Raw genomic sequence first — 57428 nt, 5'->3', positions numbered from 1 at the left:
GCGGGGCTTGCCCTCTGGTTCGTCATCAACCGTACACGGTTCGGCAAGGTCGTGCGGGCGCTTGCGATCAATCCGAAGATGGTCAGCGCGCTCGGCATCAACACCACTCTCCTCTATGCCGCAGTTTTCGGTGTCGGCAGCGGCCTCGCCGGACTCGCGGGCGGACTGGCTGCTCCGATCCGCACGCTGACACCCGGCATGGGGCTGTCCTTCCTGCTCGACAGTTTCATCATCATCGTCATTGGAGGCATGGGTTCCATCGGCGGAGCCTTCGTAGCCTCGATCCTGGTCGGCTTCATCAAGGCCTTTGGCGCGATCGGCTTTCCACTTTTCACGGACGGACTGATGTTCGTCATCATGGCCATTGTGCTGATCCTCAAGCCGCAAGGCCTGTTTGGAGAAAGGAGCGCGCTATGATTTCCAGTCTCGCGACCAATATCGGCCTCGCCGTTCTCGGCATAGCGGCCTTCGCCATACTTCCCTCGATCTTTCCCGGTGCAGCCGTGATCGACTTTATTATCTACGTCGCTGCCTACGGTCTTTTGGCGATGTCGTTGAACATGCTCGTTGGCCTGACAGGGCTGGTGGCCTTCGGGCATGCGATCTTCTTTGCGTTCGGAGCCTATTCCTTCGGCCTGCTGATGCAGAGTGGCAGCGTTTCAATACCTGCCGCGGTGCTTCTGACCGTTGTCGGATCCGCGCTCCTCGCCGCCATCACCGGCGCGATCTGCGTGAGGCTGAAAGATGTCTATTTCTCCTTCATCACGCTTGCCTTTCAGATGGTGTTCTACAGCATCATACTCACCTGGGTCGGGTTGACAGGGGGAGACCAGGGTTTGCTCGGAGGCATTCCGAAGCCGGTATTTATGGGGATCGATCTTACCAATGGATACACGCAGTACCTGTTCTGCATCACGCTGTTCATGGTCTGCGCCGCCATCATGCGGCAAGTCTGGCAGTCGCCCTTTGGCTATACGCTGCGTCTGATCCGGGACAACGCAACACGTGCGGATTTTCTCGGCGTAAACGTCTTTGCGATGAAGCTGGCAGTCTTTGTGCTATCGGGCGCGATGGCGAGCGTCGGTGGCATCATCTTGGCGCTATTCGTATCCGGCGCCTATCCGGAATTCGCCTTCTGGACCACGTCGGGCGATGCGATCTTCGCGCTCATGCTCGGTGGCACCAAGCTGTTCCTCGGGCCTTTGTTCGGTGCCTTCCTGCTGGAATTGATCGAGCACTTCGTTCGTGCCCACACCGAGTACCAGAACTTCGTGCTCGGCATAGTCATTCTGCTAATCGTACTGGGGCTGAAGCGAGGTATAGCGGATCACCTGTACGACCTCGCGGTCAAACTGCGAAAGCGAGACCGGAAGCCCGTAGCTGTCACCAAGCTTGCGGAGGCTCCCGATGCTTGAGATCCAGAACATATCCAAGACATTCGGAGGGGTGAAGGCGACGCAGAACGTCTCACTAATTTTCCCCGAGGGGTCGCTGAGCGCAGTGATCGGACCGAACGGTGCGGGCAAGACGACCCTGTTCAACCAGATCACCGGCCGCATCCGGCCGGATTCAGGAAAGATTATCTTTGAGGACCACGACCTTGTCGGGCAATCAAGCCTGGCCGTGACCCGGGCCGGTGTGGTGCGTGCCTTCCAAGTCGCCGCGCTTTTTCCGACGCTGACTGTGCGAGAATCCTTGGCGGCTGCGGTCACCTCGCGGCAAAAAGGCTCCTGGGACTTGTTCGCCCGCTTCCCTGCGAAGCCGGCGGAGACGCGTGCCGATGAAATTGCCGAGATGCTCGGCATGTCCGATAGGCGCGACATCCTGTCGAAGGAACTGTCGCACGGAGACCAGAAGCTGCTTGATATAGGTCTCGCGCTCGCACTGGATCCCAAGGTCCTGCTTCTCGACGAACCGACGGCCGGCATGGGCCCGGACGAGCGATGGCGCATGATCGATAAGGTTCACGCTCTCTGGAAAACTCAGGGACTGACGATCGTATTCATCGAGCACGACATGGATATCGTATTCAAGATCGCCCAGACCATTCATGTGCTTTGCTACGGTGCACTTCTCGCTAGCGGCACGGCAGACGAAATTCGCCGGAACCAGAAAGTTGTCGACGCCTATCTCGGCGCCGAACACCATTCTGTTCAGGGTGCCAAGGAGGTGCAGGCATGAGCGATGCAATACTAACGGTTGGGAATGCCAACGTCTTTTACGGCGACAGCCAGATCCTGTTCGGGATGAGCTTCTCGGTTCATAAGGGGCAGGTGATGGCGCTGCTCGGTCGCAACGGGGCCGGGAAAAGTACGACATTCAAGGCAATTGCAGGTCTAGCGCCACCGCGCAATGGCGCGATCACGGTTTCGGGCCAACAGCTTCGCGGACGCGCTCCATATACGATTGCACGTTTAGGCATCGGCTATGTTCCCGAAGACCGGCAGGTTTTCCCCGACCACACCGTGCAAGACAATCTGATGATTGGCGCCAAGCGCGGCACGGACCGTCGAATGCAGTGGACGCTGGACCGCATCTACGAGGTGTTCCCGCTTCTTGCCACCATGAAGACGCGCCGTGCTGGACTTCTCTCGGGTGGCGAGCAGCAACTGCTCACCATCGCCCGCACTCTGATGGGAAATCCAGATGTGCTGATGCTGGACGAGCCAAGCGAAGGGCTCGCACCAATCATCGTCCAGTCGATCGGCAAGCTGATTGTGACGCTGAAGGAGCTTGGGGTCACCATTCTCCTTGCCGAACAGAATATGCATTTCTGCCTCGGCGTAGCTTCGCATGTGACGATTGTTGATCGCGGGCGCGCCGTCTATCACGGTACGATCGAGCAATTGCGAGCCAATCAGGACATCAGCCAGCGTTATCTGGCGCTGTGAGCAAAGCCATGCCGATAAAGGAGACAGCCATGACAAGCTTCCGTCCCAACGACTTGACCGGACGAAGGATACTGATCACCGGAGCCGGTGGTGGCATTGGAGCTGCTTCGGCGCGCCTGTGCTCTGCGCATGGTGCCGAGGTTGCGCTCGTCGACATCGCAGATGTCGATACCATCCGCAGGACAGTAGGAGAGCTAAGTGGCCCTGCGACTTTCCATAGCTGCGATACGAGCAGCAAGGATGCGGTCTCGCGGCTTTCCGGAGCAACTGGGCCGGTTTACGGCCTGGTCGACTGCGCTGCGATCTGCCCTCCCGACGACTGGATGGACGAAAGCTGGGATGAGGCATTGGATCGGACCATCGCCGTTAACATTAAGGGGCCGGCCAATCTGACGCGAGCCTACTATCCGAAGATGGTCGAGCAGGGTGGAGGGCGCATCGTCCTGTTTGGTTCCGTTGCTGGGTGGATGGGCGGGCTGCGCTCTGGACCCCACTACGCATTTACGAAAGGCGGCATCCATGCCTTCACGCGTTGGCTGGCGCAGCGAGGCGCCGAGCATAACGTGACCGTCAATGCTATCGCGCCGGGCCCGATCGATACACCAATGATTATGGGGCGTGGCTACGAGCCAGACGCAGTTCCTCTCAAGCGTCTCGCAGCGCCTGAGGAAGTTGGAGCCTTTGTCCTGCTTCTTTGCGCACCGGGCGGTGGATTTGCTTCAGGCGCAATCTTCGACGTCAACGGCGCGACCCATCTCCGATAAGCGCCGGTCGTCCAGAGAAAAGAAGAGGAGAAGCAAAATGGGTGAAAATCGTTTTCAGACCGTAGCCGTGGTTGGGGCAGGTCTGGTCGGCCTCGGCTGGGCAATTGTCTTCGCCAGAGCTGGTTTGAACGTTCGGATTTTCGACGGCATCGCGGATATACGTTCCCGGGCTCTTGCGCGGATTAGCGAGAGCCTTGCCGATATGAAACGCCTTGGCTTGATCGGCGACGTTGATGCCGTTCTGCAGCACCTCCATGTTGTTGAAACCTTGCCCGAAGCGGTGAGCGACGCCGACTACGTTCAGGAGTCGGTGCTTGAGCGCATCGACGTGAAAATGGACGTATGTCGGGAGATCGCGTCTGCCATGCGCCCGGAGGCAATCTGCGGAAGTTCGACGTCAGGCATTCCTGCATCGCAGTTCACAGCTGACATACCCTGGCGCGAGCGCTTTCTCGTTGTGCATCCCGTTAATCCACCGCATCTCATTCCGTTGGTCGAACTTGTCGCCGCCCCTTGGACGGAGGCCGGCGTAGTGGCTCTGGTTCGCAAGGAAATGCAGCGGATCGGCCAATCGCCGATCGTCATCAACTCGGAAATCGAGGGCTTCGTCCTCAACCGGCTGCAGGGCGCCCTGCTGAACGAAGCTTGGGCCCTCTATGCCGAAGGCGCGGCCAGCCTGGCAGACATCGATGCGGCCGTCTCGCAAGGGCTTGGACGCCGCTGGTCGTTCATGGGACCGTTCGAGACAATCGATCTCAACGCGCCAGAAGGCATCGCCGACTACGCGCGACGCCTTGCTCCCCTCTATCATTCAATCGCCGCTTCTCGCCAGCCGGAACGGTGGCCCGACGATGTTGTCCAGCGCGCCGAAGCAGAGCGGCGGGCCGCTCTTCCACAAGATGGTCTAGCCCAGCGCTCCCTCTGGCGCGACCAGCGTCTGATGGAATTGAACGCGACATTCGTCGCACGGGCCGTCCCGACGTCAGATCGGGCCTGACTTTCCATCCCGGCGTGCACGCCGGCTACCGGATCAACGATCAACGAGGATGACGATGGCGGACCGCATCGGCAAGGAATATGACTATATCGTGGTGGGGGCCGGCACCGCCGGTTGCGTGGCCGCCGAGAGGCTTTCGCGCGACGGGCGGCATTCCGTCCTCGTACTCGAAGCGGGCGGTCTCGACAACTGGATTTGGTTTCATATTCCGGTTGGCTATCTCTTCGCCATTGGCAATCCGCGTGCGGACTGGATGTTCAGGACCGAGGCAGAGGCTGGCCTGAATGGCCGTTCTCTTGCGTATCCGCGTGGCAAAGTCATCGGCGGAAGTTCTGCGATCAATGCAATGATCGCTATGCGCGGACAGGCTGCCGACTATGACGGCTGGCGCGATCTCGGACTAACTGGTTGGGGCTGGCAGGACGTCATGCCGGTGTTTCGCGATATCGAGGATCACTTTCTAGGGGCTGGGGAGTTTCACGGCACTGGCGGCGGTTTTCGCGTGGAGCCGCCGCGCGTTAGTTGGAAGATCCTGCAGGCCGTCGCCGATGCGGCGGAGCAAATGGGTATTCCCAAGGTCGGGGATTTCAATACCGGCAATAACGAAGGATCCGGCTATTTTCACGTCAACCAAAGGCGCGGCCGCCGCTGGTCGGCCGCGCGGGGCTTTTTGAAGCCGGCGCTCAAGCGTCAGAACCTGCATCTGGAGACGCATGTGCTGACTGACCGGATCGCTTTCGACGGCCATCGGGCGGATACACTGCACTGTGTTCAAGGCGGCAACGCCTTCGCGGTGAGGGCGCGGGCCGAGATTGTCCTATGCGCCGGGGCGATCGGCTCTGTCCAAATTCTCCAAAGATCAGGTATCGGTGGGGCATCCCGTCTTCGGGAGCTCGGGATCGACGTCGTGGCAGATTTGCCCGGTGTTGGCGGCAACCTTCAGGACCATCTTCAGCAGCGCGCTATCTATCGCGTCAGTGGCGCTCCGACGCTGAACACGATGTACCGTTCCATGTTCCGGCGTGGGATGATGGGTGTCGAGTATGCGCTGAAGCGAACGGGGCCGCTGACAATGGCGCCTTCGCAGCTTGGCATATTCACCTGTTCCCGTCCAGGGATTGACCGGCCGAACATCCAGTTCCACGTCCAGCCATTATCGCTCGACAAGTTTGGAGACCCTTTGCATGACTTTCCGGCGATCACGGTGAGTGCCTGCAATTTGCGCCCGACTTCGCGGGGGCAGGTGGCGCTGCGCAGTCGCGATATCAACGACAAGCCGATTATCGCACCAGCTTATCTGTCGACGGAAGAGGATCGCACAGTCGCAGCCGATGCAATTAGAGTCACTCGCCGATTGATGAGCCAGTCCGCTTTGAAGCCGTTCGAGCCCAACGAATATCTTCCGGGGCCTTTGGTCTCCAATGACGACCTCGATCTTGCGAAGGCGGCGGGCGACATTGGGACGACGATCTTCCACCCAGTCGGGACCGCGAAAATGGGTGTGAAGACCGACGGACTGGCCGTAGTCGACGAGCGCTTGCGCGTCATCGGCCTTTCGGGTTTGCGGATCGCGGACGCGTCTGTCATGCCATCGATCGTTTCTGGCAACACCAATACGCCAACTGCAATGATTGGTGCAAAAGGTGCGGCCATGATCCTTGCGGATGGCCTCCGCTGATGATTGGGATCAGGCCGTGCGGCGCATGACGAATTCGCCGGCAAGCAATCGAGTAACGCCCGCGTCCGAGGGCTTGATGTTGGGGTCGTCAATCAGCCTGAGCGCCTCCTGCACCATCCGCTCCACTGGCTGGCGGATCGTGGTGAGCTGGTAGGAATTCCAACTCGCCATGGGGATGTCGTCGAAACCGACGATCGCCAGGTCCTCGGGGACGCGCACCCCGCATTCGCGCGCCGCATCGATCACGGCAAGCGCCATGATGTCGTTGCAGCAGAAGATCGCGTCCGGTCGTTCTGCCGAGGACAAGAGCGTCATCCCGGCTTGATATCCGTCCTGGTAGTTGAAATTTCCATGGACCTGCGCCTGCACGGTGCGGCCTGCCTCGTGCAACACATCGCGAAAGCCGCGCGCTCGTTCTGCATGGGTAGAGGTGTTGGCAATGCCGCCAACAAAACCGATCCTTCGACACCCGCGATCGAGCAGCAGCCGGGCGACGTCCCGCCCGCCCTGATAGTTGTCGCAGGCCACGGCATTGGTGCGGATATCCCGCTGCACGCGGTTGAGAAGCACTACCTTGATCTGGTGCTGCCGGCAGGCGCGCGCCATGTTGGAAGTGAGGTAGGCAGAGGTGACGATGATCGCCGATGGCCGCGCTGCGAGGATACGGTCCGTAGCAGAATCGACCGTGTCCGAGGCCGCCAGCGCATAAACCAGCAACTGGCGCCCGCTGCCCTGCAGTTGCCGGGCAAGGCTGTCGAGCACGGTCGGGTAAAAAGGGTTGAGCAAGTCGCCGGCTACCAGCGTGACGGTTCCCGCTGCGATCACCTCGGCCGTGCGCCGGGCCGGGCTGATATAGCCGAGCTCTTCGGCTACTGCGAGAATGGCGCGGCGTTTGGCGGGTTCAATAGGCGCACCGGGCGTGAAGGCGCGCGAGACCGCCGAGATCGAAACGCCGGCGGCATGGGCAACCTGTTTTGCGGTAGGCTTCATGAAACCTCAGTGAAATTTTTTCACATCATTGATGAAAACTTGCATTACCGCTTTAGCATCATATTCTCGTTTTCGAAAGGGAGATCACTCATGACCATTACCTATCTCAAGCGCGGCAAGCCCGAGGCAGAACGCTCGGCAGACGACAGCGAGGTTCGCAGCACGGTCGAGAACATTCTGAAGGACATCGAGGCCCGCGGCGACATGGCCGTGCGCGAGCTTTCGGAAAAGTTCGATAAGTACTCGCCGCCGTCGTTCAAGCTGTCGCCCGGCGATATCGAGGCACTTATGAACAAGGTCGCGCCACGCGACATGGAAGACATCAAGTTCGCCCAGGCGCAAGTTCGTAACTTTGCCCAGGCGCAGCGCGATTCCATGCGCGACATCGAGGTCGAGACTCTGCCAGGTGTCATCCTCGGCCACAAGAACATCCCGGTCCAGTCGGTTGGGTGCTACATTCCGGGGGGCAAGTTTCCCATGGTCGCCTCGGCCCATATGTCAGTGGCCACAGCCTCCGTGGCCGGTGTGCCGCGCATCGTAGCTGCGACGCCTGCCTTCAAGGGCGAGCCTAACCCGGCCGTCATCACCGCCATGCATCTGGGCGGCGCACATGAAATCTATGTGCTTGGCGGCATTCAGGCGGTCGGCGCGCTGGCGATCGGCACAGAGACGATCGCGCCCGTCCACATGCTGGTCGGCCCGGGCAATGCTTTCGTGGCGGAAGCCAAGCGCCAGCTCTACGGCCGCGTCGGCATCGATCTCTTCGCCGGCCCGACCGAGACCATGGTAATCGCCGACGAGACCGTCGACGCCGAAATGTGCGCCACAGACCTGCTCGGCCAAGCCGAACATGGTTACAACTCGCCGGCGGTGATGATCACGAATTCCCGCAAGCTTGCCGAAGACACGCTCGCGGAGATTGAACGCCTGCTGGCCATTCTGCCGACGGCCGACACGGCCTCGAAAAGTTGGGTCGACTACGGCGAGGTCATCCTCTGCGACACCCATGAGGAAATGCTCGATGTCGCTAACGATATCGCCTCGGAACACGTGCAGGTAATGACCGATCGCGACGACTGGTTTCTGGAAAAGATGCATTCCTATGGTGCGCTGTTCCTTGGACCGCGGACCAACGTCGCCAATGGCGACAAGGTGATCGGCACCAATCACACCCTCCCGACCAAGAAGGCAGGGCGCTATACCGGCGGTCTCTGGGTCGGCAAATTCCTGAAGACGCATTCCTACCAGAAGGTGCTGACCGACGAGGCGGCCGCCCAGATCGGCGAATATTGCTCTCGGCTGTGCATCCTGGAAGGCTTCATCGGCCATGCCGAACAGGCCAATGTCCGCGTCCGCCGCTATGGTGGCAAGAACGTCCCCTATGGTGCGGCGGCCGAATAACGGCTCGGAGGGAGAACCCATGTCGATAATCTTGCCGCAAACACCATCGTTCCGGCTCGACGGCAGGACGGCCCTCGTTGCGGGGGCCACCTCCGGGATCGGCCAGGCGGCGGCTGTCGCGCTGGCCGAAGCCGGGGCAAAGGTGACGCTTGTCGCCCGCTCGGCCGACAAGCTGGAGCAGACGGCCAAAGCACTGCAGGAGAGGGGGCTTTCGGCTGAAACGCTTGCCCTCGACGTACAGGATGTTGCGGGAACTGAGCGGACCATTGGCACCCACGCGCCCTTCGATATCCTTGTTAACAGTGCCGGCATTGCCCGCCACGGCCCAGCGGTGGAGACGACGCTTAACGATTTCGATGCCGTTGTCGGCCTCAATCTGCGTGGCGCCTATTTCCTTACCCGCGCGGTGGCAAAAACCCTAATCGCGGCCGGGCGGCCAGGCTCGCTGATCAACATCTCTTCGCAGATGGCCCATGTCGGTGGCATCGACCGCGCCGTCTACGCCGCCACGAAGCATGCGGTGGAGGGCTTTACCAAATCCATGGCGATTGAATGGGGCCACCATGGCATCCGGATCAACACGATCTGCCCCACTTTCATTCGCACGCCGCTTGCAGAGCAGACCTTTTCCAACCCCGAACGGCTTCGCTGGATAGAGGAAAAGATCAAGCTGGGTCGCATCGGGGAGGTCGAGGACATCATGGGACCGGTCGTTTTTCTGGCATCCGATGCCGCGGCGATGATCACCGGAACTGCGCTGATGGTAGATGGCGGGTGGACCGCAGATTGAGAACAAAGGGAATGAGACAGCTATGAAGATCGGGACGCCCAAAGAGGTGTTTTTGAGTGAGGCGCGCGTCGCGATGACGCCGGACAGCGCGGTTCAGTTGCAGAAGCTCGGCTATGAGTGTGTGATCGAGACCGGTGCCGGCAAAGCAGCCGGCTTCTCCGACGACGCCTATCGGGCTGCCGGTGTAACCGTTGTGGATGGGGCCGAGGCGCTCTTTTCGTCGGTCGATGTGATCGCCAAAGTGCGGTCGCCAGAGGCCCGCGAGGTCGACCGGCTTTCCTCAGGCAAAACGCTGATCTCCTTATTTTATCCGGCGCAGAACAAGGATCTGCTTGAGCAGGCGAAGTCGACCGGCGCCAATGTCATTGCCATGGACATGGTGCCGCGCATCAGCCGAGCCCAGAAGATGGACGCCCTGTCGTCGATGGCCAATATCGCCGGCTACCGCGCGGTGATCGAGGCGGGCAACAATTTCGGTCGTTTCTTCACCGGCCAGGTCACTGCTGCCGGCAAGGTGCCGCCGGCCAAGGTTCTGGTCATCGGCGCCGGTGTTGCCGGTCTGGCCGCTATCGGCACAGCGACCTCGCTGGGTGCGATCACCTATGCCTTCGACGTGCGCCCGGAAGTGGCCGAACAGATCGAATCGATGGGTGCGCAGTTCGTCTATCTCGAATTCGAAGCGAACCAGGACGGCGCCGCAACCGGCGGTTATGCCGCTCCTTCGTCGCCCGAGTTTCGCGAAAAGCAGCTGGCCAAGTTCCGCGAACTGGCGCCCGAGATCGACATTGTCATCACCACGGCGCTGATCCCGGGCCGTGATGCGCCCAAGCTGTGGCTGGCCGACATGGTGGCTGCGATGAAGCCGGGTTCGGTCGTCATCGACCTTGCCGCCGAGCGCGGCGGCAATTGCGACCTGACCGTTGCCGACCAGAAGATCGTGTCGGAGAACGGCGTGACGATCGTCGGCTATACCGACTTTCCGAGCCGCATGGCCGCCCAGGCATCGACGCTTTATTCGACCAATATCCGCCATATGATGACCGACCTGACGCCGGCCAAGGACGGCGCGATCGTGCACAATATGCAAGACGACATCATCCGCGGTGCGACCATTGCCTTCCAGGGCGAGATTACCTTCCCGCCACCACCGCCGAAGATCCAGGCGATCGCGGCGGCCAAGCCGAAGGAGAAGGTCAAGGAACTGACGCCTGCGGAAAAACGCGCCAAGGAAGTTGCCGCGTTCAAGACGCAGACGCGGAACCAGGTCGGGCTGCTGGTGGTGTCCACGCTCCTGCTGCTCGTAGTCGGTGCCTATGCGCCGGAAAGCTTCATGAGCCATTTCATCGTCTTCGTTCTCTCCTGCTTCATCGGTTTCTCGGTGATCTGGAATGTCAGCCACTCGCTGCATACCCCGCTGATGGCGGTGACCAATGCCATTTCCGGCATCGTCATTCTAGGTGCGCTGCTGCAGGTTGGCTCCAGCAACTGGCTGGTGGTGATCCTGGCGGCTTTGTCAGTGCTGATCGCGACGATCAACATCGTCGGCGGCTTCCTCGTGACACGGCGCATGCTCGCCATGTTCCAGAAGTCGTGATCGGAGAGGGGAAAAGACTATGACAATCGGTATCGTATCTGCGGCCTATATCGCCGCCGCTGTTCTCTTCATCCTATCGCTCGGCGGTCTGTCCGGCCAGGAAAGCGCCAAGCGCGCCGTCTGGTATGGCATTGTCGGCATGGCGCTTGCGGTTGCCGCCACCGTATTCGGCCCGGGCGTCGGCAATTGGTTCATCATCCTGGTGATGATCGCCGGCGGCTCGGTCATGGGCTACTATGTCGCTGCCCGCGTGCAAATGACGGAAATGCCCCAGCTTGTGGCGGCGCTTCACTCCTTCGTCGGCCTTGCCGCTGTGTTCATCGGCTATAATGCCGAACTGGAACTCGGCACTGTTCTGGCGCTGAAGGCGGCGGGCGGTGACCTGTCGACACTGGCCGGTTTTGCCGAGAAGCTCGCCCACAAGGACATGGTGGAAATCGCCATCCTCAAGGTCGAGGTTTTCCTCGGCGTGTTCATCGGTGCGGTCACCTTCACCGGCTCGGTCGTTGCTTTCGGCAAGCTGGCAGGCAAGGTCGATGGCAAGGCAAAGAAGCTTCCGGGAGGCCATTTCCTCAATGCAGGGGCGGCGCTGATATCGATCATCCTGCTGGTGATGTTCTTCAACGGCGCTGGCATCTGGACACTGGTGCTGATGACGCTGCTCGCCTTCTTCATCGGCTATCACCTGATCATGGGCATCGGCGGCGCCGATATGCCCGTGGTCGTCTCGATGTTGAACAGCTATTCCGGCTGGGCAGCCGCTGCCATCGGCTTTTCGCTCGGCAACGACTTGCTGATCGTCACCGGTGCGCTGGTCGGCTCCTCGGGTGCGATCCTCTCCTACATCATGTGCAAGGCGATGAACCGCTCCTTCGTCTCCGTCATTCTCGGCGGCTTCGGCGGCACCACGGGACCGGCGATGGAGATCGAGGGCGAACAGATCGCCATCGATGCGGAAGGTGTTGCCAATGCGCTGAACGATGCCGACAGCGTCATTATCGTGCCGGGCTACGGCATGGCGGTTGCCCAGGCACAGCAGGCGGTCTCGGAGCTGACCCGCAAGCTCAGGGCAGCCGGCAAGACCGTGCGCTTCGCCATCCACCCGGTGGCTGGCCGTCTGCCGGGCCACATGAACGTGCTGCTCGCCGAAGCCAAGGTGCCCTATGACATCGTCCTGGAAATGGATGAGATCAACGACGATTTCCCGACCACGGACATCGTCATCGTCATCGGCTCCAATGACATCGTCAATCCGGCGGCGGAAGAAGATCCGAATTCGCCAATCGCCGGCATGCCGGTGCTGCAGGTGTGGAAGGCCAAGCAGGTCTTCGTCTCCAAGCGCGGCCAGGGCACCGGCTATTCCGGTATCGAGAACCCGCTTTTCTACAAGGACAACACTCGAATGTTCTATGGCGATGCCAAAAAAAGTGTCTCGGAACTCCTCGCGACGATCGGGTGATCTGGCTGAAGCAGAAAGCGGAAAGACCGGAGTGGGTAGTATTGGCGGTCGCCCCGTTGTCATCGGCTATACGATGGCTGCGGCGCCATCGATTTACAGTGAGTGCTCCCGATTCGGGCTCTGCGCTAGTCGTGCAAACGCGCCGGACGGGCGGTCTATCCTTCCGTCGCGTTGGCGAGATGGTTCAATACTGTTGAAATGAACGCACGAAGACGCGGAAGACGTCTTAGGTCCCGGTGATATCCCATCCAAATCTCTCGCGCTGGCGGGGGCATCGGCAGTTCAAGTCTACGGATACCCGCGATCTGACTGCCGACTACCCGAGGAAGGACCGCAATTCCAACACCTTGCCTACACATGCGGCCTTGGACGTTGCGGTTGTTCGATTGCAAGATAGTTCTCGCGTTGGGGAAACTCTCAGTCAGCCAAGCGATATCGGGGAACTGTCCGGTCGACGTATCGTGTGTAATCAGCCGAAAACCGGTCCCGTCGCCATATTCTGGATCAGGCGACTCCTCAGCGATGTAGACGCCGTATTCCAGCCTGAAGAGACGTCGCTGAACAACATCGGCGGTGTTGAATGGCACAATACGGAAAGCTACGTCGGCCTCGCGCTGGGCCAGATTAAACAGGCGTGTGCCTGTCAGGATCTCAACGTCGACATTTGGGTAGGCATTCGAAAAATCCGCCACAATGGGAGGCAGCACGTAAGCCCCGAACCAATCTGATGATGAAACGCGCAGGCTACCTTTGAGGTCCTGCTCCCGCCCAGCTAGCCGTCGCTCCATGGCCAGTGCGCTCTCTTCCATTTGCTCCGCCAGCGGGATCATCCCGTGGCCCTCTTCGGTCAAGACGAGACCGTCCGCAGTCCGCTGGAAGAGCGTGTAACCAACCGCCAACTCCAAGGCGCGCAGGCGCCTTCCAACGGTCGGATGGCTCGTCTGCAAGGAACGGGCGGCGCCGCCGAGCGTCCCGGATCGCGCCACAGCTAGAAAGACTCGGATGTCACTCCATTCCATTGCCACACCCATACAAAACTGAACGCCAAGAATACAGTTATGTCACTTAAAGAACAAATCTAAGCAATCTAAATTTACATTGTCTGGAGGCGCTACCCTCTAAGGATCAACGGATTGGTGAATACGGCCGCCAGGTGAACACACGTAACCTAGCTGCGGAAAGCACACGGAAGCTCGTCCAGACATAGCATTGAGAGTTTCTTGAGGGCTCGCATCATGTGGCGACCCCGTCCGGTTGCTCATACCAAGGACGTCGCTGATGATCACAAAGTTAGTAACCTATGCAGGCGTTGAGCAAACACAGTTCGAGCGCGACCGTTGGATCAACATGCACCTCCCGTTGGTGGGGGAAAGCTGGAGACGTATGGGCGCTCATTGCCGGCGACTTCTTCCGAAAGGAAATGGCACCGGTTTATCTCGTTTGGTGCCACCAACTTCGTCGATGAGGCCGCCATGTAAGCGGCGCACACTCGGCCGGAGACTGTTCAGGTCATGGCTTACTCCGAGATTGCTAATGCCCACCAGCCAAAGCGCAACATCTTGAAGCCGCTCTGGGCAGCGCCTTGATGCAATTGAAGTTGAAAGCCATGAGTTCCAGCAAACTGCCATCACCACATTTGTCCCGTTCGGTGACCGAACCGAACACCACTGCCCCCGACCCTCGACGTTGGGCGATGTTTACGGTGCTCTTGGTCGGCGCTTTCCTGCCGCCGCTTGACTTTTTCATCGTCAATGTGGCCTTGCCTTCGATACAGCAGGATCTGGGAGCGTCTCCGTCTGTCGAGCAGCTGGTCATTTCCTCCTACGCCGCGCTCTATGCTGTTACCCTAATCACCGGTGGGCGGCTCGGCGATCTCTTTGGCCGAGAGCGAATGTTCGTCAGCGGCCTGATCGGTTTTGCTTTCGCGTCCATGCTCTGTGGTCTTGCATGGTCGCCATGGGCCCTTGTGTCTGGGCGAGCACTGCAAGGCCTAACAGCCGCCGTGATGGCCCCGCAGGCCCTCGCGTCGATTCAGGCGATATTTTCTGAGAAAGAAAAGCATCTGGCGCTCGGCCTCTTTGGTGCCGTGTTCGGTCTGGCGTCCGTTGTCGGTCAGGCCTTGGGCGGGATTCTAATCTCCTTGGATGTCTTTGGCCTTGGATGGCGAGCAATCTTCCTCGTCAACCTACCGGTGGCATTCCTCGTTGTTCTCTTCGCCATCCCACTGCTTCGCGAAACGCGCGCCCGTGATCCGCGCAAGCTCGATCTGGTCGGCACCGGGCTCTCGATAATGACGCTGGCGGCTCTGATCGTGCCGCTCATCGAGGGCAGGGAGGCCGGCTGGCCGTTATGGGCATGGCTGTCACTGGCCGTCGTTCCCCTCCTAGCGGGCGCCTTCTGGCGGTCTCAGGGCAAGCTTGCACGTTCTGGTGGTTCTCCGCTCCTTGACCCCAGAGTCTTGGCTGCGCCCGGACTGGCTCGTGGACTGACCGTAGCGTTGCTGTTCTACACAATCTCGACATTCTTCCTGCTGTTCTCGGTGTACCTGCAACAGGCTGTTCACACGAGCGCGCTTGATGCAGGTCTTTTCTTTCTACCCTACGGTTTGGGCTATCTAATCGGCCCGCTCACTTCGCCATCGTGCCGGCGCGTATTCGGGCCATTTCTCACTCCGCTCGGCATGAGTCTTGAGGCGATCGGTCTCTACAGCATCGCCTGGGTGGTCGGTGCCACAACGCCGGGTGTAGTGCCCGATCATACATGGCTTGTCGCACTTCTTTTCCTGACTGGGTTCGGCCAAGGTCTCGCGACCCCCGGCTTGATGCACATGGTAATCGGCCGTGTATCGCCAGACTTTTCAGGGATGATCGCCGGGGTGACGAGCTCTACCCTGCAGGTAAGCGTTGCACTCAGTGTCGCGGTAATCGGCGGCGTCTTCTATGCACTCAGCGGAGAGGGCGCCGATGCTGGACAACTCGCTCACGCCTTCGTTGTTGCTCTCCTTATCATCGCTACCAGCCAACTCGTCGGCGCAGGTCTAGGCCTGACGATCGCCCGGCAGCCTACATCTGATCCCGCTCAACTCTCATCTAAACAATAGGAGATAAAACATGCAGATCGGATTTATCGGTCTCGGCAGTATGGGCTCGGCAATGGCCCTTAATCTGGTGAAGGCCGGCCATGATGTTCGGGCCTGGAACCGTAGCAAGGTCGTGCAGGATAGCGTTCCCGGGGTGACACTTGTCGAACTCGCCGCGGATGCATTTCAAGCGGACGTCGTCTTCACGATGCTATCCGACGACCCTGCAATTCGAGAAGTGATCCTCGATGCTGGCTTGCTGTCAAGTGCGCAACCGGGGCTGACCCACGTCGTCACATCGACAATCTCGGTGGCATTCGCTCGAGAACTGGAGCTACTGCACGAAGAGGCAGGCCTTGGCTATGTCTCCGCACCGGTTCTTGGGCGCCCGAACGTAGCGGCGAGTGGCCAGCTCAACATTCTGGCAGCCGGAAAGGCCGATGCAGTTGCAGTCGTCGAGCCGCTCCTTGCTCACCTAAGCAAAAAGGTCTGGAAGTTAGGGGAGAACCCAGCTCGGGCAAATACGGCAAAGCTTGCCTGCAACATGATGATCGCCATGGCAATCGAGGCGATGGCTGAGGGTGTCGTATTGACCGAGAGCATCGGGCTCGACCGTGCGGATTTCTTCGAACTCATCCTGGGCACCCTTTTCTCGGGCCGGGCCTATGAGAGCTACAGCAAACAGATCACCGAACAGGCCTTTGAGCCTGGTTTCAAGGCCAAACTTGCACTCAAGGACATGCGCCTTGCGACTGAGGCTAGCAAGGAGATCGGACGTACCCTCCCGATGCTTGAGGCTGTCCGCGAGGGGCTCAACAAAGCCGTCTTGGCGGGCCTCGGCGAGAAGGACTGGTCGATCATGGCCGATATGACGGTTCGTGGCGCGGACAGCTTGGCATCGTCTGAAACCAATTCGGAGACAAACTCATGAAAACTTGGCTCATCACAGGCTGCTCAAGCGGCTTCGGACAGCGGCTCGCCCTTGCAGCAGCAAAACGCGGCGATCAGGTTATTGCGACAGCTCGCAATGTCGAAACGATCGAAAAAATGGCTGAACCTTTCGGCGGTCGGATGATCACCCTGCCGCTCGACGTGACGGATGCAGCGGCGGCCACGGCCGCAGTGGCAATGGCGGTTGAGACATTCGGCGGCTTTGATGTGCTCGTGAACAATGCCGGATACGGACTCTTCGGCGCAATCGAGGAAGGCACGCCCGAAGAATATCGGCCGATGTTTGAAGTGAACGTCTTTGGTCTGATCGAAACCACCAGAGCAGCGCTGCCCGTCCTGCGACGTTCGGGGGGAATAATCGTCAACATGTCGTCTGGTGCTGGCATCGCGGGCAGCGGCGGAGGCGGGTACTACAACGCGGCCAAGTTTGCCGTGGAAGGGCTTTCCGAAGCGCTTGCCGGCGAGCTGAAGGCGTTCGGGATCCGCGTGGTGATCGTCGAGCCCGGGCCTTTTCGCACCGATTTCCTCGGCCGCTCGATTACGATGGTGGCCAACGAGATGCCTGAATACGCCGCAAGCTCCCGCAAACACTATCGCGAAACCAACAGCGGCAAACAGGCGGGCGATCCCGAAAAGGCCATCGCCGTGATCCTGCAGGCAGTCGATGCCGACAAGGCCCCGCTTCATTTGCCGCTCGGCCCCGTCGCTCATTCGATCGCCGAGCGAAAGCTGGCGTCCTTTCGCAGCGATATCGACGCCTGGCGCGACATCACCATCGCCACCGATTTCGATCAGTCCTAGTCGCTGGCCGCAATCTGCTTCAACTCTCACATCAACTGGACAATTATCATGTTCGCAACTTTAAATGGGTTTACCCAGCAGCTGGTGCCGGTCAACGGCATCAAGATCAACGCTGTCACGGGGGGCTCCGGTCCGCCGATCCTTCTGCTTCACGGATGGCCGGAAACCTGGTGGGAATGGCACCATGTGATGCCGTTACTGGCCGAGCATTTCAGCGTGGTGGCCATCGATCTGCGCGGAGCGGGTTTTTCCGACTGCCCCCTCGGCGGCTATGACAAGGCGACGATGGCGCGCGACGCGCATGAGGTCATGATTGCACTCGGGCATGAACGCTACGCCGTGTGCGGCCACGACATTGGCGGAATGGTGGCATTGCCTCAGGCCGCCATTTTTCGCGACGCTGTCACCCACCTGGCCGTCCTCGATGTTCCGCTTCCAGGCTGGACCCAATGGGAGGCGACCATTGCGAAGATCTGGCACTTCAGCTTCCATATGAACCGCGACCTGCCCGAACGCCTCATCCGTGGTCGCGAGTACGACTATATTTCGACCTTTATGGCGGAGCGGTTCTACGATCACAGTACCTTTGATACGGCGGACATCGAGATTTACGCAAAAGCGATGGCTCTTCCCGGCCGCACGCGTGGTGGTATGGAATGGTACCGTACGTTCGCTGCGGATCACGCGGCTGCTCTAGAGTACAAGAAGCACCCGCTTGACATACCAGTGCTGGGTCTAGGTGGAGACAAGCGCTTTGGTGCGCAGATGGTCCCCATGCTCAAAGAGTTTGCCAACAATGTAACAGGCGGCTCGATTGCGCTGTGCAGTCACTATGTCGCGGACGAGCGGCCGAAGGAAGTAGCGGCAGCTCTAATCGACTTTCTCAAGCCCAACTAAAACCTGTACGGCCCCATTGTGGGCCGGTCGGATTACAACATTGCAGGCGAATTATGCCCGCACCCATCGCGTTCAATCGACTAAACACGAAAGGAAAACTGTCATGACCGCACCAGTTATTCGCGGCGTTAATCATATCGGCATCACGGTGCCTGACATTGAAGCTGCAAAATCGTTCCTCGTGGAAGCTTTCGGCGGCCAAGTAATCTATCAGTCCTTCGGCCCGCAGGATCCGCCGCGGCAAGGACCCGAATTCGAGCGTGCCACTGGTGCTTTCCCAGGAACAGTCGTGCGCGCGCAGGCGATGGTCAAAATCGGAACCGGACCTGACATCGAACTCTTCGAAATGCACGGCCCCGAACAAGCGCAGCCGGTTAGACCGAGCGATATCGGGATCACGCATTTCGGCGTCTACACCGACGACATCGAAGCGTCGGTAGATCGCTTCGAAAAGGCCGGCGGCACTCCGCTTACCGCGCCGCGCGCTATTCCCTACGCAACTGAAAAAGGTCATGGAAACAAGGTCTGCTATTGCCGCACGCCATGGGGCACGATGATTGAGTTCATCACCACTCCCGACCGCATGGGCTATCACGACCAAACGGATCTGCGCAGGTGGCAGGACGAGGAATGAGCGCGCATCTGGAAAACACGATATCACGTCGCAGCTTTATTTCGCTCTCCGCGATTGCTGCGGCGTCGGCGCTGGCAGGGTGCACGTCAACCTCCGGCGCCCGCCAGATAATAGGGCAGCAGGTTTTGTTGCCCGAACCCATCCGTGCCGTCCAGCCGTCCCCCGCGCCGACGGATGCCGAGCTGGCGGTCATGTATGGCCCGATCGAGGACGGCGGCTTTCTGATCCCGGCGGTTCCTTACAAGCAAATCGATCCGCGTTATTATCGCCAGCAGGTCATCGATCCGACTGGCGAACGCCCCGGCACCATTGTCGTGGACACACCCTCGCGCTTTCTCTATCTCGTCCAGCCGGGCGGGACGGCGATGCGCTACGGCGTCGGAATCGGCCGCGAGGGGTTCGCCTGGCAAGGCGATGGCGTCATCCAGTGGCGTCAGAGATGGCCCCGCTGGAAGCCACCGAACGAAATGGTCGCGCGTCAGCCGGAACTAGCAAAGTATTCGATCGAGAATGGCGGAATGGAGCCGGGCCTGAAAAATCCGTTGGGTGCGCGTGCGCTCTACATCTTCGCCGGCGGCCAGGATACGCTCTATCGCCTCCACGGCAATCCGCAATGGCGCTCGATCGGCAAGGCCGTTTCGTCGGGCTGCCTACGCCTGCTCAACCAGGACATCATCGACCTCTATGATCGCGTGCCGATCAAGGCGCCGATTGTGGTCAAGCAGTAAGCCAAGATTGCCGTTTCTCCCCTGTCAGGGGAGAGGCACGTCCCTTGGGCGAATCTCAAATGGTGACTCGTCCTAAAAAATGCATGTGCCGGGCGAAAGCCTCTGAGAGAGAGGGGTGCCCGCACACTGATCAAGACCTGTTTCGCAACACAAATATCGAGGAACTACCGACCATGTCGATTTTCAGAAAAGCAGTTGTGGGCCTCACGGCTGTGCTTTTGTCTTCTGCCGCCGTAACGGCCCCAGCCCTAGCCGATGCACGAAACATCGTGCTGGTCCATGGTGCGCTGGTGGACGGTTCGGGCTGGCGCGGCGTCTATGACATTCTGACACGTGACGGCTACAATGTCAGCATTGTCCAGCAGCCGCTGACGAGCTTGGACCAGGACGTAGCAGCCACCAAAAGCGTGCTCGACCAGCAGGACGGCAACGTCGTTCTCGTCGGTCACAGCTATGGGGGCACGATCATCACGGCAGCAGGTGATGATCCCAAAGTCAAGGCACTTGTCTATGTTGCAGCACTGCAGCCTGAAAAAGGTGAAAGCACCACGCAGTTGCTCCAATCGATGCCGTCACCGACCAATGATATCAAGCCGACAAAGGATGGCTTCCTGCTTGTTGACCAAGCAAAGTTCGCTGCTGATTTTGGGGCGGATCTGCCCAAGGACCAGGCCGAGTTCATGGCCCGCTCTCAGATGCCTGTTGCCATCGCCGCCACCAATGCGCAGGTTTCAGTTGCCGCCTGGCACGAGAAGCCGAGTTACGGCATCGTTGCGAAAAATGATATGACGATAAACCCGGACCTGGAACGTTGGATGTACAAGCGCGCTGGTTCAACTGTCACCGAAATCGAGGGCAGTCACGCAATTTACATCTCTCAGGCCGCTGCAGTTGCGAAGGTCATCGAGGGGGCCGCGGAAGCTGTCGACTGACAGTAGGGAGAGCGCAGTAGAATCTGCAAATTCGCCAACTGAATTGCATTTGGAGATGTAACGCAGCTTGCGGGTTTGCACGCACTCTTTCTCAGTGACGCGGTCGCCGCACCAACGATAAACGTTCTTATCAGAGAGACCAACGCGGTCCATCATCGCGTTCGATGCAGCACCGGGCATTGATAGCGCCATCCAGCAGACCTGTGCCTGTAGGATGCTTCAATCTGTTCATAGCGGCAGGGCTTGGATCTCTTTGCCGCCCATTTTGATCACGGAGTCAACGTGGTGGGTCTTAAATGTGAGAAACGGCCCCGCGCGCCGGGGTTGTCGGTCCCGGGCCCCGGCGTTGTCGTCGCTATGCTGGCCCTCCTGCGGCAACCCGTTTTAACCGGTCTTGCGGGAGGCGAACGGCTTTCGCAGTTCCTGCTGCAGCTGGTATGCCCTTTCCTGTCAGGCAAGGCCTGGGCTTGCTCCAACTCCAAATCGACTGGTCGTTGCGGGGATATGAAGGCACCAAGCTCGGATACCTGATCGGGCAGGCGGGCTATCTCCATGATGGTCACCGGACTGTTGATGAATGTTTCGCCCTCCTGGAGGTCCCCGCCCGAGAGGCTGATGGATCGGCTTCCACCGCGTTCGCGGAACTCTACGAAGCAAGCCAGAGGTCGCGTGTCCCGATCTTTGCCGAGAACAGTCCCTTCGACATGAAGGATCATTTGAAGGCGCGAGGCTATCGCTGGTCTGATGGAAGCGACGGCTGTCCGAAATCCTGGTGGCTCGAGGTGGGCAAGGAAGCGCTCGATGATGAGCTCCGCTATCTCAGGGCCGAAATCTACCGATATCCCGATGCCGATCCACCAATCAAACGCCTGACTGCCTTCGACCGTTTCCGGGCTTGATGCTATCCCTTTAATCAGCCTCCTCGAAGACCCATGCTTTGGACGCATGGCCGACCTGAGGCCTTGTGCCTTATCGAATGAGGGCCAAGAGCCTATATTCCAATCACCGAAACGACGTTGGAACCAAGGCATGGTTGCTGGCGTCAAGAGACCTCACGAAAGGTGATCATCATGAACGTAGCACGCTCCTTCAACAACTGGCGCAAGTACCGGCAGACCGTTACCGAACTCGGCCGCATGAGCTCGCGCGAACTGCAGGACCTCGGTATCAATCGTGCCGACATCCACAGCGTTGCCCGCCAGTCGGTCGCCCGCTAAGCGGCTCTTTCGAAGCTATCAGACTGACACTACGCCCGCTGATGACGCGGACGTTTTTGTATGTGCTCTCCCACCCCGGGACTTGGTTCGGGACTTCTGAAGCCGCCAAGTATCTTGCGTTGCTTGCATAGCTGCACTGCAGCAAAGTCTGTTTCGTGTGCGGCGGAAACTGGTAACTTGGTCTCATCGAAACGATGCACCTCCTCCCGCAGAGCTTCGAATTCAGACGGCCCACTCCTCCTCCCAAGGGGCGTCTGTCGGAACAGCGGCACTCCTCCTCCCAGCCGTAGCTCGGTTCTTTTCGGAAAGCCTGCCGCACCTCCTCCCGCGGTAGGCGTTTTCGTTTTCAGGGCCGTAGCATCAAAGGTCGAGAGCGAGCTGTGGTTTTGTCCGCTCTCTTCGGTGTTGAGCGACGAAAGGGCAATTCCCAGCATCCGCACCCTCCGTCTGAACGGGGCCACAGGGGCGAGCAGGGGCTCAGCTATCTCCAAGATCATGTCGGTATCCGAGATCGAAGCAGTTAACCGACGACTTGCTCCTTGTTGAGGAAACGCTCCAGATCCTCAATGCTCGTCATGACGGCTTCGAAATCAGGCGGTGTAGCAAAGATCATCGCCGACATTCTGTCGTAGTCGGTCGCCAGTTTCTTGCGCATATCGGCCGTCGGGACCAGTCGGAAACTGCCCGGTACGGCCCGATCATAGTGATGGTCCGGCGCGCGGAACATCAGTTCCTTGTGCTGCCGGCACGCTTCGGCAAGATCGAGCATGGATGCGGTTGCCTTTCCGTAGTCTGGATGTGTCCAAATCTGGTGAACATCGTAATAGTGGCGCGAGTATCGATTGAGGTCGGGGACCTTTCTTTCCGCATTCTGATCGGCATTTCGCTTCTCGGTCATTTCCGTCATGGCATGAAGAATGAGGACCTTTTCCCAGAACGTCCGTTCCGGTTTGACAGTCATCACATTGGAGATAGTGAGATCCGAACCCGCGGGCATTTCGGATGCGATGTAGGGGATAATCTGCCGCGTCTCGGCTGGCACCGGATCCGGGCGTGCCCCGCCTTCGATGCGCACCGCTGCCTCGACATAGCCGCCGCTCGTATCAAAGACACTTCTGTATCCCAGCACCAGGACGTCGAGTGCGTCCTTCTTCCGGTAGGGATCGTACCCGAAGCCGAGCGTGAAATGTCCCGTCTGTCCGATCTCTCCTTCGATCGCAGCAATTTCCTCCTCCAGGGAGCTTTTCAGTGGCCCGGAAATGTATTGCCGCGCCGCTTCGTCCACCTGCTCGGCCAGAGCCTTCTGTTGCTGAGTGACGGAGGGGAGCGCGGCGATATCGGCCTCAAGCGGAACCTTCAGGTCCGCCTTGTATATACCGATGTCTATGTCCTCGGAAAAACGTTGGATCAGGCCATGGGCCTTGCTGAGGCTGGTGCCGCCCTTGAAGTAGAGGCCGATTGCATCACCCTTACGTCGGTTAAACAGATAGTCGAGCGCCCAGCAGACGTAGAGATCCTTCTCGATATTTTCGGCACGCGTCTCAAGATCAGATGCAGCGGCGGAGAACAGCGCTCTCTGCTCATCGGCGCTTGAGCGAAGGACGTCAATGAAGCTCTGGCGCATGTTCAGCCTTCCCATCCTGGCCCAACGGAGTGTCGTCATCCTCCGGGGGCTGCGGGACGCGTGTTATCGTTTCTATCGCCTGGTACATCCAGGCAGGGATGGCGTGGATGTTTTCGCGCAGATCCTCGACGATCGGCCGCCTGTGCGGGCTTCGCACCAGATAGCGGACGATACCATCGACAACGGTCTCCAGGTTGGATCGCTCATCGCGAAACCAGTGCAGGGCTTGGATCACCCGCATAGCAGGCCGGCCTGCCCAGAACGCGGTCTTTGCCGAAATTCGCTTGAAGTCCAGGATATAGATGACCGGTTTTGTGGCCTTCGTGTCACCGGCATTGGCCTCTATCTCGATTGTTCGAGGATACGTGTCCGCATAGATCGTGGACCGGGCCGGAACGGCCGTCGTCAGGCCAAGATCGTTGGCAGCCGTCATGCCGTCGACGCACACACGGAGCTTGTCGCGCCGTGCGATCGCGTCGATAAAAGAGCCGCGTGGCGGAAACACCATCTTGCTGGTCAACTGGCTGATGGCCGGCTTGTCATAGAGACCACGATGAGGGCGTCGGATGTCGCCGCGGTTTGTCAGCCTCTGCAGTGCCTTTTCGACCGCGTTCGGTGTTGCGATATCCAGGAAATCCGCGCGTGACCAAACGCCCGAAGGCGCCGCGCCGGCGATCCTTTCGTGAATGCGTTCGAGAGTGTCCGATGTGGGATCCGGCATAGCTGTCCTACCTTCTGGCCGAAGATTATATACAAACTCTGGTCACTGGCAACAGGTATGCTCATACTGACCAATGTTTATATCTAAATATTGGTCAGCGCGCAATCTCCATGGCTGGCTCGAAAATCAAAACTGAAATCAACGAGCGGAGTTCGACATAACGGATGTATTGTTGGCGATCATTGCACATGGCGAGAACGAGGCCCCCACAGTCGGGGGTAACGCTAACTGTAGGGCCTCGGCGCGTGACTCTTCTCCCTTCCGGCTTTCACCCTTCACGCATTCAATGACGACGACGGTCTGCCACCATCAAGCGTTGCTGCACAGTTTCTCTTTCTGAAAGCGGCAAGCAGCAACCGTCCAACACCTTCATTGTATCGGAACCTGCTGGTCGCCTGATCAACAAGCGGCAGGGCAATTCAGGCCGAGCGCAATCATGCACCACCCATCGGCGTTGCCAACCCAGCTCTCTTGTCTGGCATCCCTAATTCAGTCCCGTCCTTGGACGGTCAACCCGCAAGGGGGTTCGCGAGCGAGCTGCGACCTCTCTGGCTGCGCCGCCGAGGTGACCGCGGCCAGGCCCGGATCAAACGGGCGCCATCGAGCGGGGATTGGCCCCGCCACCGGATGGAGCCTCACATGTCGGATCTCAGCCTCGCACAAAACCACGCACTCGATCTTGCCCGGACCCTGATGGTCCCGGTCACCCTCTTCGAAATCGATGGAGAGATCGGCGTCATGCCTTCCGCCGAGTATGACGGCGATGAAGACGCCATCATCAATGAATATGACCCATTTGCCTATGGATCGCCTCATTGAGCCGATTGCCCCTTCGGGGGGAGCGCGTGCCGCTTGCGCTGTTGCGCGCGCAAGGGAGGCTTCGCCGCGAGCTTGTCCGGCAGATCTGCACATTGCGAACCGCGCCCTTGCGCGCTTCCATCTTCGCGGCCTGGGCGCCGACAGCCGCAATAGTCAGGAAAACTAAAGGAGGTGATATGGAAAAGAAAGACATTGAGGAAATGCGCGCCCGCGTGGGCTGCGTAGCTCTCCTTGAGCGAGAAGGCTTCGCGATAGATCGGAAAGAGAGTACGAGCCGGGCGGTAAAATTCCGGCGCGACGACGACATCATCATCGTCATCCACGACGACAGGGGCTGGTTCGACGCACGTTCGGATGCCAAGGGCGATGTTTTCGCGCTCGCAAGCCATCTGCGCGGAATCGGATTTACGGAGGCCTTGACGATGGTTGGCCATCTCGTCGCGTTTCAGCCCACCGCGCCGACCTGGGAAAAGCCTCTTTATCAAACGCAAATGGTGGCTCCCATCACTGACCGCTGGAACCATAGAAAACGGCCGTGGCGCGCATCGGCGACGTGGAACTACCTTCGACAGATCCGGGCGCTGCCACGGCAGGTCATCTCCGCAGCGATCGATGCAGACGTTCTGCGCGAAGGACCCTACGGCTCAATGTGGGCAAAGCATGTCGATGAGGCTGGCGCCATCATCGGCTGGGAGGAGCGCGGTCCGGACTGGCGAGGGTTCTCCACCGGCGGAGCCAAGGCGCTCTTCCGGTTTGGAATGAATGACGCTCGTCGGGTCTGCGTCACAGAGGCGGCGATCGACGCACTCAGTCTTGCTGCAATCGAGCAGACAAAGCCAAACACGCTTTATGTCAGCACAGGTGGCGGCTGGTCGCCGTTGACCGCGCAAGCGTTGGAGACATTGGCTTCCGGGGAGGGCACGTGGCTTGTGGCCGCGACCGACAACAATGTTCAGGGCGAGGTTTTTGCCGACCGCCTGCGCCAGACGGCGGACTACGCCAATTGCGATTTCTCCCGGCTGAGGCCGCGATGTGAAGACTGGAATGAGGAATTGAAGGAGAGGAGGGAGAGAGGAGAGCTGCCGCATACGCGGGAAGCCGCATCAAGGGTGAAGCTGCCGCCCGCCTGACGGCGGCCCTTGACCCGCTGCCCGCGAGGCGCCGGCTGAGGAGGGGTGATCAAAGGACTGAAAGAAGAGGTCGATCAGGCTTCCGCTTCGGTCCCCAACCCCAAAGGAGCAGCCGATGTTCAACCCTCCCACCATCCATAAAGTGTTCGAAGGCGTGGCCAGCCGCCACGAAATGTACGCCCTGTTCAATCGCCACAGCCAATCGCCGTTCGACGATAACAGAATAAATGGCACGCGCTATGTCGGCGAGTGGTTCGAGATATCCGAAGCCGATCACGATCATATGTTTGAGATCCTACCGCCGCTTTTCTATCGCGGTGACATGTTCGCCATGCGCGAGTTTCTGGCCGCCAGCGTCACCAGCGTATTCTTCGCGCTGCCGATCGATGATCGCTCCCGCTGGTTTCACGGCTATTGCGATCTGGGCGATCGTCAGTCACCCGATCGCATGCGTTCCGAGATCATCACCCGCGAATCCCGTCCGGTGCGCGCCATGAACCGACAGGAAAAGCTCGATCATATCTGGAGCGCGACCGGTCCGGATTTTCGTGGTTATGCCGACGCTCGCTTTCCAGCCGATCTGCGCAATCGCCAGATCGTGCTCGTCTATCCCTCCGCTCAGGGGAAGGTCTGGAAACTGCTCGACGATCTGACGGACGAGGAGATTGCCGCCAAACTGCCGGTGCAGTTCCGCCTTCTGCCGGAAACCATCGCTGCCTGACGGCATCCTTCACCTCCCAATCTCACCGTTCGCAGCCTAGCAACACCGCATCTTCCCGCGAGTTTGCCTCGGCGCGCCACCTCACAGGAGTTTCCAATGGCGCATGACGGTCCTTTCACCTTCGACCTGTTCGGTAACACAGCTCTCACATCCGGTTTCGATCTCGGTTTGACGGGTTTCGCAGCAGAGTTCGGGGACGATATAGATATCGACCCGCCACCATCGACGCCGGCGCCAGCCGCTCCAGCCCGCAAAGAGCCGAAGCCCGCACCGCAGATGCGGACCAAGGTCGATTTCCGGCTGCAGGGTTCTCGCGGTCTCGGCAAATCCTGGCGCGATCGGGCGCGTGACAACATCGCCGCCATCCTGCTGGCGAACGAGATCGAGCGTCACGGACTGCCGGCCCGGCCTGACCAGCAGGCGAGGCTTATCCGCTTTACAGGTTTCGGCGCGTCGGACCTGGCCAATGGCATTTTCCGCCGTCCCGGCGACGAGGCATTTCGCAAAGGCTGGGAGGAGCTCGGCGGCAATCTCGAAAGCGCTGTTGCGCCCGGTGATTACGCGTCTCTGGCGCGCTGCACCCAATATGCCCACTTCACGCCGGAGTTTATCGTTCGTGCCATCTGGGCAGGCTTGATCCGCATGGGCTTAAAAGGGGGACGCATCCTGGAACCGGGCATCGGTACCGGCATGTTTCCGGCTCTGATGCCGGAGGCGGTCTCGGCGGTCAGCCATGTCACCGGTATCGAGCTTGATCCCGTCACCGCCCGTATCGTCCGGCTGCTACAACCGCGGGCCAGGATCATCACAAGTGATTTCGCCCGGACGGATCTGCCAGCCCATTTCGATCTGGCGATCGGCAATCCGCCGTTTTCCGACCGCACGGTGAGAAGCGACCCGGCTTTCCGCTCTCTCGGTTTTCGGCTGCATGACTATTTCATCGCCAAGGCGATTGATCGACTGAAGCCCGGCGGGCTTGCGGCTTTCGTCACCTCGTCCGGCACGATGGACAAGGCCGACGCCCGCGCCCGCGAACATATCGCCGGCATGGCCGATCTGATTGGCGCCATCCGCCTGCCCGAAAGCAGTTTCCGGGCAGACGCCGGCACGGATGTGGTCGTCGATATCCTCTTCTTCCGGAAGCGTCATGCTGACGAGCCGGCTGGAGACGATAGCTGGCTCGATCTCGCGGATGTAAAGGTGGAAGGTGAGGGCGACAGCGTCCGTATCAACAGGTGGTTCGCCGATCATTCCGACATGGTGCTGGGACGGCATGCGATCACGTCAGGTCCATTCGGCGAAGCCTATACATGCCTCCCTTTTGACAATGACCTCGAAACGATCTTGAACTCTGCAGTCAGTCAGCTGCCCGCCGGGATTTACGACGGTGAAGCTTCCACAATCGACTTCGCCCTTGAGGACGAAGTCGCGGAAGCCATGGCAGAGCGCCTGGATGATCCAAAGGTGCGTGAAGGCAGCTACTTCATTGGCAAGGCCACGGCCTTGATGCAGGTGGTGGACGGGGTCGCTGTTCCAGTGGAGGTCAGGAAAGGTCGGAGCACCGATGGCATCTTCGCCAAGCACGCTCTCATTATCCGCAAGCTCATCCCGATCCGCGATGCGGTCCGGCTCATTCTCAAGCTTCAGGAACGCGACCAGCCCTGGCAGAAGGCGCAGGTGTCGTTGCGCATTGCTTGGTCGAGTTTCGTGCGCGAATTCGGCCCGATCAACTTCACCTCCGTCTCGACATCGGAGGATCCGGAAACCGGTGAAGTCAGGGAGGTCCACCGCCGGCCGAATATCGCACCTTTCCTCGACGATCCCGATTGCTGGCTGGTGGCCTCGATCGAGGACTACGATCTGGAAACCAATACCGCCAGGCCGGGTCCAATCTTTACCGAACGGGTGATTGCGCCGCCACCGGCGCCCGTGATCACCTCGGCATCAGATGCGCTCGCGGTTGTTCTGAACGAACGCGGTCATGTCGATCCCGATCATATTGCCGAGCTGCTGCACCGCGACGTCGACGATGTTATCGGCGAACTGGGGGAGGCAATCTTCCGCGATCCGTCCAATGGCTCCTGGCAGATGTCCGATGCCTATCTGTCCGGTGCAGTTCGCTCGAAGCTCACAGTCGCCCGGGCTGCGGCTGAGCTCGATCCGGTCTTCGCGCGGAACGTGACGGCGCTTGAGCGTGTCCAGCCGTCCGATCTCCGGCCTTCGGATATCACCGCCCGCCTCGGCGCGCCGTGGATCCCGGCCGATGATGTCGTCGCCTTCGTCAAACAGAGGATGGAGGCCGATATCTCCATTCATCATCTGCCGGAACTGGCGACATGGACGGTCAATGCCCGTCAGCTCGAATGGTCTGCAGCAGGCACGACGGAATGGGGCACGCACCGCCGCCATGCCGGCCAGCTGCTGTCCGACGCTCTCAACTCCTCCGTGCCGCAGATCTTCGACACGGTCCGCGACGGCGAGACCGAACGTCGGGTGTTGAACACGGTGGAGACGGAAGCCGCCAAGGAAAAGCTCGCCAAGATCAAGACGAGCTTCCAATCCTGGATCTGGTCGGATCCGGATCGCACCGACCGGCTGGCGCGGGTCTATAACGACACGTTCAACAATATCGCGCCGCGATCTTTTAACTGTGATCACCTGCAACTCCCCGGCGCCTCAGGCGCCTTTTCTCTTTATGGGCATCAGAAACGCGGGATCTGGCGGGTTATTTCGGCAGGTAGCACCTATCTTGCCCACGCGGTCGGCGCCGGCAAGACGCTGACCATGGCGGCCGCGATCATGGAACAGCGGCGGCTGGGCCTGATCAATAAGGCGACGCTGGTCGTGCCCGGCCATTGCCTGGCGCAAGCGGCCCGCGAGTTTCTCGCCCTTTACCCCAATGCCCGGATCCTGGTCGCCGACGAAACGAACTTCGTCAGGGAGAAGCGCCATCGCTTTCTGTCGCGGGCAGCAACCGCCAACTGGGATGCCATCATCATCACCCATTCGGCGTTTCGGTTTATCGCGGTGCCCTCGGCCTTCGAGGCGCATATGATCCAGGATGAACTGGAGCTCTACGAGGAGCTGCTCACCAAGGTCGAACGCGACGACCGGCTATCGCGCAAGCGCATCGAGCGCATGAAGGAAGGTCACAAGGAACGGCTCGAAGCGCTGGCCACCCGCAAGGACGATCTGCTGACAATCTCCGAGCTCGGTATCGACCAGATCATCGTCGACGAGGCGCAGGAGTTCCGCAAGCTGTCCTTCGCCACCAACATGTCGACGTTGCGCGGTGTCGATCCGAACGGTTCGCAGCGCGCCTGGGACCTGTTCGTCAAATCCCGCTTCATCGAGATGAAAAATCCGGGTAGGGCGCTGGTGCTGGCGTCGGGCACCCCGATCACCAACACGCTGGGCGAGATGTTTTCCGTCCAACGGATGATGGATCCGGCAGCATTGTCGGAACGGGGTCTGCACGAGTTCGACGCATGGGCTTCGACCTTCGGCGATACCTCGACCGAACTCGAATTGCAGCCGTCGGGTAAATACAAGCCGGTCACGCGCTTCAGCCAGTTCGTCAACGTGCCGGAACTCATCGCCATGTTCCGGTCGTTTGCCGACGTCGTGCTGCCGGCCGATCTCAGGACGTATGTGAAGGTCCCCAATATTTCCGGTGGCAAGCGCCAGATCGTTACCGCCGAACCGACGGCCGCTTTCAAGGCCTATCAGAAACAGCTGGATGCGCGGATCAAGGCGATCGAGATGCGCGATGGCCCGGCCAAGCCCGGCGATGACATCCTGCTCTCGGTCATCACCGACGGACGTCACGCCGCCATCGATCTACGTCTGGTCGATCAGGCCATAGGCAACGAGACCGCCAACAAGCTGAACGCACTTGTCACGAACACCCACCGGATCTGGCAGGAAACGGGGGAGGCAGAGTATCGTCGCAAGGACGGCAAGGCGTTCGACCGGCCGGGCGCTGGTCAACTGATCTTTTCCGATCTCGGCACAATCTCGGTCGAGGCGACGCGCGGTTTTTCCGCCTATCGCTGGATCCGCGATGAGCTCGTCCGCCTTGGCGTGCCGGCTTCCGAAACCGCCTTCATGCAGGACTACAAGAAATCCGACGCCAAGCAGCGGCTGTTCAACGACTTCAATGCTGGCAAGGTCCGCGTACTGATCGGCTCCTCGGAAACCATGGGCACCGGCGTCAATGTTCAGGCCCGGCTGAAGGCGCTCCACCACCTCGATGTGCCGTGGCTGCCCTCGCAGATAGAACAGCGCGAGGGCCGGATCATCCGCCAGGGCAACCAGCATGATGAAGTCGATGTCTTCGCCTATGCGACACTCGGCAGCCTCGATGCTACCATGTGGCAGAACAACGAGCGCAAGGCCCGCTTCATCGCGGCGGCACTGTCCGGCGACACCAGCGTCCGCCGGCTGGAGGACATGGGCGAGGGGCAGGCCAACCAGTTCGCCATGGCCAAGGCCATCGCGTCCGGCGACGAACGCCTCATTGAGAAGGCCGGGCTCGAGGCCGAGATCGCCCGTCTCGATCGGCTGCGGGCCGCCCATATCGACGATCAGCACGCGATCCGCCGGCAGATCCGCGACGCCGAACGGGATATCGAGTTTTCCAGCCGCCGGATCGCGGATGTGGGCAACGACATCGACCGTTTGGTTCCGACCGCGGGCGATGCATTCATGATGCAGGTCGTAAGTGCCGAATTTGACGAGCGCAAGCTCGCCGGCCGCGCGCTGATGAAGGAGATTCTGACGCTGGTTCAGCTACAGCAGGAAGGCGAAGCCATTATCGCCGCCATCGGCGGCTTCGATCTTGCCTATCATGGCGAGCGGTTCGGCAAGGACGGTTATCGTTACGACACGTTTCTTCAACGCACCGGTGGCGACTACGAGATCGATCTTCCGGTGACCACGACGCCGATTGGTGCCATCTCCCGGCTCGAGCATGCTCTTGGCGGGTTTGAACATGAGAGTGAGAGCCATCGCAATCGGCTCACCGATGCCAAGCGACGGCTCGCCTCCTACACGCCGCGTCTGGGAGAGAGCTTCTCGTTGGAAGCCGAGCTCGAACTCAAGCTGAGCCAACTCGACGAGATCGAAAAGGATCTGGCGGCAACCGCCGACGAACCAGAGGAGGATCGCCAGGAAGCCGCGTGAACAGCGGCATACCCACCGTCACTTGAAACGAGGTCGGCCGATACACATCTATCGGTCATCACCCGTTTCGATAGTTTTCTGCAGTGGCGATTGCCGCGCGTTTGAAACTGTCCGGGTTGGAAGGGCGCTCCCCGAAAGGGTCGAGCGCCCTTTCGTTTTTTGGCCTACAGGCGCTATTCCGGGAGTTTGTAGATCGCTGCGTTGTCCTGTTGTTCTCGCAGACCCTTGTACGAGGCATGCCGCAATTTGCCATCGTCGGTCCAGGCGCGATATTCGATCTCGGCAATCAATGTCGGTTGAACGAAGACGACCCCCTTTTTATCGACGGCAAGCGGCGCGCGCTTCGTCTTCAGCGTGTCCAGCATGCGGCGCAGTTCGATAGTGTCTTTCTCTTTAAAGCCAGTTCCGACCGAACCGACATAGACGAACGCGGCACCCTGGTAGGCCGCCAGCAAGAGGCTGCCAATCCCGCCGCGTGCCGCAGAGGATGGCTCGTATCCGACAATCACAAAGCTTTCGCTCTGGATGCATTTGATCTTCAGCCAGTCGCCAAGCCGGCCCGAGCGGTAGGTGCTGTCGCGGTGCTTGGCGATGATGCCTTCCAGGCCGTGCTCGCGCGCGGCCGCCAGAAGTGTCGCGCCATCCGCTTCGACCTCCTGCGAGACGCGGATTGCCCCCTCGCTTTCGCCGATCAGATCTTCCAGCAGGTGACGGCGTCCGGAAAGCTCCATCTTCGTCAGGTCATGCCCATCGAAATACAACAGGTCGAATGCGTAGAGGATGGCATCGTCGGAGGCTCGTCTGCCCCCGCGCCCGCCGAGCGAGCGCTGCAGCGCCCCAAAATCCGAGCGGCCCTCGGCATCGAGCACGACAGCTTCCCCATCGAGAATGGCGGTCCCGACGCCAAGCTTGCGCGCAGCGGCGGCGATTGCCGGAAACCTGTCGGTCCAGTCATGACCGCCACGTGTGATGATCCGCACCGAGTTCGGTTCGATATGAACAGCCACGCGATAGCCGTCCCATTTGATCTCATAGATACAGTCCGGTCGTGAAGGCGGCTTTGCCTTCAGCAGCGCCAGGCACGGTTCGATGCGATCTGGCATCGGGTCGAAGGGAAGCTGCGGCTGCGCCGGATCGCGTCGTTTGCGTGGTCGCGAGCGGATCGGGAGATCCGTCTCCCGCAAAAGCGGCTGGGATTTTTTGCGCGGCGGCTTTGTCATGGCCAAAGTTCAGCAGCAATTGCTTAAAATCGTGTGACATCGCCGGGAAATGGAGGGGAGGACGACGAGGGAGGAGAAGAAGGGGGCAAGGCAACCGGTTCGCAAGGACGGTCCAACGGCTGCCGGTTCCCTCAATCGCGCCGGTCGCAGACCGGGCCAGCTTGCCTCGCAAGGCAGGTGTGCCTCGCTCCTCCGCAAGCCAGGTCTGCTCCGGCGCAATTGCAGCCGCCGGCCCGTCCTGCGGTTCGGGAAATGTCTTCGAAAAGAAGATGAGGAGGCAAGGACAGTCCGTCCGCCCGAAACTCAAGAGGTTATTCCCATGCAGTTGATTACAGCCGATCCGCGCAGCCTGAAGGACAATCCTGACCGGTCCCGTCAGTCGAAATCCTCACCCCAGTCGGATGCGCTACTGTGCGCATCGATCCGGGCCATCGGCGTCGTGCAGCCACCGATCGTCAAACTCGATCCGGAGGGCGGCAACAGCTACGTTATCGTCTTTGGTCACCGCCGCGCTGCACAGGCGATCGCTGCGGATCTCGTGGAAATCCCGCTGCTCCTGGCCGATCCATCCGACGATCTTGGTGCCATGCAGTCCTTTGCGGAAAACATCGCCCGCGAACCGCTAAACCCTGTCGACCAGTGGCGCGCTATCGAAAGGCTGGTTGCCCTGGGATGGACCGAAGAGTCGATCGCCATGGCGCTGGCGCTTCCGAGCCGGCAGATCCGCAAGCTGCGGCTTCTGGCCAACATCCTGCCCGCCATGCTCGACCAGATGGCGCGAGGCGACATGCCGAACGAGCAGCAGTTGCGCACGATCGCCGCCGCCGGCCAGGACGAGCAGGCCGAGGTCTGGAAGAAGTACAAGCCGAAGAAGCAGGATCCGCAGGTGTCGTGGTGGGAGGTGGCTCGCGCACTGACCAGAACCCGGATGCTCGCCAAGCACGCAAGCTTCGGCGACGATCTGACTTTGGCCTATGGTATCGTCTGGGTCGAGGACCTGTTTGCACCCGCTGACGAGGACAGCCGCTATACCACCGACGTCGAGGCGTTTCTCGGGGCGCAGCAGGAGTGGTTGGCCAACAATCTGCCCAAGCGCGGATCGGCCATCGAGGCCAACGAATATGGCCAGGCCAAGCTCCCGGCCAAGGCGCAACAGGTCTATGGCAAGCCCGGCAAGGGTGACCTGACCGGCTGGTATATCAACGCGCGCGACGGCTCGGTTCAGTCGGTTGCCTATCGCATGCCGGAGGCGAAGAAGCCCAAGCTGATCAAGGATGCCGATGGTGTCGAAACCGTCGTTGACGAGGTCGAGGTAACCAAGGCGCGGCCGGACGTGACCCAGAAGGGTGTCGACATGATCGGCGATCTACGAACCGATTCCCTGCACGAGGCGCTCGCCCGTGCGCCGATCGAGGACGATACGCTGATGGCTCTGCTCATTCTGGCCTTCACCGGCACGAATGTCACGGTTGCCAGTGGCGCATCGGACAATCCTTATGGTCACGCCAAATGCGGGCCGCATGCTGCCCGACTGATGGGCGAAGACGGCAAGCTGTCCTTCGATCGCGAGACGCTGGTTCAAGCTGCGCGCTCGGTTCTGATCGAAGTCCTGTCTCTGCGGCGCAACCGCTCCGATAGCGGACTGATCGCCCGTATTGCCGGGGATGCGATCAGCGCCGATCAATTCCTGCCCAATATGGCGACCGAAGATTTCCTCTCATGCCTGTCGCGCACTGCGTTGGAAGCCACAGCGGAAACAGCAGGGGTCCCCGGCCGGATCAAGGTGAAGGACACCCGTACGGCTTTGGTAGAGCATTTTGCCGAGGGAAAGCTGGTGCATCCAGCAGCGCTGCTGGCCCCATCCACTGAGGAGGTGCGGTTGTGGGTAGGTCGCTACGCCAGCGATGACAGCGGATTGGCGGATGCCGACGACGTTCCCGATACGCTCGAAGATCAGCTTTCCGGTGGTGAGATTGTGGACCATTCTGCCGCCGAGGAAGAGGCGGACGAAGGTTTCCGCGGGGCTGCCGAATAGCACTAGGCATCAGGATCTGAACCAACGCCGCTGGCTGATGCCGGCGGCGTTTTCGTTTCGAGCAATCAAAAGGAGTTTGTCATGGCTGAGATCCATGATGACATGGCTGCGGAAAAAGCGGCCCATGAGACTGAACTACGGACATTGGATCGGCCGACGATACAAGCAGGAGCATCGACGCCTTGGGGCGTGGCACAGGGCTCGCGGCTATTCGCCGACGGGATCATTCTGCATTCGACTGCCAGTCACGGCGGTTTCCATCTCGCCGATGTTTCCAATGCTGTAGTCCATCCCCTCTATCGTAATGACAGCAAATTTTACGAAGAGGATTGTGAATGGGCGAAGGTCGCCCATGCTTTCCCCCAACTGTTCACCGCCTATGAGCGACGTCTGGCCGATCGCACACTTCGCGACTATTTCCCTGATGCCTACGAGCGCGTCACGGGCGCAATACTGAACGGCAGTCAGTCTCACATGCGGGACAGGCAGGAATTCGAGAGCCGCCATCGCGATGACTGGGTCGTCATCGCGGCCCTCAATTCCGATCATCAGCCGGGTTTCGTCGAGTGCATCGCGACGCTAGGTGGGATCCGAGGCGAGACCGGCGAACGACGGTTCCTGGTTCCACGCTCCGACTACGTGATCGGCCGACATGGCTTCGTCATCCATCCACTGAAGCACCAGCCATATGACGGTCCGTCCAGCTTCGTGACCTGGGCGGCAAGGCAATGACTGCTGCGTTCACAGACAGCAGCGCTCCCCGAAATCAGGTGATTGATTTCATCGAGCTCTATCGCAGGATCTGGGTACGGCAGCAGGATTGCCGGTCCCGGCGGGCAGAGCGGACAAGGCGAACGAAGGCGCGTTGGAAAGCAAGGCACGGCATGGCCTACACCAGATCACAGCACGCATATCAACGGAGCCGGGTGAGAGTGGAAAGCCCGTCCAATTCGAGGGTGCGGTGACGCTTTGATCGAAGCGCGCCCGCAAGCACGGGGCAACCATCCTGGCGCTGACTGTGATGGGACCGGGATTTGTCAGTGGCCTCCGTGGGTGAAGCGGCGTTGCCACGGTCGGATCGGCGATGGCGATTGCATCATGCTGTCGTGGACCAGATCGTCGGCCGGCACAGCGCCTCGGTTTTGCTGCGGTCTGACATGGGCGCGTCCCGGTCAAAGGCCGTGTGCCACGCCGCGTTGCGGCAGGATCATCGCCTCGTTGCAGGGCAGGCCCGCGTCTGTCGCAGCCCGCTTAAAGGCGGGCAGCACCATCCGCAAACCTTCCCCGCTCCTCTTAGCAATGCCCTGACCTTGGGCCGGGCCGCTGGTGCCCATGTCCTTTTGCCCGCACCCGAGGGGCTGAGCCGGACGACAACCGGCACCCCGGGCTTCGCTGAAACATCGCTCATAAAGGATCCGATCATGGCACCGCTCAACCGCTCCACCCAGAAAAACCGTCCGGCCAAATCCCAGCGCGCAACCACCCTCGAGATGGTCAGGCACGCCTGCCCCGATACAGCCCAGGCACTGCGCATCTCCGAAAGCTTCGGCCTTGCCCTTATCGACAGCGACGGAATCCGCGACCTCCATCGCGGGCAGTTGATCGAAAGCGCCGATGCCCTGAAGGACGGCCTAGCCGAGAAGGCCATGCAGATCCACATGCAGCGCATCGTCGGATCCTTCGTCGGCTCCGCCTACGGCGCCGGGCAATTCTACAGCCGGGCGGTCACAGAAGCCCGCGATCTCACCACGAAACTCTCCAACGATGCCAGAGATGAAGACCTCGACGGTCCGGTGGGCTTCGACAGCCGCGCCCAGCGCAAGCGCGAGTTCGCAGCCGACATGGGCCTGCAGGCCCACGTGCTTCGCATGGCAGCCGAAGGTGCGGTCTCCGCCTACGAAGACATTACCGGAGAGACCTGGAAGCCCTATGAGCGCACGGTCGAACAGCCCGCCAACTCGATCGACAGACAAGCCGCGACTGCCCAGATGTCAGCCTTCGAGTAGCCGAGCCGCGGGGCTTCGGCCCCGCTTTTCTCCAATGCCCGCAACGCCGTTGCGACCTGGTTCGGAAAAAAGAAAAAAGGGCCGACGGAAAACCGCGGCCCATAAAGTGTGAAGGTCATGGACCTCCAGAGGGGAACAGCTGCTGCGGCGGAACTGGGAGGAAGCCGCCATGTGCATCAGCTGAAGTCTGTATGCACGAATTTTCACCACGGCTGCACCTAGTTTTTGTGCAGTGCAGCTATGCGTTGGCTGCTTCTTTCACATGCGTTGCCGGAGGAATCCGGTGAGGAGCGGCGCCTTTCGCAGTCATAGATCCGTCAAAACCTGATGGAGTATACCGGCACATCGGCCCCTTATTATCGGCGGACGAAAGCACAAACTTCATGCTGCAGCCCTCGCTCGCGAAAAGGCTCCTGGCGGCATTCCCACATGCCGATTGAAGGCAACGCTGAAGGCGCTGGTCGAACCATAACCGACGCGCTGGGCGATGTCGGCCATGGCAACGTCCTCGCGGAGATACTCTTTTGCCAGTGCCATGCGCCATCCCGTCGCGTATTCCATCGGCGCAACACCAACTTCCTTGCGGAAACGATCGAAGAACGTCGAACGAGACATCGCAGCCTTCTGGGCAAGCGTTTCCACAGTCATGCTGCGACCCGGATCTGCATGGATACGGCGCAAGGTTGGTGCCAGAAGCGGATCGGCCATGCCACGCAGAAGGCCTGGCGGGGCCTTGGCACTTGCGGCCGATCGTATTGCATCGATGAACAACACTTCGAGCAGCCGGTGAAGAACCATCTCACGCGCGGCACGATCAGCCCTCGTCTCCTCGTTAATCATGCGGGCCAGAGCCATCAGTCTCTCTTCGCCATGGACATGAATGACCTCCGGCAACAGCGATACGAGAAGAGCCTTGTCATCCGAGCCGAACGCACAATGCCCGACTAGTGCCTTGATCTCTGCCGGCGCTTCCGGATCGCCCAGCCGGAAGACACCGGGGCTGGTTTCCAGACGTTGGGCAAGCGCGCCTCGTCGCGGCGGCTCCATGCTGCTCATCGTGAACGAGAAGATCTTTGGGACCAGGACGAAGTCGCCAGCGGTCAGAACCATCGGCTCACGCCCGGCAATCGTCATCAGGCAACGGCCCTCAACCACGGCGCAGTAGAAGGGGCTTCCAAGCTCCGTGCGCTCAACCAGCCACCGACCGCCGCCCGTCACCAGCTTTGAGATCGACGGGCTCGGCTTCAACAAGGAAACAACTTCGGCAACCGGATCGGTCATCAATTCGGACTTCCGCTAAATAATCTCGGACATATGCATATAGCAGGTCCGGGTGATCAGGTCCATCTTCAGCCTAGTTAAATCTCAGGAGACGGAACATGCCAAAGATTCTTATCACCGGTTGCTCGTCCGGTTTCGGCCTCGCCATCGCACAGAAATTCTCGAACGCGGGGTGGGATGTCGTCGCAACCATGCGCACGCCGCGAAACGACCTTCTTCCTTCGAACGACAGGCTCGGAATCCTGCCACTGGATGTGACGAGCGCCGACAGCATCGCAAACGCGGTCGAAGCCGCCGGCGCGATCGACGCTCTGGTCAACAATGCCGGCGTCGGTATGCTCAATGTGCTTGAGGGCTCGGAGATGTCGAAGATCCGCGAACTGTTCGAGACAAACGTCTTCGGCGCGATGGCGATGACCAAAGCCTTTCTCCCGCAGATGCGGGTCCGTCGCTCAGGCGTCATTGTCAACGTCAGCTCTGCCGTCACAATAAGGCCGTTGCCCGCGCTCTCGGTTTACAGCGCCAGCAAGGCGGCCCTCAACGCCTTTACGGAGAGCCTCGCGCTCGAAGCGGCTCTGTTCGGCATCCGCGCCAAACTTGTTCTGCCTGGCTCGGCGCCGACGACCGGCTTCGGCAAGAATGCTGTCTCGCGCATGGGCATGGAAATTCCGGAGCCATATACCGCCTTCGTCGATGACTACATGACGAAGCTGCGTTCGGGCACAGAGGTCACGACAGCGGATGCGGTTGCAGAGGCCGTCTGGCGGTCTGTGACAGAGATCGACGCGCCGATGAAGATCCCCGCCGGCGCCGACGCGGAAACCTCGTACCGCGAAGCGGGTCATCTGCTCGCCTGAACATCACCATCCGAAATCCACCTTTAAAGGTCCAGACCCATGAACCATCTGATCAATCTCGCGAAGCACATTCCAACACCTGAAGCCGCTCTCACCGTAGCCTACACGCCGATCCGTCTTTCGATGCCGGGCCGCCAGGCGCTGGAACTGCGTCTGACCGCTCCCGCAAACGGCGACAAGCTGCCGATCGTGCTGCTGTCGCATGGCTACGGCCCATCCAACTACATCCCGTCAAAGGACGGTTACGCTCCGCTTGCCCAGTTCTGGGCGGAGAGAGGATTCGTGGTGATCCAGCCGACGCATGCGAGTTCACGGGTCAGCGGTCTGCCGTCGGACGCACCGGGCGCGCCGTTCTTCTGGCGCGAGCGCGTCGAGGAAATGAAGGCGATCCTCGACCGCTTGACTGAGATCGAGCAGCAGGCGCCAGCCGTCGCCGGCCGGATAGATCATTCTCGCATCGGCGCGGTCGGGCATTCACTTGGCGGCCACACGGTTGGACTCCTGCTCGGCGCGCAGCTGGACGGCGAGGATCTCTCTGACCCGCGTATCTCGGCAGGCGTTCTCTTGACGACGCCGGGACGCGGCGGCAAGGATATGACCGAGGAGAACGCCGCACGGTTTCCGTTCTTCGACGTCGACTTCTCGACGCTGACGACACGCACTCTGGTCGTTTGCGGTGATATGGACAACCCACATTTTACAGCACGTGGCCCAGAATGGCATGCGGATGCTTTCCACGATGGGCCGGGCGCTAAGGCAATGCTGATGATGCACGGCGTGGGACATGGCCTTGGCGGTATCGCCGCGCTGGACGCCAAGGAAACGGAAACAGAAGCACCGGATGCGCTGGAAGCAACACGGCGCCTCACGCTCGCCTGGCTTCAGACCGCGCTCGGTGCGGACGTGAGCGCCTGGCCCCGAGCGTGCCTCGCGTTAGAGCATGAGGCCGCACCGCTTGCGACGGTCACCGACAAGCAGTTGTAGTCGCCGAGGCAGGTGGCTCGGTTGAAGCCGTGCCAACGACGAGAGACCGGGCGCCACGTGCTGGCGCTCGATGCAATCTGCAGCATCCGTGGGTAGCGCGGCAGAAATCCTGAAGTTCGGAAAGCATGCCACCGTCTCGGCCGCCATTCAGCCAGCGTTCGGCCCCCCGGGCGGAATGGGTTTCAGTCCTGGGTGCAGATGTCTTGTCAGCAAGCGTGGCATTTGACTTTAGCTTTCGATCAGGGTGGTTGGGCGCTCAGCGATGCAAGTTACTTCGATCACGCGCAGATGACGCATAGTCGTATGCCTTGATCCGCCAAGCTGGCCAAGTCCACTGCGGTCTCGATGGGGCATGTCTGACCAAAGACCGCCTCGCGAAGCTCGTCTCGATCGGCATCCGCAACGGCCGGATCGTTTTCTTCCCCTGTGCGCTGAAGCGCCCATTCCTCGCGAGGCAAGAAAGCCTCTCCCTTGGCCGTCCTCCACTCCGTTTCGGCCCTTCAGGTGCAGGTCGATCGTCCCCGGTCCTGTCGACTGCCATCGAGATCCTATGAGTAATGGCGGCGATCTGTTTTGATCTGGTTGACGTCAATGCCGTTGCAGAAAGGAGCAGGACGATGTCGCAGGATGGTGTTTATGCAGCAGGAACTCCCCAAAGAGAGCTCGGGGCGATTTTCACCTCGATCGAATTGAGCAAAAAGACGTGGCTACTGACCTCGATGTCACCCGGCGCCGGTGAGAAGATGTCTCGTCACATTATTGCCGGTGGCGATATCACCGGCCTTTTTGCCCAACTCACTATGTTGCGGCGAAGGGCGTACGACCGAACCGGCTCCGATTATCCGTTCGTCATTATACAGGAGGCCGGCCTCGATGGATTCTGGGTCCACCGCGCGCTGACGGCAGAGGGCTACGAGAGCCATGTCGTTGACGCGGCCTCCATTGCAACATCACGACGCAAGCGGCGGGTGAAGACCGATAGATTAGACGGCGAGAGTTTGATCCGAGCGTTGCTCGCCTTCAAGCGGGGAGAGCCGCGGGTCTGCTCGATGTTGCGCGTGCCGACCCCGGATGAAGAAGATCGCCGTCGCATCGTCCGGGAGCGGAAAGTTCTGATGGAAGAGCGTATTCGACACAGCAACCGTATCAAGGGTCTGCTCTTCTCGCAGGGGATCACTGGCTACGATCCCCTGCGACGTGATCGCCGCGAACAGTTGGAGACGCTTCGTACGGGCGATGGGCGAGCTTTGCCGCTACACATGAAACGGCAGGTCTTGCGCGAGATGACCCGCATGGACCTGCTGATCGACCAGATCAAGGAGGTTGAGGCAGAACGTGACGACATGCTTGCGGAGGAACGGCAGTCGGCTCGCGAAGTGGTATTGCTGTCGAAGGTCGTGGGTATCGGGCCAGAGTTTGCTGCAGTCCTTTGGGGTGAGGGCTTGTTTCGACGGTTCGACAATCGGCGGCAAGTCGCCGCCTACGCGGGGCTTGCGCCAACGCCTTGGCAGAGCGGATCGATTGACCGGGAGCAGGGCATTGGCAAGTCCGGGAACCCTCGGCTTAGATCGACCCTGTTGGAGATGGCCTGGCTTTGGTTGAGGCATCAGCCCGCCTCAACGCTCAGCCGTTGGTTCAATGAACGAGTCGCGCAAAATGGCGGCCGCTTCAAGAAGGTGATGATCACGGCACTGGCGCGCAAGCTGGTTGTGGCGTTGTGGAAATATGCCAGCGCGGGCGTCGTGATCGAGGGCGCGGTGGTCAGACCGTGACCGTTTAAGCGCATACCAGTTCGGCACAGGCCTGATCAGCCTCGCCGGAACCAGGTGGACGACCGCATCGCGGCTTGGCTTCAAATGCCGTCATCGAGAATGGTCTCGTCCTCCTGAGCCCTAGCCGCCGTAGGCGGGATTGTGGTGCGGCCGTTGAAACGGCGACCGGATATGAGGTTGATACGTGCAGGGCGCGCGGATCAAGAAACGGGCTCAGACCGAAGGTTCTAAAGGCGAATTCGATGCGCCACCAGTGCCGGTCCATGGTTGGAAGATCGTTGTCCAGCATCGTTCTCGTGAGAGACCGGTGTCCGGAGCGGCCCCTTGCGACCTCTCTTCAGGCTGGTCTGACGCCAATCTGTCCTGATCCTGCAACGGCTTCGCCGAACTTCTTCCCCTGCGTCGTCGCCGCATTCCTCGCGAGGCAACAAGTCCGGCTTTCGCCGTCCTACGCTTAGCGCTGCGGCCCTTGGGATGCAGTCGGCCTGATTGGCGTCTTACGACCGCTATCGAGGCCGCAAGGGGCGGCTTCGGCAAACTCAGTCAGGAGAATGACAATGGCTACCATCGGAACCTTCCAACAATCGGGCAACGACTTCAGCGGCGAGATCGTCACTCTTTCCCTCCAGACCAAAAACGTCCGCATCGTTTCCGATACGCGCTCCAGCGGCGAAAACGCTCCCAGCCACCGCGTCTTCGTCGGCCGGATCGAAATCGGAGCCGCCTGGTCCAAGCAGTCCAACGAGGGCCGCAACTACCTCGGTCTCAAACTCGACGACCCGAGCTTCACGGCTCCGCTCTACGCAAATCTGGTCGAAGACGAAGATGGCAAGGCCTTCAGCCTCATCTGGTCGCGGCCGAACCGCCGGTCCGGCGACTAACCCCTCCCAACGTGACGCCCTACACCTGCGGGGCGTCACGAAAACCAGCCACTCACAGCTCGAAACCGTAGCTTGACGAGTGGCTCCTCATATGAGGCCGCGATGGACGCGGCCCGAACAACCGAAAAGGAATACGACAATGGCAACCATCGGCTCTTTCACCACTTCCAGCAACGGCTTCTCCGGCACCATCAAAACGCTCAACCTCAACGTCAAGGCAACCATCCGCGCCGTCGAGCGCACTTCCGAAAAGGGCCCTGACTACCGCATCCTCGCCGGGGCTACGGTCGAATTCGGCGCAGCCTGGAAGAAGACCTCGAATGAAGGCCGCGACTATCTCTCGGTCAAGCTCGATGACCCGAGCTTCCCGGCCCCGATCTACGCCACGCTGATCGAGGTCGAAGGCGAGGAAGGCCTCTCCCTCATCTGGTCCCGGTCGAACCGGGACTAATACCGGATGCCCCGCCGCAAGGCGGGGCTCTCCACATCAAGGATCACTTGTTCAGTGCATCCTTGAGCGCCTTGGCAGGCGCAAAGGTCAGTTTCTTCGAAGCCGCCACCGTCATCTTCTCTCCGGTCGCAGGATTGCGACCCTCGCGCTCGGGCGAAGCCTTCACTTTAAATTTGCCCAAGCCAGGGATCGAGGTTTCTGCGTCGGAGCCTGCGGCATCGGCGATGGCCTGGAACACGGCCTCGACAATGCCTTTGGCCTGAACCTTCGTCAGGCCATTGTCGGTTGCGATCTTGTCGGCAATTTCATTGGTGGTGGTCATGGAATTCCTCGCATCTTTGTCAAAGATGAAAACGTGTCAGCTTATGACCGGATTGTCATCGGCGAGTATGGGGGCGAGGGTCAGATCCGCTTGATGTCCACATGTGGTTTCGGCTTGTAGCCTCGTTTGCGCTTTTCGCGAAGGACGTCGAGGAACAGGTTGATGGCCTGGCTTTCGCTGTCGAACAGATGCACCATCTGCTGCCCGCGCGTTCCAATCCGGCCCCAGGCGCGCACCAGCGACACCTCCCCGAACAATGTCGGCTGCACAGCAAGCGCGTAAAAGCGCGCCATGTTCTTTTCAGGCGCGATGCGCTCGACATAGAGGTGGTAGGGCTGCGTGATCATAAGAGCAGAATTGCGCGTTCGGAATCTGCCGTCCAATGAGAGTTTTGAATCGGATGGGCATTATCGATTCACAATGTTGATCCATTTGTTTCGGATCATTCGCACCAGCTCCGGCGTGATCCTTCCCACTTCCGAGCCAAGCCTTCGGCGATGAGAATATCGCCGACCGATCGCCGGTCCCGGTAGACGATCCTGAGCTTTCGGCCAAAGCGGTCTTCTTCTCTGGCGCCAATCTCGAACGAGAGTGGACCCGAATTGAGGATGTCGAGCAGACGCTGTTTCGCCGCAAGGCCACGCTCGCGTTCACGCTCGCATCTCGGCGGGCTGAGCTCCGGCGTGTCGATGTCGGCAATCCGGATCTTTTCACCTCGAAACCAGAAGGTATCGCCATCCACCACGCAGGTGATCCGTTGCCCGCTTCCGCAAACTGAAAACGCTGAGCTCGAGCTCTTCGGCTGCTGTGCTGACGCCGCAGATGCAACGAGGCAGATGACCATGGCGGATAGGGCGGCGACGGCCGGCAAAATTCTCAAATTCTCGTCTCCTTAATTCTCGGGCGCGGGATCCGTCTCATTGGCTTCCGACCCTTTTATGGCTTGCCTGTGAAACCGGTTTTCGCCGACGGACGCGCTCATATCCTTCCGCCTGAACCAGATGGCCCGACCGCAGCGCAGCGGTGCATTGCCCGCGGTAAAGACGATCTGTTCATCACCGCGCATGCGCAGCACTTCGTGCGGCAAGATCAGCGGGCGGCGGGTGAGTTGCTTCGACCGTGAGCGTGACGATCCCTTCATTCCGGAAGAACGGTTCGTCTGGTCGACCTCGACCGTGGTGTCGCCGCATCGCTTGGATATGTATTCGGCCGTTTCCGGGTCGTTGATGGCCGCGAACGAAATCCATGATGCAGACTCGAACCATTTCGAGCTGGCGTCACGACCGCCATAGGCCTCGCGCATTTGCCCGATGGACTGAAAGATCAGCGCCAGGCTGATGCCGTACTTGCGTCCGGCGTCACGGGCCGTCTCAAGAATGCGCAAATAGCCAAGGCGCGCCACCTCATCCAGCAGAAACAGGGTGCGGCCCGCAACCTCGCCATTGCGATTGTAAATCGCATTGAGGAAGGAGCCGATCACCACGCGTGCCAATCCCGGATGCGACTCCAGGACCTTCAGGTCAAGTGCGATGAAGATATCGGTGACGCCAGTTGCCAGCTCGTCGGTCGAGAAACTGTCGCCGGACACGAGGGCGGCATAGTTCGTATAGGAGAGCCAGTGCGTCTCCTTGACCGCATTGGCGTAAACGCCGCTGAAGGTCTCCGGCGTCATGTTGACGAATACGGCGACGTTCTCGCGCACGAAAGTGGATTCCGACTGTTCGTAAATCCGCGTCAGCCGCTCACGCAGTTTCGGCTCAGGCTCGGAGAGGTTTGACCGGACACGGCGCAGCGTCTGGTCTTTTGCGTCGGTATGCCCGGACAAGCAGACATCGGCGATCAGCGCGGTCAGCAACTGCATGGCCGATGCGCGGAAGAAGTCGTCGCGTGCCGAGGCCGCCCGTGCATTGTCGGTCATGATCCATGTCGCGACCGCGACGATGTCCTCTTCCTTGGTACCGCCGAACCGGCCGATCCAGTCGAGGGCATTGAAGCCGGTCGCAGGGTCGCCGGGATCGAGCACGATTACCTTGCGGCCAGCCTTGCGCCGATGCTCAACGACCATCGGCGCGACCTCGCTCGACGGATCGAGCACGACGAGCCCGCTGCCCCATTTGAGCGCAGTCGGGATGGTCACGGATGTCGTCTTGAAACCGCCCGACCCGGCAAAGACGATGCCGTGCGAAGAGCCAAAAGAACCGTCGAAGCAGAGCAGCGGCGACTTGCCGCCGGCACCCCAGCTCTGCGGATTGTCAGTACGGAACGCCACGGCCGCGACACTGTCGCGATCGACGCGGTATCGCTCGCCGACGACGAAGCCTCCCGCATCGGGAAACAGTTTTCCGGCCTCCTGCATGGCCATCCAGTTGGCATCGCCATGCACGGCACGTTTCCCACCGATCCGCGTTGGTCCGGCCTGTGCAAATGCGGCGTTGCCTTTGATTGCGACGCGCAACGCAAACACCCCGCCGAACAGTGAGGCGCTGGCGCCGACCATCGTCGCCGGATCGGTATAAGCGAGAACTGATTGTCCCGCTGGCAAGCTGCTGGCGATACCCGCGAGCCGGATTGCTTCCCGGGCAACTGCGATGACGATGACCGCACTGTTTCCGGCAAGCACGCTAAGTGCGGCTGCCTTGATATTGGACGATCCATTTACGGCAAACAGCGCAATCACCCCGATTGCGGCTGCCGCAACGTAGGGGAGGGCGAAACCGGCGCGCCCGAGCAAGAGCTTTGTCTGCGCGAAAGATCCAAAGCCCGCGAGCCGGTGTTCCAGGCCGGAGGTCGCGAACATGATTGCGATGATGATGACCGCCGGCATGATCGACAGCAAAAGTCTATTCGCCGTCATGACCGAATGCCTCCGCACCGATCGTGGTCAGTCGCGCACGCTCCGCCTCATTGCCTTTGGTTCGTTTGGCTGCATCAATCAGCAGCCCCAGCAGCAGCGCCCGCTTCTCGTAGCGCAGTCCTGCTTTGACGATCAGGCCACCGAGCTCGATTTTCTCGCGGGTGTCTTTCTTGCGGGCGTCGGTCGTTATCGTACGGGCCATGCGTTCAAGCCTCACGACCGCTGCCCGCAGCAGTCCCAGTCTCGATCGTCGTGACTGTCTCGCCTGCGGTCCTGCCGTCACCGGCATTTCTCTTCCCGGTCGAAGCCGCCTTACCTCCGCGAAACCGCCCTGCAATCTCCTCGAACACCACCTGTAGTTCGGTCTCCTCGATCTCGATCTCACCGAGACCGGCCTTCAGCGCGATCCGGCCGATGCGCTCGGCCTCGCGTGTCTCGGCTTGTCTCAGCTGATCCTGCAATCTGGCGATTTCTTCCCTGATCTTCGATGATGGTTTCTTCATTCCGGTCGCATCTCCCTGGAAATCTTGCGGCGTTTGTCTCGCTGCAAGATTTCCTCAAAAGCACTTCCGAAGGAATGTGCAGATCTGCACGTCGGCAAAGCCGACACTTTGGAGGATGATCCCGCCGTTCCGAAGGAGCGGATCCAAGGGCGCAATTATACGTCGCGATGCGACGCCTTGCGCAAAGGCCTGGGTAAGGGCCGACTGTGGCCTGACCGCTCCGGACGAACGACGTTCGAACCGGGAGCTTTTACCGCCGTGGCCATCGCCCATTTCTCAGCCAGCATCGTCAGCCGCGGCTCAGGCCGCAGCGTGGTGCTGTCTGCGGCCTACCGGCACTGCGCCAAGATGGAATACGAGCGTGAGGCCCGCACCATCGACTACACCCGCAAGCACGGCTTGCTGCATGAGGAGTTCATGCTCCCGACAGATGCCCCGAAATGGGTGCGCAGCCTTATTGCCGATCGATCTGTGTCGGGGGCCGTTGAAGCCTTCTGGAACAGGGTCGAAGCTTTCGAGAAGCGTTCCGATGCACAACTCGCCCGCGACCTGACCATTGCCCTGCCGCTGGAGCTGTCGCCGGAGCAGAACATCGCCCTGGTCAGAGATTTTGTGGAGAAACACATCCTTGCCAAGGGCATGATCGCCGACTGGGTTTATCACGACAATCCCGGCAACCCGCATATCCACCTGATGACCACCTTGCGCCCTCTGACCGAGGACGGGTTCGGGTCGAAGAAGGTCGCCGTCACCGGGGACGACGGTCAGCCGGTCAGAACCAAATCCGGCAAAATCCTCTATGAACTCTGGGCCGGTTCGACGGAGGATTTCAACGTCCTGCGCGATGGCTGGTTCGAACGGCTGAACCACCATCTGGCGCTTGGCGGCATCGATCTACGCATCGATGGCCGGTCTTACGACAAGCAGGGCATTGATCTTGAGCCCACCATCCATCTTGGTGTCGGCGCCAAGGCGATCGAACGCAAGGCAGAGCAACAGGGTGTTCGTCCGGAGCTCGAACGGATCGAGCTGAACGAAGAACGCCGCTCGGAAAACACCCGCCGCATTCTGAACAATCCAGCCATCGTGCTCGACGTGATCACGCGGGAAAAGAGCGTTTTCGATGAACGCGATGTCGCCAAGGTTCTGCATCGTTATGTCGATGACCCGACTGTCTTCCAGCAACTGATGTTACGCATCATCCTGAACCCGGAAGTCTTGCGTTTGCAGCGCGACACGATCGAGTTCGCGACCGGAGAAAAGGTGCCGGCCCGTTATTCGACACAGGCAATGATCCGGCTGGAAGCGACGATGGTGCGGCAGGCGTTATGGCTGTCGAACCGGGACGGTCATGCTGTCTCGGAAGCAGATCTGGCCGCAACGTTCCGGCGGCATGAACGGTTGTCGCAGGAGCAGAAAACCGCGATCGAGCGGATTGCCAGCCCCGCCCGGATCGCGGCCGTCGTTGGACGCGCCGGCGCCGGCAAGACCACGATGATGAAGGCTGCCCGCGAGGCGTGGGAACTGGCCGGATATCGTGTCGTCGGAGGCGCGCTTGCCGGCAAAGCGGCGGAGGGGCTGGAAAAGGAAGCCGGGATCCAGAGCCGCACGCTCGCGTCGTGGGAACTGCGTTGGAACCGTGGTCGTGACGTTCTTGATGACAAAACCGTCTTCGTCATGGACGAAGCAGGTATGGTCGCCTCAAAACAGATGGCCGGCTTTGTCGATGCCGTCGTCAGGGCAGGCGCCAAGATCGTTCTGGTCGGCGATCCCGAACAGCTCCAGCCGATCGAGGCGGGCGCTGCCTTCCGCGCCGTCGTTGACCGCGTCGGTTATGCCGAACTCGAGACAATCTATCGCCAGCGCGAGGACTGGATGCGCAAGGCGTCGCTCGATCTGGCTCGGGGCAACGTGGAAAAGGCGCTGACCGCTTATGATGCCAATACGAGGATCACCGGAACGCGCCTCAAGGCCGAAGCAGTCGAGCGGCTGATCGGTGACTGGAACCACGATTACGATCAGGCAAAGACAACATTGATCCTCGCGCATCTGCGCCGTGACGTACGCATGTTGAACGTCATGGCGCGCGAAAAGCTGGTCGAACGCGGCGTTGTCGGTGAGGGTCACTCGTTCATAACGGCTGACGGCATCCGCCAGTTCGACGCCGGTGACCAGATCGTCTTCCTGAAGAACGAAACCTCGCTCGGCGTCAAGAACGGCATGATCGGCCACGTGGTCGAGGCCGCGCCAAACCGCATCGTCGCTGTGACCGGCGAAGGCGAGCATCGCCGGCATGTCGTAGTCGAACAACGCTTCTACAGGAATCTCGATCACGGCTATGCAACGACCATTCACAAGTCTCAGGGCGCCACTGTCGACCGAGTGAAAGTGCTGGCGTCGCTCTCGCTCGACCGGCATCTCACCTACGTGGCGATGACCCGCCACCGCGAGGATCTCCAACTCTATTACGGGACCCGGTCCTTCGCCTTCAATGGTGGGCTTTCCAAGGTTCTTTCCCGAAAGAACGCCAAGGAGACGACGCTCGATTACGAGCGTGGCCAGCTCTATCGCGAGGCGCTCCGCTTTGCGGAAAACCGTGGCCTGCACATCGTTCAGGTGGCGCGAACATTGCTGCGCGACCGGCTCGACTGGACGCTGCGCCAGAAGACGAAATTGGTCGAGCTTGGCCAGCGCCTTGCAGTCTTTGCAGAACGTCTCGGTCTGCACCATCCCCCGAAAACCCAAACAATGAAGGAGGCCGCGCCCATGGTCGCAGGCATCAAAACATTTTCCGGTTCCGTCGCCGATACGGTGGAGCAAAAGCTCGACACCGATCCAGCCCTCAGACAACAATGGGAAGAGGTTTCGACCCGTTTTGCTTACGTCTTTGCCGATCCCGAGACTGCCTTCCGGGCGATGAACTTCGATGCGGTGCTAGTGGATAAGGTAACGGCCAAACTGGCGCTTCAGACGCTAACGACCGCCCCGGCGTCGATCGGACCGCTGAGGGGCAAGACCGGCATTCTAGCCAGCAAGACTGAGCGCGAGGACCGTCGCGTTGCAGACCTCAATGTTCCGGCCCTTAAGCGCGATCTTGAGCAGTATCTGAGGATGCGCGAGACCGCCGTGCAGCGGCTGCAGGCTGACGAGCAGGTTTTGCGTCAGCGCGTGTCGATCGACATCCCGGCGTTGTCGCCGGCAGCACATGTGGTGCTGGAGCGCGTGCGTGATGCGATCGACCGCAACGATCTGCCGGCGGCCATGGCCTATGCACTCAGCAATCGCGAAACTAAGACTGAGATCGACGTGTTCAACCAAGCCATCACCTCACGCTTCGGCGAGCGTACCTTGCTCACCAATGCCGCGCGCGAACCCTCCGGAAAGCTCTTCGACAAACTCTCCGAAGGGAAGCAGCCCGAGCAGAAGGAGCGTCTGACAGAGGCCTGGCCGATCATGCGCGCGTCCCAGCAGCTCGCCGCTCACGAGCGCACCGTCCAGACCCTGCGGCAGGCCGAGGATTTGCGTCTCGCCCCGCGCCAGACGCCGGTGATGAAACAATGAGGCGGCGGCTTCTCCTGTTCCTGGCCGGCGCGGGCGGGGCGATCGCTGGTCTAGCGGCAGTCGCATATATGGGCGGCTTTCGGTTGAACCTGACGCCGAGCGAGCCGCTTGGGCTCTGGCGTATCGTAGCCCTGCAGCGTCCGATCGAGGTCGGCGATCTCGTGTTCATCTGCCCACCGGCGACCCCGTCATTCGAGGAGGCACGGCGCCGCGGCTATGTCAGGCGTGGCCTCTGCCCCAGTGGCTTTGCGCCGCTGATCAAGACAGTGGCGGCGCTTCCCGGACAGCATGTGAAAATAGGCGCAAATGTCACTGTCGACGGTAGGCCTCTCGCCTCATCGATCGTTCGAGCGAGCGATGGCGAGGGCAGGCCAATCACACCGTTCAGAACCGGCATCGTGCCACTGAGAAATCTGTTTCTTCACTCATCCTTTGCGAGCTCCTATGATAGTCGGTATTTCGGGCCGGTTCCCGACACGGGCCTTCTCGGCCTGGCGCGGCCGGTCCTCACTTTCGATCCATAAATGGCGGCGATCCTGCCTGCTCATCGCCGTATCTGTCGCTTACGGCTGGACGGCCTGGAGCGGTCATGTTCTGGCCATTCCAGTCGCTGTGTTGTTTCCGACGCTCTGGGCGATGTCGCCGTCGCGGCTGACGGCGGTGCTCGTGTCGGCCGGATATTTTCTGGCTGCGTCGCGTGGGTTGCCGCAGGGCGTCGCCAACTTCTATGCCGCCGATCTCTGGCCTGGGCTTCTGCTCTGGACAGCTGCTTCGCTCTCCTTCGCCTGCGTGCATGCGGCGCTCTGGAAGGCGCGACCGGAAGGCAAGTGTCCGGGAGTAGGTCGAACGGGAATGGCAATGGCGGGGCGCTATCTGGCGGCGGCGATGCTCTTAGGCCTGCCGCCCCTCGGCATCACCGGCTGGGCACATCCGCTGACCGCTGCAGGCGTACTCTTTCCGGGATGGGGATGGTGGGGGCTGGTCGCGATGACAGCCGGCCTCGCGATGATGACATCGCAATATTGGCCGGCTGCCGCCATCGCCCTGGGAGGATTCTGGCTCTGGTCCGCCGCTACATGGACATCACCGAATGTACCCGAGGGATGGAAGGGCGTCGACCTCGAACAGGGTGAGAAACTCGGACGAGACGGCTCGCTCGACTATCACCGTGACCTGATCGCAACGGTGCGCGCGGCGGCATCAGTGAAAACCCGGTTCATCGTTCTTCCCGAAAGTGCGCTGGGCTTCTGGACGCCGACGGTGGCAAAGCTCTGGAGCCAAGGCTTGCGAGGCTCGGAGCTCACTGTGATCGCCGGCGCGGCCGTCATCGATCCGGGCGGCTACGACAATGTCATGGTGAAGGTTTCGGCTGACGAAGCTCGAATTCTCTATCGCGAACGCATGCCGGTCCCGGTTTCCATGTGGCAGCCATGGCGGGCATGGACCGGGCAGGGCGGCGGAGGAGCCCGCGCCAACCTCTTCGGCAATCCAGTTGTGCAAAGCGACGGCCAGAAGCTCGCCGCGCTGATCTGCTACGAACAGCTCCTCCTCTGGCCGGTCCTGCAGTCGATGCTGCATTCCCCCAGCGCAATCGTTGCCCCGGGCAATGGATGGTGGACCGCAGGAACGTCTATCGTCGCCATTCAGAACGCGAGCGTGATCGCTTGGGCAAAGCTGTTCGGACTGTCCGTCGTCACGGCTTTCAACAGATAAGGAATTGTTTGCGATGGTCGATGCCGCCCTCATCAAGGAATGCAGCGATCCCGGCCTGAAGCCGGCGATCGTCGAACAGTTCATCGATCGGGCAGGGGCACCGGACCCGCTCGAGGTCACGGTCCGCTCCGGAAACCGGGTGGTGCTCGTGCCCAGGCCGAAGACCGCCGAGGAGGCGTTGGCGCTGATACGAGACAACCTCGGTCGCAATACCGTTCGCGTCGGGATCACACAATATCCCGCCGGGCTCGGCATCATGGAGGCGGGCCAGCTGAAACCGGACCTGGTCGATGCTTGCGAGAACATCCGCATGGGCACCGCGTTGTTCGCCAAGGTTTATCGGATCGTGACCAAATGGTACGGCAACCCGACCGAGAGGCAAGTCCTGCCGCAAGTGTTCGACGATGCGATCATCGCCTGGCAGACGGGATATTTCGAAGGAACGGCGGTGTTTCGGGCGGACGATCCAGGCAATGTAAAGCTCGCCCAGCCGGAGCCGGTGCGGCGCGATGGCGCCGGAACGCAAGCCGGTCTTTCGGAGGATGAGGCTAAGTCCGAAACGCCAGCCGAAGCGTCGGGATCCGATCCCAACAAAGCAGGGATCAGGATCGACCTGTCCGGCATTGGCGCAAAGCGCTGACGTCGCCGTATCTGCAGATCTGCCGCAATTGTTCATCGATCGCCCTAGCGAAAACAGCATTCGCCCATTATAAGAACGGGCAGGGCAGTACGCGCTGCCCGGGGGTGTGGAAACCCTTCCTAGCGGTTGGCGCCGGCCGATACGGCGCCAGAATCCTCTGACCATTTGGCCGGGGGCCTGTGACGTATGTCCAGGCGCCTCGGTGCTAAAGGTCTCAGGACTGTCTAGGACGGTTTCCAACCCCCGGCTTGGGATCAGAAGATTAACGTTTGCGGGGGCGCACCGCGGACAAAATCTAAGGGTTGGATCACTAATGGATTTGAAAGAGTCAGCAGTGTCGGACACATGTGAACTGCGCCCGGTAATCGGGCTGACGTGCAGCCTCACCAAGGCAGACGTCGAGACGCTGACGGTCAATGCCATCCGGCTCCATAGGCAACTCCTAGAGAGGGCGGATCAGTTGTTCCAGGCATTGCCCGACGACTACAGGACTGGAAAAGCCACTGGCGGCGTTCAGCATCTCGAATACATCGAAGCAATGATCGAGATGCATGCACAGATGAGCGCGGTCAACACGCTCGTGGGGGTTCTCGGCTACATTCCGAAGGTGGCCGCGAACTGATCCGGTTTTTTTAGGTCAAGCCTTGTTCGCCAACAGATCGAGTGGAGTTGGCCACGGCCTTCACATCAGCTTTCTGCGAATTGCGAGCGCGGTGAGATGGGCCTTGCTCCTGACATCGAAGCGCTTCATTGCCTCGCGAAGCTTGACGCGGACGCTGTTGTATTTCACGCCCTCCACATCAGCAATCTCCTCCATCGTCATGCCGACGGCGATCCATCTGAGATAAGTCGCCTCTTTCGGATCGAGCCAGGCGGCATCTTCCACAGTCGGAGTGGTTTGAAGGAACGAGATGCGGGCATGGAGCTGTCCGACGGCAGCCGCGGCTGCAACCGCGTCGATCTCACGGTCTAGATCGATTGCTGGCCGTTCTGACGCTAAGGTGAACATCGACATCGAGCCGTTGGCGGTCTTGATCGGAACGGTGACCCCGGAGCGGATGCCGAAATCGGCAGCATGCGCGTAGAAAGCACGCTCGTCCTTCGATTGCCTCGCGCGATCCTGTTCGCCGGACCACGCAAAAACATGCTTTCTGGACCTCGCGCGTTTGACGACCGGATCGAGCTTGTCGAAGTTCTTCTCGAAATACGTCGACCGCCACTCGCGATGATAATTGGTGACTGCGATGATGTGCTTGTGCTGGATGTGGAGATAGGCGTAGCCGGTGAAGCCGAAATGCTGGGTGAGGTCGGAAAGGCCTTGCGTGAGGATGCTTTCGTCGCCTTGTATCGCCGCGAGATCGGTCAGCTTGTCCAGCCATTGCTGCATTTTATCACTCCGTTTTGGTGGTCAGGTGGAACAGGTCACGTGAGCCCCTCGACGTTTATTATTATAAGCGGTAAAAATCAACCCTAGATTGCATAATATGACTTATGGAACTTGACGTTTGGAAAGACCGTTCATTGGAGCTGAGCAATTCGGAGAATCGGTTCCTTGGCTCGCGCAGAGTTCGGTCCTGCGTTGAGCTAACGTGTGACGTGCGATAGATGCAAACATGGTCCGACGATTGAGCCGGAGCATGTCAATCGTCCGTACCTCAGGCGAGACTTAAGCAGATGTATTTGATGTCGATATAATCATCTGCTCCATATTTAGACCCTTCGCGGCCGAGACCAGATTGCTTGATTCCGCCGAACGGAGCCATTTCAGTGGAGATAAGCCCGGTGTTCACACCGACCATGCCGGTTTCCAGCTCTTCGGCGACGCGGAAGATACGAGAGAGGTCACGAGAATAAAAGTAACCGGCAAGACCGAACTCAGTGTTATTCGCCATCTGAATAACCTCCTCCTCCGTGTCGAATGAAAAAAGTGGCGCGAGTGGACCGAAGGTCTCTTCGCATGCAACTTTCATTTCAGAGGTCACACCGATCAGAACTGTCGGGGAGAAAAACTGCTCCCCCTGTTCGTGGGAATACCCACCGACAGTAATACTCGCGCCTAGTGACAGCGCATTCTCTAGATGTTCTTTGACTTTGTTTACTGCATTGCCGTCGATAAGTGGACCGATTTCAGATCCCTCGGCAAATCCATTGCCAACCTTCAGCCCGGCAACCCGTCTAGCAAGTTTTTCGGAAAACTCCTTATAAACACCGGTTTGGACATAGATACGATTGGCGCAGACACAAGTCTGCCCAGCATTCCTGAATTTGGCAGCAATGGCGCCCTCCACTGCATCATCGACATTCGCATCGTCGAACACGATAAACGGCGCATTGCCTCCAAGCTCCAGGCTCAGCTTTTTTATCTGGTCGGCCCCCTGCCGCATCAACATACGGCCCACGTTCGTTGAGCCTGTGAACGAAATCTTTCTCACCAACTCGTTGGCGCAAAACGTCGCTCCGACCATCGCAGCATCTGTCGATGTGATTACGTTGAGAACACCTGGCGGAATGCCGGCTCGCTCCGCGAGAACGCCAAGTGCAAGTGCTGAAAGCGGCGTCTGCGCGGCAGGCTTCGCGACTAGCGAACAGCCAACAGATAGGGCGGGCGCGAGCTTGCGCGCAAGCATGGCACTCGGGAAATTCCAAGGGGTGATAGCGCCGACGACACCGACAGGCCTCTTCAAAACAAGGATTCGTTTGTCCTCCTGGTGACCAGGGATTACATCGCCATTGATGCGTTTGGCTTCCTCGGCAAACCACTCAATATAGGCAGCTCCGTACAGAATCTCTGTCCTTGCTTCCTGCAGAGGTTTGCCCATCTCCGCAGTCAAGATAGTTGCTAGGTCGTCAACATTTGACACAACCAGATCAAACAACTTACGCAAAATGAATGAGCGCTGCTTCGCTGTGACTTTTGCCCATGGCCTCTGCGCGCGATGCGCGGCGTCGATTGCCTGACTTACTTCGTCGACGCCGAGATCCGGAACTGCTGCAATCTTCTGACCTGTAGCTGGATCGACAATGTTAAACGTTGCTCCGTTGCGAGCGCTAACCCACCGCCCCGCGATTAGAGCTTTGTCGCTAAGCAACCCTGGGTCCTTCAGTTTCGATGCTAAATCGATGGCGGTCAAAGTTCTCTCCTTAAATGAATACGGCGGAAGTCACGTGTCGCGTTGTTGAATATTTGATCCGTTAGCCGGCCAAAGCCGCGAGCGATATCGGTAAAACGCTACTCGTTGCCCGCTTTGGACTTTGGCCCAAGACCGCGCTCAGGCGAAGTTTAGCCGAAAACCTTGAACGGCTCACAGGGTTGCGCAAAAGCGGCGTAACCGCTCCATCCCATTTTCGATAATCTCCTCCGAGGCGGAAAAGGAGATGCGGATAAAGTCGCTCATGTTGGGGCCAAAGGCAGTGCCTGGAACGACAGCGAGGCCGTCAGAACGAAAGAGTTTCTCGGCGAAGTGTGAGCCGGAGAGGCCAGTCTCCGAGACATCGACAAAGCAGAACATTCCACCCCTTGGACGTGTAAATCTCAGCCGCTGGATTGCCGACAATGCCTTGCACATGATATCCCGGCGGCGGCGCAATTCTCCGGAAAAATATTTCATTTCTTCATCACCAGCTGCTTCAAGCGCGGTGGCTGCAGCGTCTTGTATAAATGTGGGTGAGCCGAACAGCATGCACTGCGCGAGGTTTTGTAAGTGTTGAGCGGCCGCTAGCGGAGCCAAGGCCCATCCCACGCGCCATCCTGTCATTGCGTGTGACTTGGATAGACTGTTGATGATGATCGTCCGATCCAGCACATCCGGAAACGACGTGATGGAGGAGTATTCGTCGTCAAACACCGCAGATCTGTAAACTTCGTCGCTGATGATCCACAAATTGTACTGCTGGGCAACGCGCGCCACGACCTCGAGATCGGATCGGCCGAAAACATATCCACCAGGATTATTTGGCGAGTTAAGAACAATAGCTCGTGTTCGGTCGGTGATCGCAGCGATGAGTGCGAGTTCCGAGAGCTTGCAGGAGGGGCTCTCGAAAGAAAGTTTAATGGGTTTGGCGATCGCGCCGCCAGCGCGAATCGTCGCTTCGTAGGTCGCATACCAAGGCTCGAAGTAAAGCACTTCGTCGCCCGCACCGGCAACCGCCATCAAAGTTGCGAAAAGCGCGTTTTGCGCCCCGCCAAAAACTGTCACTTGCTCAGCTTGCCAAGCTTGGCCGTCGAACCTGGTTTGTGCAGCGGCAATGTTGGCTCTAAGTTCCGGCGTGCCGGGCACTGGCGCGTAGTGCGTGCGGCCTCCACGCAGGCTAGCAATAGCTGTCGCCAAGATGCGATCCGGCGTATC

At 60.0% G+C, this 57428-nt stretch carries 52 protein-coding genes and 1 pseudogene (2 of these 53 running past the window's edge); 37 read left to right on the top strand and 16 right to left on the bottom strand.

The annotated features are described in order from the left end of the window. The 7 genes in view from PYR65_RS29575 to PYR65_RS29545 are tightly spaced (at most 55 nt apart) and all read left to right on the top strand, a layout consistent with a single transcriptional unit that may run on beyond the window. A protein-coding gene (locus PYR65_RS29575) for a branched-chain amino acid ABC transporter permease (RefSeq protein ID WP_276122448.1) crosses the window boundary here: on the top strand, positions 1-417 show its 3' end. 489 nt of this gene lie to the left of the window's left edge; only the last 417 of its 906 coding nucleotides appear in the window; the start codon falls outside the window, past its left edge; it ends in the stop codon at positions 415-417. Further along, the gene (locus PYR65_RS29570; protein WP_276122446.1) at positions 414-1415 is read left to right on the top strand and encodes a branched-chain amino acid ABC transporter permease; all 1002 of its coding nucleotides are present in this window, start codon (positions 414-416) and stop codon (positions 1413-1415) included. The genes PYR65_RS29575 and PYR65_RS29570 overlap by 4 nt, the downstream gene beginning before the upstream one ends. Then, positions 1408-2181, top strand: coding sequence for an ABC transporter ATP-binding protein (locus PYR65_RS29565; RefSeq protein ID WP_276122445.1), 774 nt, complete (start codon positions 1408-1410; stop codon positions 2179-2181). The genes PYR65_RS29570 and PYR65_RS29565 overlap by 8 nt, the downstream gene beginning before the upstream one ends. Then, positions 2178-2891, top strand: a complete 714-nt coding sequence (locus tag PYR65_RS29560; RefSeq protein WP_276122444.1) for an ABC transporter ATP-binding protein — start codon at positions 2178-2180, stop codon at positions 2889-2891. Before PYR65_RS29565 ends, PYR65_RS29560 begins: the two co-directional genes overlap by 4 nt. Positions 2892-2920: 29 nt before the next feature. Further along, positions 2921-3655, top strand: a complete 735-nt coding sequence (locus tag PYR65_RS29555) for an SDR family NAD(P)-dependent oxidoreductase (RefSeq protein WP_276122443.1) — start codon at positions 2921-2923, stop codon at positions 3653-3655. A gap of 37 nt (positions 3656-3692) precedes the next feature. After that, complete coding sequence (locus tag PYR65_RS29550) at positions 3693-4652, top strand: 3-hydroxyacyl-CoA dehydrogenase (RefSeq protein WP_276122442.1); 960 nt, start codon at positions 3693-3695, stop codon at positions 4650-4652. A 55-nt stretch (positions 4653-4707) separates the two neighbouring features. After that, complete coding sequence (locus PYR65_RS29545) at positions 4708-6330, top strand: GMC family oxidoreductase (protein ID WP_276122441.1); 1623 nt, start codon at positions 4708-4710, stop codon at positions 6328-6330. Between the two features lie 9 nt (positions 6331-6339). Here PYR65_RS29545 and PYR65_RS29540 read toward each other — a convergent pair whose 3' ends face one another. Further along, on the bottom strand, positions 6340-7320 hold the full coding sequence (locus PYR65_RS29540) for a LacI family DNA-binding transcriptional regulator (RefSeq protein ID WP_276122440.1): 981 nt from the start codon (positions 7318-7320) through the stop codon (positions 6340-6342). Positions 7321-7410: 90 nt separating this feature from the next. On the opposite strand from PYR65_RS29540, the gene hisD reads away from it, so the two are divergent. From hisD to PYR65_RS29520, 4 genes are read left to right on the top strand one after another with little or no spacing between them, the layout of a single operon-like run. Then, on the top strand, positions 7411-8721 hold the full coding sequence (gene hisD / locus PYR65_RS29535) for a histidinol dehydrogenase (RefSeq protein ID WP_276122439.1): 1311 nt from the start codon (positions 7411-7413) through the stop codon (positions 8719-8721). A gap of 25 nt (positions 8722-8746) precedes the next feature. Continuing rightward, positions 8747-9511: an SDR family NAD(P)-dependent oxidoreductase gene (locus tag PYR65_RS29530; protein WP_276122556.1), complete on the top strand. Its 765-nt coding sequence runs from the start codon at positions 8747-8749 to the stop codon at positions 9509-9511. A gap of 22 nt (positions 9512-9533) precedes the next feature. After that, the gene (locus tag PYR65_RS29525) at positions 9534-11105 is read left to right on the top strand and encodes a Re/Si-specific NAD(P)(+) transhydrogenase subunit alpha (RefSeq protein WP_276122438.1); all 1572 of its coding nucleotides are present in this window, start codon (positions 9534-9536) and stop codon (positions 11103-11105) included. 19 nt (positions 11106-11124) lie between these two features. Beyond that, positions 11125-12564 carry an NAD(P)(+) transhydrogenase (Re/Si-specific) subunit beta gene (locus PYR65_RS29520; protein WP_276122437.1) on the top strand — a complete coding sequence of 480 codons (1440 nt, stop codon included), beginning with the start codon at positions 11125-11127 and terminating at the stop codon, positions 12562-12564. A 155-nt stretch (positions 12565-12719) separates the two neighbouring features. On the opposite strand, the gene PYR65_RS29515 is transcribed toward PYR65_RS29520, so the two are convergent. After that, positions 12720-13583 carry a LysR family transcriptional regulator gene (locus tag PYR65_RS29515; protein ID WP_276122436.1) on the bottom strand — a complete coding sequence of 288 codons (864 nt, stop codon included), beginning with the start codon at positions 13581-13583 and terminating at the stop codon, positions 12720-12722. Between the two features lie 629 nt (positions 13584-14212). Between PYR65_RS29515 and PYR65_RS29510 the strand changes: the two genes are divergently transcribed. The 9 genes and pseudogenes from PYR65_RS29510 (at position 14213) to PYR65_RS29470 (ending at position 21803) form a co-directional block, all read left to right on the top strand. Continuing rightward, positions 14213-15664: an MFS transporter gene (locus tag PYR65_RS29510; protein ID WP_407951384.1), complete on the top strand. Its 1452-nt coding sequence runs from the start codon at positions 14213-14215 to the stop codon at positions 15662-15664. A gap of 10 nt (positions 15665-15674) precedes the next feature. Further along, positions 15675-16574 (top strand): NAD(P)-dependent oxidoreductase, encoded by a 900-nt coding sequence (locus PYR65_RS29505; protein ID WP_276122435.1) that lies wholly within the window; start codon positions 15675-15677, stop codon positions 16572-16574. Beyond that, entirely contained in the window at positions 16571-17395 is an 825-nt protein-coding gene (locus tag PYR65_RS29500) for an oxidoreductase (protein WP_276122434.1), read from the top strand. Before PYR65_RS29505 ends, PYR65_RS29500 begins: the two co-directional genes overlap by 4 nt. Positions 17396-17443: 48 nt before the next feature. Further along, positions 17444-18292 carry an alpha/beta fold hydrolase gene (locus PYR65_RS29495; RefSeq protein WP_276122433.1) on the top strand — a complete coding sequence of 283 codons (849 nt, stop codon included), beginning with the start codon at positions 17444-17446 and terminating at the stop codon, positions 18290-18292. Positions 18293-18395: 103 nt separating this feature from the next. Further along, positions 18396-18926 (top strand): VOC family protein, encoded by a 531-nt coding sequence (locus PYR65_RS29490; RefSeq protein ID WP_130854206.1) that lies wholly within the window; start codon positions 18396-18398, stop codon positions 18924-18926. Further along, positions 18923-19654, top strand: a complete 732-nt coding sequence (locus PYR65_RS29485; RefSeq protein WP_276122432.1) for a L,D-transpeptidase — start codon at positions 18923-18925, stop codon at positions 19652-19654. Before PYR65_RS29490 ends, PYR65_RS29485 begins: the two co-directional genes overlap by 4 nt. A 173-nt stretch (positions 19655-19827) precedes the next feature. Then, complete coding sequence (locus PYR65_RS29480) at positions 19828-20586, top strand: alpha/beta fold hydrolase (RefSeq protein WP_130854204.1); 759 nt, start codon at positions 19828-19830, stop codon at positions 20584-20586. 456 nt (positions 20587-21042) lie between these two features. Then, positions 21043-21485: pseudogene (locus tag PYR65_RS29475) on the top strand (3'-5' exonuclease); the annotation flags it as partial. Positions 21486-21656: 171 nt separating this feature from the next. Then, positions 21657-21803 (top strand): DUF1127 domain-containing protein, encoded by a 147-nt coding sequence (locus PYR65_RS29470; RefSeq protein ID WP_003551724.1) that lies wholly within the window; start codon positions 21657-21659, stop codon positions 21801-21803. Positions 21804-21832: 29 nt separating this feature from the next. On the opposite strand, the gene PYR65_RS30560 is transcribed toward PYR65_RS29470, so the two are convergent. The 3 genes from PYR65_RS30560 to PYR65_RS29460 are packed head-to-tail and all read right to left on the bottom strand — an operon-like array spanning position 21833 to position 24148. After that, positions 21833-22300, bottom strand: coding sequence for a hypothetical protein (locus PYR65_RS30560; RefSeq protein ID WP_328518530.1), 468 nt, complete (start codon positions 22298-22300; stop codon positions 21833-21835). A 23-nt stretch (positions 22301-22323) separates the two neighbouring features. After that, a complete protein-coding gene (locus PYR65_RS29465; RefSeq protein WP_276122431.1) occupies positions 22324-23427 on the bottom strand; it encodes a nucleotidyl transferase AbiEii/AbiGii toxin family protein in 1104 nt (367 codons plus the stop codon). After that, positions 23408-24148, bottom strand: a complete 741-nt coding sequence (locus PYR65_RS29460) for a DUF6088 family protein (protein WP_276122430.1) — start codon at positions 24146-24148, stop codon at positions 23408-23410. The genes PYR65_RS29465 and PYR65_RS29460 overlap by 20 nt, the downstream gene beginning before the upstream one ends. Positions 24149-24787: 639 nt before the next feature. Here PYR65_RS29460 and PYR65_RS29455 point away from each other — a divergent pair. The 4 genes from PYR65_RS29455 to PYR65_RS29440 all read left to right on the top strand — a co-directional run bounded on the left by PYR65_RS29455 (position 24788) and on the right by PYR65_RS29440 (position 32002). Beyond that, on the top strand, positions 24788-24967 hold the full coding sequence (locus PYR65_RS29455) for a hypothetical protein (protein WP_130854201.1): 180 nt from the start codon (positions 24788-24790) through the stop codon (positions 24965-24967). A 176-nt stretch (positions 24968-25143) separates the two neighbouring features. Then, entirely contained in the window at positions 25144-26097 is a 954-nt protein-coding gene (locus PYR65_RS29450) for a DUF3991 and toprim domain-containing protein (RefSeq protein WP_276122429.1), read from the top strand. Between the two features lie 115 nt (positions 26098-26212). Next, the gene (locus PYR65_RS29445; protein WP_276122428.1) at positions 26213-26818 is read left to right on the top strand and encodes a DUF1419 domain-containing protein; all 606 of its coding nucleotides are present in this window, start codon (positions 26213-26215) and stop codon (positions 26816-26818) included. A gap of 96 nt (positions 26819-26914) precedes the next feature. Further along, complete coding sequence (locus PYR65_RS29440; protein ID WP_276122427.1) at positions 26915-32002, top strand: helicase-related protein; 5088 nt, start codon at positions 26915-26917, stop codon at positions 32000-32002. 173 nt (positions 32003-32175) lie between these two features. On the opposite strand, the gene ligD is transcribed toward PYR65_RS29440, so the two are convergent. Continuing rightward, on the bottom strand, positions 32176-33222 hold the full coding sequence (gene ligD, locus PYR65_RS29435; protein ID WP_276122426.1) for a non-homologous end-joining DNA ligase: 1047 nt from the start codon (positions 33220-33222) through the stop codon (positions 32176-32178). A gap of 319 nt (positions 33223-33541) precedes the next feature. Here ligD and PYR65_RS29430 point away from each other — a divergent pair, with 319 nt between their 5' ends. The 3 genes from PYR65_RS29430 to PYR65_RS29420 all read left to right on the top strand — a co-directional run bounded on the left by PYR65_RS29430 (position 33542) and on the right by PYR65_RS29420 (position 37263). Then, the gene (locus PYR65_RS29430) at positions 33542-35257 is read left to right on the top strand and encodes a ParB/RepB/Spo0J family partition protein (RefSeq protein ID WP_276122425.1); all 1716 of its coding nucleotides are present in this window, start codon (positions 33542-33544) and stop codon (positions 35255-35257) included. A gap of 81 nt (positions 35258-35338) precedes the next feature. Then, positions 35339-35989 (top strand): DUF7007 domain-containing protein, encoded by a 651-nt coding sequence (locus PYR65_RS29425; protein ID WP_276122424.1) that lies wholly within the window; start codon positions 35339-35341, stop codon positions 35987-35989. Between the two features lie 689 nt (positions 35990-36678). After that, positions 36679-37263, top strand: coding sequence for a hypothetical protein (locus PYR65_RS29420; protein WP_276122423.1), 585 nt, complete (start codon positions 36679-36681; stop codon positions 37261-37263). Positions 37264-37644: 381 nt separating this feature from the next. On the opposite strand, the gene PYR65_RS29415 is transcribed toward PYR65_RS29420, so the two are convergent. Beyond that, positions 37645-38544: an AraC family transcriptional regulator gene (locus PYR65_RS29415; RefSeq protein WP_276122422.1), complete on the bottom strand. Its 900-nt coding sequence runs from the start codon at positions 38542-38544 to the stop codon at positions 37645-37647. Between the two features lie 98 nt (positions 38545-38642). Here PYR65_RS29415 and PYR65_RS29410 point away from each other — a divergent pair, with 98 nt between their 5' ends. The 5 genes from PYR65_RS29410 to PYR65_RS29390 all read left to right on the top strand — a co-directional run bounded on the left by PYR65_RS29410 (position 38643) and on the right by PYR65_RS29390 (position 43489). Beyond that, positions 38643-39401 carry an SDR family oxidoreductase gene (locus PYR65_RS29410; RefSeq protein WP_276122421.1) on the top strand — a complete coding sequence of 253 codons (759 nt, stop codon included), beginning with the start codon at positions 38643-38645 and terminating at the stop codon, positions 39399-39401. Positions 39402-39440: 39 nt separating this feature from the next. Further along, complete coding sequence (locus PYR65_RS29405; RefSeq protein WP_276122420.1) at positions 39441-40385, top strand: alpha/beta hydrolase family protein; 945 nt, start codon at positions 39441-39443, stop codon at positions 40383-40385. Between the two features lie 617 nt (positions 40386-41002). After that, the gene (locus PYR65_RS29400) at positions 41003-42157 is read left to right on the top strand and encodes an IS110 family RNA-guided transposase (protein WP_276122184.1); all 1155 of its coding nucleotides are present in this window, start codon (positions 41003-41005) and stop codon (positions 42155-42157) included. A gap of 557 nt (positions 42158-42714) precedes the next feature. Further along, positions 42715-43038, top strand: coding sequence for a DUF736 domain-containing protein (locus PYR65_RS29395; RefSeq protein ID WP_250972851.1), 324 nt, complete (start codon positions 42715-42717; stop codon positions 43036-43038). 139 nt (positions 43039-43177) lie between these two features. Next, a complete protein-coding gene (locus tag PYR65_RS29390) occupies positions 43178-43489 on the top strand; it encodes a DUF736 domain-containing protein (protein ID WP_276122419.1) in 312 nt (103 codons plus the stop codon). A 43-nt stretch (positions 43490-43532) separates the two neighbouring features. Here the strand turns inward: PYR65_RS29390 and PYR65_RS29385 are convergent, their stop codons facing one another. From PYR65_RS29385 to traC, 6 genes are all read right to left on the bottom strand, one after another. Beyond that, a complete protein-coding gene (locus PYR65_RS29385) occupies positions 43533-43811 on the bottom strand; it encodes an HU family DNA-binding protein (RefSeq protein WP_276122418.1) in 279 nt (92 codons plus the stop codon). A gap of 80 nt (positions 43812-43891) precedes the next feature. Continuing rightward, positions 43892-44158 carry a WGR domain-containing protein gene (locus tag PYR65_RS29380; RefSeq protein WP_276122417.1) on the bottom strand — a complete coding sequence of 89 codons (267 nt, stop codon included), beginning with the start codon at positions 44156-44158 and terminating at the stop codon, positions 43892-43894. Positions 44159-44253: 95 nt separating this feature from the next. After that, positions 44254-44655, bottom strand: coding sequence for a thermonuclease family protein (locus PYR65_RS29375; protein ID WP_276122554.1), 402 nt, complete (start codon positions 44653-44655; stop codon positions 44254-44256). A gap of 48 nt (positions 44656-44703) precedes the next feature. Next, positions 44704-46665 (bottom strand): Ti-type conjugative transfer system protein TraG, encoded by a 1962-nt coding sequence (traG, locus tag PYR65_RS29370; protein ID WP_276122416.1) that lies wholly within the window; start codon positions 46663-46665, stop codon positions 44704-44706. Next, a complete protein-coding gene (gene traD, locus PYR65_RS29365; RefSeq protein ID WP_276122415.1) occupies positions 46652-46867 on the bottom strand; it encodes a type IV conjugative transfer system coupling protein TraD in 216 nt (71 codons plus the stop codon). Before traD ends, traG begins: the two co-directional genes overlap by 14 nt. A 4-nt stretch (positions 46868-46871) precedes the next feature. Then, entirely contained in the window at positions 46872-47168 is a 297-nt protein-coding gene (gene traC, locus PYR65_RS29360; RefSeq protein WP_276122414.1) for a conjugal transfer protein TraC, read from the bottom strand. Between the two features lie 258 nt (positions 47169-47426). Between traC and traA the strand changes: the two genes are divergently transcribed. The 5 genes from traA (at position 47427) to PYR65_RS29335 (ending at position 53704) form a co-directional block, all read left to right on the top strand. Beyond that, positions 47427-50729, top strand: coding sequence for a Ti-type conjugative transfer relaxase TraA (gene traA / locus PYR65_RS29355; RefSeq protein ID WP_276122413.1), 3303 nt, complete (start codon positions 47427-47429; stop codon positions 50727-50729). Continuing rightward, entirely contained in the window at positions 50726-51253 is a 528-nt protein-coding gene (traF, locus tag PYR65_RS29350) for a conjugative transfer signal peptidase TraF (protein ID WP_276122412.1), read from the top strand. Before traA ends, traF begins: the two co-directional genes overlap by 4 nt. Then, a complete protein-coding gene (locus PYR65_RS29345) occupies positions 51174-52442 on the top strand; it encodes a conjugal transfer protein TraB (protein ID WP_276122411.1) in 1269 nt (422 codons plus the stop codon). Before traF ends, PYR65_RS29345 begins: the two co-directional genes overlap by 80 nt. A 13-nt stretch (positions 52443-52455) precedes the next feature. Next, positions 52456-53082 carry a TraH family protein gene (locus tag PYR65_RS29340; protein ID WP_276122410.1) on the top strand — a complete coding sequence of 209 codons (627 nt, stop codon included), beginning with the start codon at positions 52456-52458 and terminating at the stop codon, positions 53080-53082. A 313-nt stretch (positions 53083-53395) separates the two neighbouring features. Continuing rightward, positions 53396-53704, top strand: coding sequence for a transcriptional repressor TraM (locus PYR65_RS29335; RefSeq protein ID WP_276122409.1), 309 nt, complete (start codon positions 53396-53398; stop codon positions 53702-53704). Between the two features lie 60 nt (positions 53705-53764). Here the strand turns inward: PYR65_RS29335 and traR are convergent, their stop codons facing one another. The 3 genes from traR to PYR65_RS29320 form a co-directional block, all read right to left on the bottom strand. Beyond that, positions 53765-54469, bottom strand: coding sequence for an autoinducer-binding transcriptional regulator TraR (traR, locus tag PYR65_RS29330; protein WP_276122408.1), 705 nt, complete (start codon positions 54467-54469; stop codon positions 53765-53767). 268 nt (positions 54470-54737) lie between these two features. Beyond that, positions 54738-56213 carry an NAD-dependent succinate-semialdehyde dehydrogenase gene (locus PYR65_RS29325; RefSeq protein ID WP_276122407.1) on the bottom strand — a complete coding sequence of 492 codons (1476 nt, stop codon included), beginning with the start codon at positions 56211-56213 and terminating at the stop codon, positions 54738-54740. A 171-nt stretch (positions 56214-56384) separates the two neighbouring features. Then, positions 56385-57428, bottom strand: partial view of a pyridoxal phosphate-dependent aminotransferase gene (locus PYR65_RS29320; RefSeq protein WP_276122406.1) — the 3' portion only. It continues 165 nt past the right edge of the window; 1044 of the gene's 1209 nt are visible here — the last part of the coding sequence; its start codon lies off the right edge, out of view — the gene reads right to left on this strand; it ends in the stop codon at positions 56385-56387.

Origin of the sequence: Pararhizobium qamdonense (assembly GCF_029277445.1) — a bacterium.
In the GTDB taxonomy this organism is placed as follows: Bacteria; Pseudomonadota; Alphaproteobacteria; order Rhizobiales; family Rhizobiaceae; genus Pararhizobium; species Pararhizobium qamdonense.
The sequence above is the reverse complement of the archived record's forward strand: the minus strand, read 5'-3'. Positions and strand labels throughout refer to the sequence as shown.

Excerpts from the sequence above, each read along its gene's own strand:
- PYR65_RS29570 (WP_276122446.1), top strand. The coding sequence starts at position 414 with ATGATTTCCAGTCTCGCGACCAATATCGGCCTCGCCGTTCTCGGCATA.
- PYR65_RS29565 (WP_276122445.1), top strand. The coding sequence starts at position 1,408 with ATGCTTGAGATCCAGAACATATCCAAGACATTCGGAGGGGTGAAGGCG.
- PYR65_RS29560 (WP_276122444.1), top strand. The coding sequence starts at position 2,178 with ATGAGCGATGCAATACTAACGGTTGGGAATGCCAACGTCTTTTACGGC.
- PYR65_RS29555 (WP_276122443.1), top strand. The coding sequence starts at position 2,921 with ATGACAAGCTTCCGTCCCAACGACTTGACCGGACGAAGGATACTGATC.
- PYR65_RS29550 (WP_276122442.1), top strand. The coding sequence starts at position 3,693 with ATGGGTGAAAATCGTTTTCAGACCGTAGCCGTGGTTGGGGCAGGTCTG.
- PYR65_RS29545 (WP_276122441.1), top strand. The coding sequence starts at position 4,708 with ATGGCGGACCGCATCGGCAAGGAATATGACTATATCGTGGTGGGGGCC.
- PYR65_RS29540 (WP_276122440.1), bottom strand. The coding sequence starts at position 7,320 with ATGAAGCCTACCGCAAAACAGGTTGCCCATGCCGCCGGCGTTTCGATC.
- hisD (WP_276122439.1), top strand. The coding sequence starts at position 7,411 with ATGACCATTACCTATCTCAAGCGCGGCAAGCCCGAGGCAGAACGCTCG.
- PYR65_RS29525 (WP_276122438.1), top strand. The coding sequence starts at position 9,534 with ATGAAGATCGGGACGCCCAAAGAGGTGTTTTTGAGTGAGGCGCGCGTC.
- PYR65_RS29520 (WP_276122437.1), top strand. The coding sequence starts at position 11,125 with ATGACAATCGGTATCGTATCTGCGGCCTATATCGCCGCCGCTGTTCTC.
- PYR65_RS29515 (WP_276122436.1), bottom strand. The coding sequence starts at position 13,583 with ATGGAATGGAGTGACATCCGAGTCTTTCTAGCTGTGGCGCGATCCGGG.
- PYR65_RS29505 (WP_276122435.1), top strand. The coding sequence starts at position 15,675 with ATGCAGATCGGATTTATCGGTCTCGGCAGTATGGGCTCGGCAATGGCC.
- PYR65_RS29500 (WP_276122434.1), top strand. The coding sequence starts at position 16,571 with ATGAAAACTTGGCTCATCACAGGCTGCTCAAGCGGCTTCGGACAGCGG.
- PYR65_RS29495 (WP_276122433.1), top strand. The coding sequence starts at position 17,444 with ATGTTCGCAACTTTAAATGGGTTTACCCAGCAGCTGGTGCCGGTCAAC.
- PYR65_RS29490 (WP_130854206.1), top strand. The coding sequence starts at position 18,396 with ATGACCGCACCAGTTATTCGCGGCGTTAATCATATCGGCATCACGGTG.
- PYR65_RS29485 (WP_276122432.1), top strand. The coding sequence starts at position 18,923 with ATGAGCGCGCATCTGGAAAACACGATATCACGTCGCAGCTTTATTTCG.
- PYR65_RS29480 (WP_130854204.1), top strand. The coding sequence starts at position 19,828 with ATGTCGATTTTCAGAAAAGCAGTTGTGGGCCTCACGGCTGTGCTTTTG.
- PYR65_RS29470 (WP_003551724.1), top strand. The coding sequence starts at position 21,657 with ATGAACGTAGCACGCTCCTTCAACAACTGGCGCAAGTACCGGCAGACC.
- PYR65_RS30560 (WP_328518530.1), bottom strand. The coding sequence starts at position 22,300 with ATGATCTTGGAGATAGCTGAGCCCCTGCTCGCCCCTGTGGCCCCGTTC.
- PYR65_RS29465 (WP_276122431.1), bottom strand. The coding sequence starts at position 23,427 with ATGCGCCAGAGCTTCATTGACGTCCTTCGCTCAAGCGCCGATGAGCAG.
- PYR65_RS29460 (WP_276122430.1), bottom strand. The coding sequence starts at position 24,148 with ATGCCGGATCCCACATCGGACACTCTCGAACGCATTCACGAAAGGATC.
- PYR65_RS29455 (WP_130854201.1), top strand. The coding sequence starts at position 24,788 with ATGTCGGATCTCAGCCTCGCACAAAACCACGCACTCGATCTTGCCCGG.
- PYR65_RS29450 (WP_276122429.1), top strand. The coding sequence starts at position 25,144 with ATGGAAAAGAAAGACATTGAGGAAATGCGCGCCCGCGTGGGCTGCGTA.
- PYR65_RS29445 (WP_276122428.1), top strand. The coding sequence starts at position 26,213 with ATGTTCAACCCTCCCACCATCCATAAAGTGTTCGAAGGCGTGGCCAGC.
- PYR65_RS29440 (WP_276122427.1), top strand. The coding sequence starts at position 26,915 with ATGGCGCATGACGGTCCTTTCACCTTCGACCTGTTCGGTAACACAGCT.
- ligD (WP_276122426.1), bottom strand. The coding sequence starts at position 33,222 with ATGACAAAGCCGCCGCGCAAAAAATCCCAGCCGCTTTTGCGGGAGACG.
- PYR65_RS29430 (WP_276122425.1), top strand. The coding sequence starts at position 33,542 with ATGCAGTTGATTACAGCCGATCCGCGCAGCCTGAAGGACAATCCTGAC.
- PYR65_RS29425 (WP_276122424.1), top strand. The coding sequence starts at position 35,339 with ATGGCTGAGATCCATGATGACATGGCTGCGGAAAAAGCGGCCCATGAG.
- PYR65_RS29420 (WP_276122423.1), top strand. The coding sequence starts at position 36,679 with ATGGCACCGCTCAACCGCTCCACCCAGAAAAACCGTCCGGCCAAATCC.
- PYR65_RS29415 (WP_276122422.1), bottom strand. The coding sequence starts at position 38,544 with ATGACCGATCCGGTTGCCGAAGTTGTTTCCTTGTTGAAGCCGAGCCCG.
- PYR65_RS29410 (WP_276122421.1), top strand. The coding sequence starts at position 38,643 with ATGCCAAAGATTCTTATCACCGGTTGCTCGTCCGGTTTCGGCCTCGCC.
- PYR65_RS29405 (WP_276122420.1), top strand. The coding sequence starts at position 39,441 with ATGAACCATCTGATCAATCTCGCGAAGCACATTCCAACACCTGAAGCC.
- PYR65_RS29400 (WP_276122184.1), top strand. The coding sequence starts at position 41,003 with ATGTCGCAGGATGGTGTTTATGCAGCAGGAACTCCCCAAAGAGAGCTC.
- PYR65_RS29395 (WP_250972851.1), top strand. The coding sequence starts at position 42,715 with ATGGCTACCATCGGAACCTTCCAACAATCGGGCAACGACTTCAGCGGC.
- PYR65_RS29390 (WP_276122419.1), top strand. The coding sequence starts at position 43,178 with ATGGCAACCATCGGCTCTTTCACCACTTCCAGCAACGGCTTCTCCGGC.
- PYR65_RS29385 (WP_276122418.1), bottom strand. The coding sequence starts at position 43,811 with ATGACCACCACCAATGAAATTGCCGACAAGATCGCAACCGACAATGGC.
- PYR65_RS29380 (WP_276122417.1), bottom strand. The coding sequence starts at position 44,158 with ATGATCACGCAGCCCTACCACCTCTATGTCGAGCGCATCGCGCCTGAA.
- PYR65_RS29375 (WP_276122554.1), bottom strand. The coding sequence starts at position 44,655 with ATGGTCATCTGCCTCGTTGCATCTGCGGCGTCAGCACAGCAGCCGAAG.
- traG (WP_276122416.1), bottom strand. The coding sequence starts at position 46,665 with ATGACGGCGAATAGACTTTTGCTGTCGATCATGCCGGCGGTCATCATC.
- traD (WP_276122415.1), bottom strand. The coding sequence starts at position 46,867 with ATGGCCCGTACGATAACGACCGACGCCCGCAAGAAAGACACCCGCGAG.
- traC (WP_276122414.1), bottom strand. The coding sequence starts at position 47,168 with ATGAAGAAACCATCATCGAAGATCAGGGAAGAAATCGCCAGATTGCAG.
- traF (WP_276122412.1), top strand. The coding sequence starts at position 50,726 with ATGAGGCGGCGGCTTCTCCTGTTCCTGGCCGGCGCGGGCGGGGCGATC.
- PYR65_RS29345 (WP_276122411.1), top strand. The coding sequence starts at position 51,174 with ATGATAGTCGGTATTTCGGGCCGGTTCCCGACACGGGCCTTCTCGGCC.
- PYR65_RS29340 (WP_276122410.1), top strand. The coding sequence starts at position 52,456 with ATGGTCGATGCCGCCCTCATCAAGGAATGCAGCGATCCCGGCCTGAAG.
- PYR65_RS29335 (WP_276122409.1), top strand. The coding sequence starts at position 53,396 with ATGGATTTGAAAGAGTCAGCAGTGTCGGACACATGTGAACTGCGCCCG.
- traR (WP_276122408.1), bottom strand. The coding sequence starts at position 54,469 with ATGCAGCAATGGCTGGACAAGCTGACCGATCTCGCGGCGATACAAGGC.